This is a genomic window from Nonomuraea sp. NPDC050663, from assembly GCF_044456985.1.
Taxonomy (GTDB): Bacteria; Actinomycetota; Actinomycetes; order Streptosporangiales; family Streptosporangiaceae; genus Nonomuraea.
This window is the reverse complement of the sequence record NZ_JBITGL010000007.1, coordinates 222,209-276,060: the sequence shown is the minus strand read 5'-3', so window position 1 is coordinate 276,060 and position 53,852 is coordinate 222,209. Positions and strand designations below refer to the sequence as shown.

Annotated in this window: 56 protein-coding genes (2 of these 56 running past the window's edge); 25 read left to right on the top strand and 31 right to left on the bottom strand. The window is 73.0% G+C overall.

Annotated features, from left to right (window positions below; genetic code table 11):
• The 6 genes from ACIBH1_RS23975 to ACIBH1_RS23950 form a co-directional block, all read right to left on the bottom strand.
• Positions 1–733 carry the 5' portion of a VWA domain-containing protein gene (locus ACIBH1_RS23975; RefSeq protein ID WP_397316115.1) on the bottom strand. The gene continues 326 nt to the left of window position 1, outside the view, so the window shows 733 of its 1,059 coding nt (coding positions 1–733); the start codon lies at positions 731–733; its stop codon lies beyond the left edge, outside the window.
• Positions 734–1,690: a VWA domain-containing protein gene (locus tag ACIBH1_RS23970; RefSeq protein ID WP_397316114.1), complete on the bottom strand. Its 957-nt coding sequence runs from the start codon at positions 1,688–1,690 to the stop codon at positions 734–736. It lies immediately after the preceding gene.
• A 109-nt stretch (positions 1,691–1,799) separates the two neighbouring features.
• The gene (locus ACIBH1_RS23965; RefSeq protein ID WP_397316113.1) at positions 1,800–2,693 is read right to left on the bottom strand and encodes a DUF58 domain-containing protein; all 894 of its coding nucleotides are present in this window, start codon (positions 2,691–2,693) and stop codon (positions 1,800–1,802) included.
• A gap of 4 nt (positions 2,694–2,697) precedes the next feature.
• Positions 2,698–3,663 (bottom strand): AAA family ATPase, encoded by a 966-nt coding sequence (locus ACIBH1_RS23960; protein ID WP_397316112.1) that lies wholly within the window; start codon positions 3,661–3,663, stop codon positions 2,698–2,700.
• Positions 3,664–3,677: 14 nt separating this feature from the next.
• On the bottom strand, positions 3,678–4,478 hold the full coding sequence (locus ACIBH1_RS23955; protein ID WP_397316111.1) for a S1C family serine protease: 801 nt from the start codon (positions 4,476–4,478) through the stop codon (positions 3,678–3,680).
• Positions 4,479–4,589: 111 nt separating this feature from the next.
• Positions 4,590–5,477, bottom strand: a complete 888-nt coding sequence (locus ACIBH1_RS23950; RefSeq protein ID WP_397316110.1) for an ADP-ribosylglycohydrolase family protein — start codon at positions 5,475–5,477, stop codon at positions 4,590–4,592.
• A 75-nt stretch (positions 5,478–5,552) separates the two neighbouring features.
• Between ACIBH1_RS23950 and ACIBH1_RS23945 the strand changes: the two genes are divergently transcribed.
• Positions 5,553–6,281: a glyoxalase gene (locus ACIBH1_RS23945; RefSeq protein WP_397316109.1), complete on the top strand. Its 729-nt coding sequence runs from the start codon at positions 5,553–5,555 to the stop codon at positions 6,279–6,281.
• A 289-nt stretch (positions 6,282–6,570) separates the two neighbouring features.
• Here ACIBH1_RS23945 and ACIBH1_RS23940 read toward each other — a convergent pair whose 3' ends face one another.
• Positions 6,571–7,191, bottom strand: coding sequence for a TetR/AcrR family transcriptional regulator (locus tag ACIBH1_RS23940; RefSeq protein WP_397316107.1), 621 nt, complete (start codon positions 7,189–7,191; stop codon positions 6,571–6,573).
• Between the two features lie 236 nt (positions 7,192–7,427).
• Between ACIBH1_RS23940 and ACIBH1_RS23935 the strand changes: the two genes are divergently transcribed.
• On the top strand, positions 7,428–7,874 hold the full coding sequence (locus ACIBH1_RS23935) for a MarR family winged helix-turn-helix transcriptional regulator (RefSeq protein ID WP_397316106.1): 447 nt from the start codon (positions 7,428–7,430) through the stop codon (positions 7,872–7,874).
• Between the two features lie 23 nt (positions 7,875–7,897).
• On the opposite strand, the gene ACIBH1_RS23930 is transcribed toward ACIBH1_RS23935, so the two are convergent.
• Entirely contained in the window at positions 7,898–8,629 is a 732-nt protein-coding gene (locus ACIBH1_RS23930; RefSeq protein WP_397316105.1) for a spheroidene monooxygenase, read from the bottom strand.
• On the opposite strand from ACIBH1_RS23930, the gene ACIBH1_RS23925 reads away from it, so the two are divergent.
• Positions 8,592–9,176 carry a glycerol-3-phosphate acyltransferase gene (locus ACIBH1_RS23925; protein ID WP_397316104.1) on the top strand — a complete coding sequence of 195 codons (585 nt, stop codon included), beginning with the start codon at positions 8,592–8,594 and terminating at the stop codon, positions 9,174–9,176. The two genes, ACIBH1_RS23930 and ACIBH1_RS23925, sit on opposite strands and share 38 nt — an antisense overlap.
• Here ACIBH1_RS23925 and ACIBH1_RS23920 read toward each other — a convergent pair.
• From ACIBH1_RS23920 to sigK, 10 genes are all read right to left on the bottom strand, one after another.
• Positions 9,121–10,245, bottom strand: a complete 1,125-nt coding sequence (locus ACIBH1_RS23920) for a glycosyltransferase (RefSeq protein ID WP_397316103.1) — start codon at positions 10,243–10,245, stop codon at positions 9,121–9,123. The genes ACIBH1_RS23925 and ACIBH1_RS23920 overlap by 56 nt on opposite strands.
• Positions 10,242–11,690 (bottom strand): phytoene desaturase family protein, encoded by a 1,449-nt coding sequence (locus tag ACIBH1_RS23915; RefSeq protein WP_397316102.1) that lies wholly within the window; start codon positions 11,688–11,690, stop codon positions 10,242–10,244. The genes ACIBH1_RS23920 and ACIBH1_RS23915 overlap by 4 nt, the downstream gene beginning before the upstream one ends.
• A complete protein-coding gene (locus ACIBH1_RS23910) occupies positions 11,678–12,448 on the bottom strand; it encodes a carotenoid biosynthesis protein (protein WP_397316101.1) in 771 nt (256 codons plus the stop codon). Before ACIBH1_RS23910 ends, ACIBH1_RS23915 begins: the two co-directional genes overlap by 13 nt.
• On the bottom strand, positions 12,445–13,356 hold the full coding sequence (gene plsX / locus ACIBH1_RS23905; RefSeq protein ID WP_397316100.1) for a phosphate acyltransferase PlsX: 912 nt from the start codon (positions 13,354–13,356) through the stop codon (positions 12,445–12,447). The genes ACIBH1_RS23910 and plsX overlap by 4 nt, the downstream gene beginning before the upstream one ends.
• Complete coding sequence (locus tag ACIBH1_RS23900) at positions 13,353–14,252, bottom strand: phytoene/squalene synthase family protein (protein ID WP_397316099.1); 900 nt, start codon at positions 14,250–14,252, stop codon at positions 13,353–13,355. Before ACIBH1_RS23900 ends, plsX begins: the two co-directional genes overlap by 4 nt.
• Positions 14,249–15,694, bottom strand: coding sequence for a phytoene desaturase family protein (locus tag ACIBH1_RS23895; protein ID WP_397316098.1), 1,446 nt, complete (start codon positions 15,692–15,694; stop codon positions 14,249–14,251). The genes ACIBH1_RS23900 and ACIBH1_RS23895 overlap by 4 nt, the downstream gene beginning before the upstream one ends.
• Positions 15,691–16,701, bottom strand: a complete 1,011-nt coding sequence (locus tag ACIBH1_RS23890) for a polyprenyl synthetase family protein (RefSeq protein ID WP_397316097.1) — start codon at positions 16,699–16,701, stop codon at positions 15,691–15,693. Before ACIBH1_RS23890 ends, ACIBH1_RS23895 begins: the two co-directional genes overlap by 4 nt.
• Before the next feature lie 111 nt (positions 16,702–16,812).
• Positions 16,813–17,322 (bottom strand): hypothetical protein, encoded by a 510-nt coding sequence (locus ACIBH1_RS23885; protein ID WP_397316096.1) that lies wholly within the window; start codon positions 17,320–17,322, stop codon positions 16,813–16,815.
• 66 nt (positions 17,323–17,388) lie between these two features.
• Complete coding sequence (locus tag ACIBH1_RS23880; protein ID WP_397316095.1) at positions 17,389–18,108, bottom strand: anti-sigma factor domain-containing protein; 720 nt, start codon at positions 18,106–18,108, stop codon at positions 17,389–17,391.
• The gene (sigK, locus tag ACIBH1_RS23875) at positions 18,105–18,698 is read right to left on the bottom strand and encodes an ECF RNA polymerase sigma factor SigK (RefSeq protein ID WP_397316094.1); all 594 of its coding nucleotides are present in this window, start codon (positions 18,696–18,698) and stop codon (positions 18,105–18,107) included. The genes ACIBH1_RS23880 and sigK overlap by 4 nt, the downstream gene beginning before the upstream one ends.
• Before the next feature lie 132 nt (positions 18,699–18,830).
• Here sigK and ACIBH1_RS23870 point away from each other — a divergent pair, with 132 nt between their 5' ends.
• Both ACIBH1_RS23870 and ACIBH1_RS23865 read left to right on the top strand, forming a co-directional pair.
• Positions 18,831–20,387 (top strand): molybdopterin-dependent oxidoreductase, encoded by a 1,557-nt coding sequence (locus tag ACIBH1_RS23870; RefSeq protein WP_397316093.1) that lies wholly within the window; start codon positions 18,831–18,833, stop codon positions 20,385–20,387.
• 44 nt (positions 20,388–20,431) lie between these two features.
• Positions 20,432–21,046, top strand: a complete 615-nt coding sequence (locus ACIBH1_RS23865; protein ID WP_397316092.1) for a fasciclin domain-containing protein — start codon at positions 20,432–20,434, stop codon at positions 21,044–21,046.
• Here ACIBH1_RS23865 and ACIBH1_RS23860 read toward each other — a convergent pair.
• The 4 genes from ACIBH1_RS23860 to ACIBH1_RS23845 are packed head-to-tail and all read right to left on the bottom strand — an operon-like array spanning position 21,043 to position 25,633.
• On the bottom strand, positions 21,043–21,879 hold the full coding sequence (locus ACIBH1_RS23860) for a carbohydrate ABC transporter permease (protein WP_397316091.1): 837 nt from the start codon (positions 21,877–21,879) through the stop codon (positions 21,043–21,045). The two genes, ACIBH1_RS23865 and ACIBH1_RS23860, sit on opposite strands and share 4 nt — an antisense overlap.
• 19 nt (positions 21,880–21,898) lie before the next feature.
• Complete coding sequence (locus ACIBH1_RS23855; RefSeq protein WP_397316090.1) at positions 21,899–22,777, bottom strand: carbohydrate ABC transporter permease; 879 nt, start codon at positions 22,775–22,777, stop codon at positions 21,899–21,901.
• Positions 22,778–22,782: 5 nt separating this feature from the next.
• On the bottom strand, positions 22,783–24,123 hold the full coding sequence (locus ACIBH1_RS23850; RefSeq protein ID WP_397316089.1) for an ABC transporter substrate-binding protein: 1,341 nt from the start codon (positions 24,121–24,123) through the stop codon (positions 22,783–22,785).
• 4 nt (positions 24,124–24,127) lie between these two features.
• A complete protein-coding gene (locus ACIBH1_RS23845) occupies positions 24,128–25,633 on the bottom strand; it encodes an alpha-N-arabinofuranosidase (RefSeq protein ID WP_397316088.1) in 1,506 nt (501 codons plus the stop codon).
• Positions 25,634–25,753: 120 nt separating this feature from the next.
• Here ACIBH1_RS23845 and ACIBH1_RS23840 point away from each other — a divergent pair, with 120 nt between their 5' ends.
• On the top strand, positions 25,754–26,770 hold the full coding sequence (locus tag ACIBH1_RS23840) for a LacI family DNA-binding transcriptional regulator (protein WP_397316087.1): 1,017 nt from the start codon (positions 25,754–25,756) through the stop codon (positions 26,768–26,770).
• Between the two features lie 14 nt (positions 26,771–26,784).
• Here the strand turns inward: ACIBH1_RS23840 and ACIBH1_RS23835 are convergent, their stop codons facing one another.
• Both ACIBH1_RS23835 and ACIBH1_RS23830 read right to left on the bottom strand, forming a co-directional pair.
• Complete coding sequence (locus tag ACIBH1_RS23835) at positions 26,785–27,186, bottom strand: hypothetical protein (RefSeq protein WP_397316086.1); 402 nt, start codon at positions 27,184–27,186, stop codon at positions 26,785–26,787.
• Between the two features lie 42 nt (positions 27,187–27,228).
• Entirely contained in the window at positions 27,229–29,898 is a 2,670-nt protein-coding gene (locus tag ACIBH1_RS23830; RefSeq protein ID WP_397316085.1) for a leucine--tRNA ligase, read from the bottom strand.
• Positions 29,899–30,083: 185 nt separating this feature from the next.
• Here ACIBH1_RS23830 and ACIBH1_RS23825 point away from each other — a divergent pair, with 185 nt between their 5' ends.
• Positions 30,084–31,049, top strand: coding sequence for an alpha/beta hydrolase (locus tag ACIBH1_RS23825; RefSeq protein ID WP_397316084.1), 966 nt, complete (start codon positions 30,084–30,086; stop codon positions 31,047–31,049).
• On the opposite strand, the gene ACIBH1_RS23820 is transcribed toward ACIBH1_RS23825, so the two are convergent.
• Both ACIBH1_RS23820 and ACIBH1_RS23815 read right to left on the bottom strand, forming a co-directional pair.
• Entirely contained in the window at positions 31,046–31,807 is a 762-nt protein-coding gene (locus tag ACIBH1_RS23820; RefSeq protein WP_397316082.1) for a lysostaphin resistance A-like protein, read from the bottom strand. The genes ACIBH1_RS23825 and ACIBH1_RS23820 overlap by 4 nt on opposite strands.
• Before the next feature lie 10 nt (positions 31,808–31,817).
• Positions 31,818–32,693: a hypothetical protein gene (locus ACIBH1_RS23815; RefSeq protein WP_397316081.1), complete on the bottom strand. Its 876-nt coding sequence runs from the start codon at positions 32,691–32,693 to the stop codon at positions 31,818–31,820.
• Between the two features lie 68 nt (positions 32,694–32,761).
• On the opposite strand from ACIBH1_RS23815, the gene ACIBH1_RS23810 reads away from it, so the two are divergent.
• From ACIBH1_RS23810 to ACIBH1_RS23795, 4 genes are all read left to right on the top strand, one after another.
• Positions 32,762–32,935: a hypothetical protein gene (locus ACIBH1_RS23810; RefSeq protein ID WP_397316080.1), complete on the top strand. Its 174-nt coding sequence runs from the start codon at positions 32,762–32,764 to the stop codon at positions 32,933–32,935.
• A 126-nt stretch (positions 32,936–33,061) separates the two neighbouring features.
• On the top strand, positions 33,062–33,373 hold the full coding sequence (locus ACIBH1_RS23805) for a hypothetical protein (RefSeq protein ID WP_397316078.1): 312 nt from the start codon (positions 33,062–33,064) through the stop codon (positions 33,371–33,373).
• Between the two features lie 21 nt (positions 33,374–33,394).
• A complete protein-coding gene (locus ACIBH1_RS23800) occupies positions 33,395–33,757 on the top strand; it encodes a metalloregulator ArsR/SmtB family transcription factor (RefSeq protein ID WP_397316077.1) in 363 nt (120 codons plus the stop codon).
• On the top strand, positions 33,754–34,260 hold the full coding sequence (locus ACIBH1_RS23795) for an SRPBCC family protein (RefSeq protein WP_397316076.1): 507 nt from the start codon (positions 33,754–33,756) through the stop codon (positions 34,258–34,260). The genes ACIBH1_RS23800 and ACIBH1_RS23795 overlap by 4 nt, the downstream gene beginning before the upstream one ends.
• Here the strand turns inward: ACIBH1_RS23795 and ACIBH1_RS23790 are convergent.
• The gene (locus ACIBH1_RS23790) at positions 34,257–34,697 is read right to left on the bottom strand and encodes a DNA-binding protein (RefSeq protein WP_397316075.1); all 441 of its coding nucleotides are present in this window, start codon (positions 34,695–34,697) and stop codon (positions 34,257–34,259) included. The two genes, ACIBH1_RS23795 and ACIBH1_RS23790, sit on opposite strands and share 4 nt — an antisense overlap.
• Positions 34,698–34,870: 173 nt before the next feature.
• On the opposite strand from ACIBH1_RS23790, the gene ACIBH1_RS23785 reads away from it, so the two are divergent.
• The 7 genes from ACIBH1_RS23785 to ACIBH1_RS23755 all read left to right on the top strand — a co-directional run bounded on the left by ACIBH1_RS23785 (position 34,871) and on the right by ACIBH1_RS23755 (position 43,085).
• Positions 34,871–35,269 (top strand): universal stress protein, encoded by a 399-nt coding sequence (locus tag ACIBH1_RS23785; RefSeq protein WP_397316074.1) that lies wholly within the window; start codon positions 34,871–34,873, stop codon positions 35,267–35,269.
• A gap of 170 nt (positions 35,270–35,439) precedes the next feature.
• A complete protein-coding gene (locus ACIBH1_RS23780; RefSeq protein WP_397316073.1) occupies positions 35,440–37,158 on the top strand; it encodes a cation:proton antiporter in 1,719 nt (572 codons plus the stop codon).
• 138 nt (positions 37,159–37,296) lie between these two features.
• Complete coding sequence (locus ACIBH1_RS23775; RefSeq protein WP_397316072.1) at positions 37,297–38,574, top strand: alpha/beta hydrolase family protein; 1,278 nt, start codon at positions 37,297–37,299, stop codon at positions 38,572–38,574.
• A gap of 98 nt (positions 38,575–38,672) precedes the next feature.
• Positions 38,673–39,440, top strand: coding sequence for an ABC transporter ATP-binding protein (locus ACIBH1_RS23770; RefSeq protein ID WP_397316071.1), 768 nt, complete (start codon positions 38,673–38,675; stop codon positions 39,438–39,440).
• Entirely contained in the window at positions 39,425–41,266 is a 1,842-nt protein-coding gene (locus tag ACIBH1_RS23765) for a hypothetical protein (RefSeq protein ID WP_397316070.1), read from the top strand. The genes ACIBH1_RS23770 and ACIBH1_RS23765 overlap by 16 nt, the downstream gene beginning before the upstream one ends.
• Positions 41,263–42,468 carry a sensor histidine kinase gene (locus tag ACIBH1_RS23760; protein ID WP_397316069.1) on the top strand — a complete coding sequence of 402 codons (1,206 nt, stop codon included), beginning with the start codon at positions 41,263–41,265 and terminating at the stop codon, positions 42,466–42,468. The genes ACIBH1_RS23765 and ACIBH1_RS23760 overlap by 4 nt, the downstream gene beginning before the upstream one ends.
• Entirely contained in the window at positions 42,465–43,085 is a 621-nt protein-coding gene (locus ACIBH1_RS23755; RefSeq protein WP_397316068.1) for a response regulator, read from the top strand. The genes ACIBH1_RS23760 and ACIBH1_RS23755 overlap by 4 nt, the downstream gene beginning before the upstream one ends.
• 63 nt (positions 43,086–43,148) lie before the next feature.
• Here ACIBH1_RS23755 and ACIBH1_RS23750 read toward each other — a convergent pair whose 3' ends face one another.
• A complete protein-coding gene (locus ACIBH1_RS23750; protein WP_397316067.1) occupies positions 43,149–43,679 on the bottom strand; it encodes a hypothetical protein in 531 nt (176 codons plus the stop codon).
• Between the two features lie 52 nt (positions 43,680–43,731).
• On the bottom strand, positions 43,732–45,060 hold the full coding sequence (locus tag ACIBH1_RS23745) for an MFS transporter (protein WP_397316066.1): 1,329 nt from the start codon (positions 45,058–45,060) through the stop codon (positions 43,732–43,734).
• Between the two features lie 111 nt (positions 45,061–45,171).
• Here ACIBH1_RS23745 and ACIBH1_RS23740 point away from each other — a divergent pair, with 111 nt between their 5' ends.
• On the top strand, positions 45,172–45,801 hold the full coding sequence (locus tag ACIBH1_RS23740; protein WP_397316065.1) for a hypothetical protein: 630 nt from the start codon (positions 45,172–45,174) through the stop codon (positions 45,799–45,801).
• The gene (locus ACIBH1_RS23735) at positions 45,798–46,697 is read left to right on the top strand and encodes a hypothetical protein (RefSeq protein WP_397316064.1); all 900 of its coding nucleotides are present in this window, start codon (positions 45,798–45,800) and stop codon (positions 46,695–46,697) included. Before ACIBH1_RS23740 ends, ACIBH1_RS23735 begins: the two co-directional genes overlap by 4 nt.
• A 158-nt stretch (positions 46,698–46,855) precedes the next feature.
• On the opposite strand, the gene ACIBH1_RS23730 is transcribed toward ACIBH1_RS23735, so the two are convergent.
• Positions 46,856–47,323, bottom strand: a complete 468-nt coding sequence (locus ACIBH1_RS23730) for a MarR family winged helix-turn-helix transcriptional regulator (protein ID WP_397316063.1) — start codon at positions 47,321–47,323, stop codon at positions 46,856–46,858.
• 93 nt (positions 47,324–47,416) lie between these two features.
• Here ACIBH1_RS23730 and ACIBH1_RS23725 point away from each other — a divergent pair, with 93 nt between their 5' ends.
• Entirely contained in the window at positions 47,417–48,265 is an 849-nt protein-coding gene (locus ACIBH1_RS23725) for an alpha/beta fold hydrolase (protein WP_397316062.1), read from the top strand.
• Positions 48,266–48,271: 6 nt separating this feature from the next.
• Here the strand turns inward: ACIBH1_RS23725 and ACIBH1_RS23720 are convergent, their stop codons facing one another.
• On the bottom strand, positions 48,272–49,162 hold the full coding sequence (locus tag ACIBH1_RS23720) for a hydroxymethylglutaryl-CoA lyase (RefSeq protein ID WP_397316061.1): 891 nt from the start codon (positions 49,160–49,162) through the stop codon (positions 48,272–48,274).
• A 66-nt stretch (positions 49,163–49,228) separates the two neighbouring features.
• On the opposite strand from ACIBH1_RS23720, the gene ACIBH1_RS23715 reads away from it, so the two are divergent.
• The 4 genes in view from ACIBH1_RS23715 to ACIBH1_RS23700 are tightly spaced (at most 13 nt apart) and all read left to right on the top strand, a layout consistent with a single transcriptional unit that may run on beyond the window.
• Entirely contained in the window at positions 49,229–49,864 is a 636-nt protein-coding gene (locus ACIBH1_RS23715) for a GntR family transcriptional regulator (protein ID WP_397316060.1), read from the top strand.
• On the top strand, positions 49,861–51,057 hold the full coding sequence (locus ACIBH1_RS23710; protein WP_397316059.1) for a CaiB/BaiF CoA transferase family protein: 1,197 nt from the start codon (positions 49,861–49,863) through the stop codon (positions 51,055–51,057). Before ACIBH1_RS23715 ends, ACIBH1_RS23710 begins: the two co-directional genes overlap by 4 nt.
• Positions 51,058–51,070: 13 nt before the next feature.
• Positions 51,071–53,095 (top strand): hydantoinase/oxoprolinase family protein, encoded by a 2,025-nt coding sequence (locus ACIBH1_RS23705; protein WP_397316058.1) that lies wholly within the window; start codon positions 51,071–51,073, stop codon positions 53,093–53,095.
• Positions 53,095–53,852, top strand: the beginning of a protein-coding gene (locus ACIBH1_RS23700; RefSeq protein ID WP_397316057.1) for a hydantoinase B/oxoprolinase family protein. It continues 1,084 nt past the right edge of the window; the window shows 758 of its 1,842 coding nt (coding positions 1–758); it begins with the start codon at positions 53,095–53,097; its stop codon lies beyond the right edge, outside the window. Before ACIBH1_RS23705 ends, ACIBH1_RS23700 begins: the two co-directional genes overlap by 1 nt.

Here is a 53,852-nt window from a genome sequence, read left to right as displayed (position 1 = left end):
CCGCCGGCGCGGGCGTCGTGGTGCCGAAGCCGATCGTGAAGACGCGCACCCGCCGCAGCGCCGCCTGGTCGGCGGCCGTCATCGGGTCGACCCCCCGGGTGTTCCGCCCGTCGGTGAGGACGACGATGGCGGCGCTCGCGTGCCCTTCCTGGCCGGGTTCGCCGGGGTCGGCCCCGGTCGGCGGGATCGACGGGTCGACCTCGGCGAGGGCGTCGAGGGAGGCGAGGATGGCCTGCCCGATCGCGGTGCCCCGGTAGGTGACCAGGCCGTCGAGCGCCTTCAGCAGCTCGTCGGTGTCGTCGGTGGGCGGCACGAGCAGTCCGGCCGTCCCGGCGAAGGTGACGAGCCCGATGCGCGGCCCACCGCGCTGCGACTCGATGAACTCCTTGGCCGCCTCCCGCGCCGCGGTGATGCGGTTGGGGTCGACGTCGGTGGAGCACATCGATCCGGAGACGTCGAGGGCGAGCAGGATCGTCGCAGAGGTCAGCGGCACCGGCACGGTGGCCTGGGGACGGGCCGCGCCGACGCCGAGCGCCACGAGCCCGGCCGCCAGCAGTGCGGCGGGGATGCGCCGCTGCCATCGGGTACGGCCCGGCAGCGCCGTACGGACCAGCGCGATCGAGGTGACCCTGACGGCGGCGCGGCGGCGACGGCGGCTCCACCACCACTGCAACGCGAAGATCAGCGGCAGGACCAGGAGCGCGGCGAGCGCCCAGGGCCAGGAGAGCGACATTCAGATCACCCGCCCCGATCGGAGGATGGTGAGCGCCGAGCCCGCGCCGAGCAGCGCGAGCGCGCAGCAGATGAGCGCCCCGGCCAGCGGCACCGGCTCGTCGGAGACGGTGAGCCGCAGGTCGATGGCCGAGGCGACGGAGCCGAGGTCGCCCGCCGTGGAGGCGGGATGGTAGGTGCCTCCGGTGGCCTCGGCGACGGCGGTCAGGGCCTCGGGGTCGAGGGCGGTCTGCAGGCGGTAGCCGTCGACCTTGACCGAGGTTCCCGCGGTGGTGCCGACCCCGACGGTGTCGATGTGGACCCCGGCCCTGGCGGCCAGGTCGGCCGCCTCGTCGGCGCGGGCGCCCAGGTCGTGGCCGTCGGAGATGATCACGATGGTCGCCGAGGGCCAGTAGCCGAGGTCGGGAGGGTTGTCGTCCTGGCCGCGCGCGAGCGCGACCGGCTTGCCGGTGATGGCGCTGAGCGAGCCGGTGATGGCCGCGGCCAGCGAGGTGCCGCCGGTCACCTTGAGCCGGTCGATCGCGGCCACGGCGCGGGTGTGGTCGGCGTCGGGGCGGGCGGTGGTGAGGGCGCCCTCCTCGAAGGCGACGACGCCGATGTCGACGCTGGCCGGCTGGTCCTCGATGAAGGACCGGGCGACCTGCTGGGCCGCGGCCAGCCGCGAGGGGGCGATGTCGGTGGCGCCCATGCTGCCCGAGACGTCGACGGCCAGGATGACGACCCCCGCGGCGCGTGGCACCGGGATGAGGGCGGCGGGCCCTGAGGCGGCGACGGCGAGTACGGCCAGCCCCGCCAGCGTCAGCCACACCCCGAGCCCGGACCGCCCGGCTCCCCGCGCGGCCACGCCCGCCTCGGCCAGCAGCGCCGCCCGCCGCCTGGCGAACCGCACGGCGACGACGGCCAGCGCCACCACCAGGAGCAGGCCGGCGGCGAGCAGCACGGGAGTGTCGAAGGTCATGTGGCCCCCTTCGTCTGCCGCATCGGCGGTGTCGCGGCGCCCGACCCCGGACGGGACCGCATCGGAGCGGTCGCGGCGCCCGACCCCGGACGGGACCACGTCGGCGCGGTCACAGCGGCCGGTCCCGGGTGCGGGTGACGAGTTCCACGAGCGCCTCCGCCAGGTCCCTGCCGGTGTCGATGCGGTGGAGCGGCACGCCGGCCTGCCGCATGCCGTACTCCAGCCGGTGGTCGCGCGCGTCGACGGCCTCGCGGAACCTGACCCGGAACAGCTCGTCGCCCGAGTCGACGACCAGCTGCTCGCCGGTCTCGGTGTCCTCGACCACGATGAGCCCCGCGGCGGGCAGCGCGTCGTCGGCGCTGTCGGCGATCCGCAGCGCGACGACCTCGTGCCGTCTGCTCAGGCGCAGCAGCGCCCGCTCCCATTCGCCCTCGCCGATGAAGTCGGAGAGCACGAGGACGAGGCTGCGGCGGCGGGCCAGCCGTCCCGCCGCGTCGAGCATGGCGGCCAGGTCCGTGGTGGGACCGCCGCGCGCCTGCTCGGTGCGCTGCAGCTCGGCCCCGATGCGCAGCACGTGGCGGCGCCCGCCTCCCGGTGGCACGACACGCAGCGGCGCGGTGCCCGCGTTGTCGTAGAGCAGCGCGCCGACCCGGTCGCCTCCCCTGCTGAACAGCCGCGCCAGCACGATCGCGAGCTCGGCCAGCACCTCGTGCTTGCCGCGTCCCGGCCGTCCCGCCGTCATCGACGCCGACCGGTCGAGGACGAGCCAGACCGTCAGCTCGCGGTCCTCGTGGAAGACGCGGATCTGCGGCTCGTCGAGGCGGGCGGTCACGTTCCAGTCGATGTGGCGGGCGTCGTCGCCGTCGCCGTAGGCCCGCAGGCCGGCCAGGTCCAGCCCGGAGCCGCGGCGCAGGGTGCGGTGCGCGCCCTGGATCTGGCCGTCGAGGCGGCGGATGACCTTCCACTCCAGGTGGAGGAGGAGTTTTTCCGGGGTGGCTGCCATCGGCTCACCGGTTCTGCAGGACGACGTCGGGGGCCCGTACGGCACCGAGCACGCGGGTGATCACGGTGTCGGGGTCGACGTCGTCGGCGAGCGCCTCGTAGGACAGGACGACGCGGTGCCTGAGCACGTCGAGGGCGAGCTCCGACAGGTCCTGCGGGAGCGCGTACTCCCTGCCGCGCAGGAAGGCCAGGGCGCGGGCGCCGGTGACCAGGGCGATGGAGGCGCGGGGGCTGGCCCCGTAGGTCACGTACCTGTCCAGCTCGCCCAGTCCCGCGGTGCCCGGCGACCGGGTCGCGGCGACCAGCCGTACGGCGTAGTCCACGATGGCCGGGTCGACGTACACCTCCCGCGCCCGCTCGCGCATGGCGACCAGGTCCTCGGTGCTGAGCATCGGCTGTGTCGGCTCCGGCGGGCGCAGCGCGCGATCGACGATCGCGTGCTCCTCCTCCCGGCTCGGGTAGTCGACGACGACCTTCATCATGAACCGGTCGACCTGCGCCTCCGGCAGCGGATAGGTGCCCTCGGACTCGATGGGGTTCTCTGTCGCCATGACCAGGAACGGCTCGGGCACCGGGAAGGTCTCGCGGCCGATGGTGACCTGGTGCTCCTGCATGACCTCCAGGAGCGCGCTCTGCACCTTGGCGGGGGCGCGGTTGATCTCGTCGGCCAGCAGCAGGTTGGTGAAGACGGGTCCCAGCTCGGTCTGGAACTCGCCGGTGTGCTGGCGGTAGACGCGGGTGCCGACGAGGTCGGCGGGCACCAGGTCGGGGGTGAACTGGATGCGCTGGAACTGCCCGGCGATGGAGGCGGCCAGCGACTTGACCGCGAGGGTCTTGGCCAGGCCGGGCACGCCCTCCACAAGCAGGTGGCCGTCGGCCAGCAGGGCGACGGCCATGCGTTCGAGCAGCACGTCCTGGCCGACGATCGTCCGCTTGACCTCGAACAGCACCTGCTCGAGCGGGTTCGTCATGGGCGTTCCTTCCTTCATATGCGCCCGCTGCTTCCCGGGCCTTCGCCTTCGGTGCCGCCGAGCGCCGCGCCGATCGGCACCGCGAAGGCGATGCCGGCGAACGCCTGGTCCTTGCCCGGGTCGGCGATCGACACGACGATGCCGATGACCAGGCCCTGCTCGTTGAGGAGCGGTCCGCCCGAGCTGCCGGGGTTGACCGAGGCGTCGAACTGGATGAGCCCGGCCACTCCCCTGCTCTTGATGTCGGTGCTGCGGTCCAGGCCGGAGATGACGCCGGTGGAGACGCTGTAGGTCAGGCCGAGGGGGTTGCCGATGGCGACCACGGAGCCGCCCACGTCGGCGCTGCCGCCCAGGACGGCGGGCACCAGGATCTCGGGCAGTTCGGCGGGCAGGAGCGTGGCGATGTCCTGGGCGGGGTTCGAGGCGGTGACCTTGGCGCGGGCCTTGGTGCCGTCGGCGAACGTCACGGTGATGTCCTTCTCGCCGGCGATGACGTGGTCGGCGGTGAGGATGGTGCCGTCGTCGGCGGCGACCACGCCGGCGCCGATGGAGTCGCCCGCGTTGATGACGACCACGGAGGGGCCGACCGCCTGGAAGATCTCCGGCACGGTCGGCGGCGGCGTCTCGGTCGGCGACGGTGACGCGCTCGCCGCGCTGAGCGTGTCGGAGACGGCGCCGAGCCGGTAGGTGAGCATCGCGACCACCACCGCCAGGGCCGCCACGACCACGACGAGGGTCACCAGCAGCGGGCGTGAGGCTCCGGCCGGTGGCCGGGGCGGCACCGCCTCGGCGGGCACGTCTGGCGCGCGCTCCATCGCCCCAGCGTACGAAGACGGTTCAAAGTTCACCAATAGCCGGAAAATGAGAATTAGTTGAGAATATGTCGCATTCATCCGCCTTGGTGAGCCCAGTCGGGCGCTACCCGCTCAGCTCAGGACGGCCCCTGCCCATTCCGGCAACGGTTCGCACGACTCCAGCCACGGCCGGGGCGGACGGGTGCGGGCGCCGAGGATGCCGCCCACGATGGCGCACGTGGTGTCGACGTCGCCCCCGGCACTCGCGGTCGCCCAGAAGGCGCGCTCGAAGTCGTCGAGGTGACAGGCCGCCGCCCACAGCGTGAACGGCACCGTGTCCTGGGCCGAGACCTGCCGGCCGTTGCCCAGCGCGCGGGCGGCCACCACCGGATCGCGCACCGTGAGCAGGCGCCGCGCCTCCTGCCCGCCGTCGCGGACCAGGCTCGCCGGGGTGTGCGCGAGCACCTCGTCCAGGAAGGCGCCGGGCGACAGCGCGGCCCCCGTGCTCGCCACCGCCGCCGCCACCGCGACGGCCACGGCACCGGCGACGGCCTCCGGGTGGGTGTGCGTCACCAGAGCCGACGACTCCGCCTGCCGTACGGCAAGCGCCAGGTCGCCGGCGAACCAGGCGCCCAGCGGGGCGACGCGCATCGCCGCGCCGTTGCCCCACGAGCCGCGCCCGCCGAACAACTCCGCCGCCAGCACACGCCAGTCGCCGCCCTCCTGACGGATCTGGCGCAGCATCCGCCCCGTGGCGGGCCCGTATCCCCGGTCGAAGTCGTGGTGCTCCGCGAAACCGGCCGCGAGCGCGTCCTGATCGACGCCGCCGTGGTCCATCAGGACGCGGTAGACGGAGCAGGCCATCTCGGTGTCGTCGGTCCACTGCCACGGCGCAGGCGGCAGGGCCCGGTCGGCGAGGTGCGGAAGGTGGGCGGGGACGAAGAATTGCGACCCCAGGGCGTCGCCCACGGCCAGGCCACGAAGGGAGGCGGACGCGCGGGTCAGGGAATCGGATGGCATCGCGTCACATTCTGGCAGGCCGCCCCTGGACCGCTCCATATGCGAGTTCGCCCCATCGGTGCCAGCATCGGGCGGGTGAGCGAGAGCACGATTCACCCCAACGAGACCACCGTGCCCTTGATGCCGTGCGCGTCCCTGGAGGAGACGGCGGCGTTCTACGAGATGCTCGGCTTCGAGGCCACCTATCGGCAGAGCAGGCCGTACGTCTACCTGGCCATGCGCTGGAGCGGCTTCGACCTGCACTTCGGTCCGGCGCCCAGGGGCCTCGACCCGTCGCGTGAGGAGTCGGGCGGGTGCCTGGTGATGGTCGACGCGGTCGCGCCCTATCACGCGGCCTTCGTCGCGGCGATGCGGCGGGCGCACGGCAAGGTGCTGAGCTCGGGGCTGCCGCGCATCACGCGTTTCCGGCCGGGCGCGTCGCGGTTCACCATCGTCGACCCGTCCGGCAACTCGATCATGTTCATCCAGCGCGACGAGCCCGTGGAGCTGGAGTACGGCGGGGCGAAGGAGCTGGCCGGGCTGGCCAGGGCGCTCGACAACGTGCGCATCCTGCGGGAGTTCAAGAACGACGACCTGCAGGCGTTCCGCGCGCTCAAGTCGGCGATGCGCAGGCACGGCGCGGTCGCGCCGGTCGCCGAGCGGGCCGTCGCCCTCGTCACCCTCCTCGACCTGGCCGCCGGGCTGGGCGAGCCGGAGCGGCCGTGGCTGGGCGACCTGCGCGCGCTGGAGCTGTCCGCCGAGGACAGGCGGCGCGTCGAGACGGAGCTGGGTCACCTGCCCGGCCTCCAGGAATGGCTCGGGTGAACGGCATGACCCCGTATCTGTCGGACGACGACCTCGAGCGTTCGGACGTCGTCGCCAACTGCGCGATGAACCGCGAACGCCGCCTGGCCGGCTACGAGCGCGAGCTCGGCCTGGACGTGGCCGCCTTCCTGACCGGCAGGCCGGGCCCGGTGCGGTGGCTCGACCTGTGCTGCGGCACCGCGACCGCCCTGTTCGAGGCCGCGGCCGTCCTGCCGGGCGAGGCGGAGATCGTCGGCGTGGACCTGGTCGGCTTCTTCGCCGGCCCGCCCGACCGCGGCGGGCGGGTAGGTCAGCGGGCCGCGAGCATGCGGTCGATCAGCGTGTGCAGGTGCCGGCGGAACTCCTCCAGCTGGGCGGGCGGCTGGGCGCCGATGCTGGGCGAGTGGCGGCCGTTGACCGACATGCCGCCGGCGAGGAAGCCGAACACGCACCACACGACCGTCCGCACCAGGTACTCCACGTTCACGTCCGATGGCACCATCCCCGCGCTGAGCCCGGCGATGACGGCCACCTGGGGCTCGACGTACTCCGCCTCCAGTTCGCCCACGTCGGCGGCGTCGCCCATCCACCGGTGCATCCAGAGCGACAGGATGAGCGGGTGGTCGGCGTAGAAGTCGAGGTAGGCGTCGACGGCGGCGTGGGGGTTGAGGCCCTGCTCACCGGCCGAGGCGACGACCTGGGCCATCATGTCCTGTTCCGCCTGGTAGGCCCGCTGCATGACCTTTCGGTACAGCTCGCGCCGGCCGCCGGTTCTGCGCACCAGCGTCTGGGTGTCCATCCCGGTGGCGTCGGCCAGGGTCTGGGCGCTGGTGGAGTCGTAGCCGAGCTCTGCGAACAGACGGGTCGCCACCTCGACGACGGGACCCAGGTCCGTGTCGTCGGCTGATGGTGCGGATCCGGCAGCGGACATGGTCGACCTTCCACTTCAGGGGTTGTGGCCTTCCAGCCTGGGTCATCGCGGGCCATGTCCAGGTAGCCTCGCCGTGCTTCCTCGTCAAAGGCTCGGCAGGGGAGGTCAAGGAAAGATCCGTGCGGCAGGAACGTGGCGCCGGATGCATCCGCCGGGGCCGGCGTCACGAAGATCCCAGGTGAGGGTGGTGGGGTGGAGGGGAGGACCGGTGTCCCGGCTAGGCTGGTGGGATGGGCATGTCGGATGAGCGCGTCGGCACCGTCGATCCCAGGGAGACCGACATCCGATCGTGGCCCACGGGGCGTCTGCTGTCGGTGGCGGCGCGCGTGGTGGAGGCCCGCTATCACGCCTATCTGGCGACGCACGGGCTGACCCACGCCGGGCTGATCGCGCTGCACCATCTGCGGGAGTGGCCGCGCACGCAGCGCGAGCTGGCCACGTTGTGCCGCGTCACCGACCAGACCATGAGCCGCACCGTGAGGCATCTGAGCCGCGCGGGCTATGTCGGCAGGCGCCCCGACGAGCAGGACCGGCGACGTACCCGGGTCGACATCACCCCGGCGGGCGCCGACGTGCTGGCGATGGTGTGGGAGGCGGAGCGCGGGTCCGACCGGCTGCTGGGCGTGGTCGACGACTACGAGGCCTTCCGCCGCCAGCTCATCCAGCTGATCACGGTCACATGAGCGCGTACGGCACGCGCCGCGCGTCAGGCGAGCGTGCCCTTGAGCGGGTCGTCCCCGTTCCAGGCGCCTTCGGAGGCGTAGGGACGGAAGCGGGCGAACAGCTCCTCGCTGTACCAGCGTTCGGCGCGCACGTGCTCGATGACGCGGGTGTGCTCCCCCTGGGCGTAGGCGAAGCGGCGCATCGTGCCGGCGTCGCGCCACAGCGAGAAGGTGGCCTGCCGGGCCAGGGGCCACTCGCCGACGCCGACGGAGGCGAGGCAGCCGTCCTGGCGGGCCAGGAGCCGGTCGACGTCCGGCACCACCCGGTAGAAGGCGACCAGCCGCGACGGCCTGATGGACGCGCGGGTGAGCACCGCCACCGGTCCACCCGTGTCGCCGGCGGGGCGTGGGTGCGGGCCGGGCAGGGGGTCGACACCGCCCCAGCGGCCGCGCGACGCGGTCGGCGCCAGCCGTACGTGCCAGCTCTCCTCGGCCTCGCGGCGCCAGCGGGCGCTGAGGGCCGAGGAGGCGAGGAACGACTCGAGGTCGGCCTCGCGTCTCCACACCGCGAACAGCGCCCACCGGCGCAGGTCCGCCCCGAGCGACATGGACCGGCCGCGGCCGGTGCCCATCAGCCGCCAGAACGCCAGGCCCGCCGTCGCCCGCAGCACCGGGCGGTCGAAGGCCATGTAGCGCATCGCGCTCGCGGTGCCGTACCTGATGAGGTGGAAGGACGCGATGTTCTCCGAAATCCTGCCGGTCGTCGTCTCGGTCATCGTCGGCTACCTCCTCGGTTCCGTGCCGGTCGCGGTGCTGGTGGCGCGGAGCCATGGGTTCGATCCGCGCGGGGTGGGAGACCGCAATCCCGGCTTCTGGAACATGAAGGAGCAGCTGGGGTGGCGGGCCGCCGTCCCGGTGTTCGCGGGTGACATGGCCAAGGGCGCCGCGGCGGGCCTGGCCGCGCTGCTGATCTGCGCGCTGGCGGACGGTCCGCGCCTGCCGTCCCTGTACGCCGCGGTGGCGGCGGCCATGATCGGGCACGCGTGGCCGGTGTTCGCGCGGTTCAGGGGCGGCAGGTCGGTGCTGACGTTCGCGGGCGGCATGGCGGTGATCAGCCCGCCGGCGTTCGCCCTGGCCCTGGTCGCGCTGGCGCTGGTGGCGCTGGTGACCAGGTCGTTCGCGATCGGCGCGCGCGTGGGCGTGTTCGGGCTGCCGGTGCTGCAGTTGCTGTTCGATCCGGCGCTGCAGGTGGCGGCGACGGGTGCGCTCATGTGCCTGATCGGGTTGCGCTTCGGGCAGGCCGCTCTCGCCGAGCGGGGCTGAGCCCGGAGCCCGGGTAGGTGCGGCCGCGCCAGGTGCGCGCCGGCCGCACCGTCGCCTGCGTCAGCCGTACGGCCGAGGCCACGTCGAGCAGCGGCGACAGCGCGAGACCCGGTCCTGGTGAGGCGTAGCTGCGCCGGAAGGCGGCGGTCAGCAGCCAGCGCGGCACCAGCAGCGCCAGGTCGAACGGGGTGGGCCGGCCGAGCAGCAGCCGGAGCGAGGGCAGGCCCATGGTGAGCCAGACGACGGCCAGGTCGGCCGTCTGCCATCCGGGCGAGGTGACGTCGGCGAGGGGAAGCGAGCGGCCCCATTCGCGCCACACCTCGGTCACCGAGTCGTGCATGTCGACGGCCAGCAGGTCGCTCGCGTCGAGGAAGGCGACCCGCCAGCCGGTCGCCGCCAGGTGGCGGGCGAGGGCCACGTCGTCGGTCATGGACGCCTTGACGGCGGCGAAGCCGTCGGCGGCGAGCATGCGGTCGCGGCGGAAGGCGGTGCACTGGCCGTTGGCGATCGTGCGGTGCGGCGGGGGCACGGTTCGGGTGCTGGAGGGCCCGAAGCGGTAGACCAGGGTGGCCAGCATGGAGGCGTGCAGGGCCTGCTCGGCGGGGCTGCCGCAGTCGAAGCGGGGCGCGGCGGTCACCAAGTCGTGGTCGGACAGGGCGGCGGCCATCGCGCCGACGAGCCCGGGGGCGGGGCGGGTGTCGGCGTCGAGGGTCACCACGACGGGGTGGGCAGCGGCGCTGACGCCCTGGCGCAGCGCCCACTGCTTGCCGACCCATCCGGGTGGGAGGGGGCCCGCGGGGACGACGCGGGCGCCGAGGCGGGCGGCGAGCTGGGCCGTGCCGTCGGTGGAGGAGTCGTCGACGACGATCACCTCCGCCGCGGCCGGGTCGGCGAGGACGCCTTGCAGGCAAGGGGCGAGCCTGGCCTCCTCGTCCCTGGCCGGGATGACCACGGAGACGCCCCGGGTGTCCGTCACGGGGCGCAGGGGCGGGGGCCGGTGTCGGCCGCGGGCGAGGCGCGCGGCGACCGCCGCCGCGGCGGCGGCCTGGGCGAGCGTCAGCGCCTTCACGAGCCGCCTGCCCTTCCCGCGGGGAAGTCCCGCGCGACCAGGGAGTCCACGATGCGGGCGCCCAGGGTCACCATGGGCAGCCCGCCGCCCGGGTGCACCGAGCCGCCGACCAGGTACAACCCGCGGCGCGGACCCCGGTTGCCGGGCCGTCGCAGCGAGCCGAGCCTGCCGTGCGTGACCGTCCCGTAGATGGCGCCGCCCCACGAGCCGTACCGTTCGCGGATGTCGGCGGGCGTGAACAGGTCCACGAACCGCAGCCGTCCCGCCAGGTCGTAACCGCGCCGCGCCAGGCGTTCCAGCACCAGGTCGCGGTAGGACTCGGCGCTCATCGGCCAGCGCTCTGGGTCGCGGGCGGGGACGTTGACGAGCATCACCCAGTTCTCCGCGCCCTGCGGCGCCTGGGTGGGGTCGTCGACAGCGGAGCAGCCGATGTAGACGGTCGGGTCCAGCGGCGGCCGGGAACGTGTGAAGATGTCGCCGAACTCGTTCTCGTAGTCGGCGGAGAAGACCACGGAGTGATGGGCCAGGCCGGGCGTGCGGCCCGTCACGCCTGCCAGCAGCAACAACGCCGAGGACGAACGCCCCAGCCGGGCGATGGCGCGCAGCCGCCGGCGGTCGGGCAGCAAGTGCCCGTAGAGCGCGGCGCTGTCGGTGTTGGCCACCACGATGTCCGCCGCCAGCCGCTCGCCCGACTCCAGCCGCACGCCCGTGACACGTTCCCCTTCCGACAGCACCCGCTCGACGCCCGTGCCGGTGACGACCTCGACGCCGCCCTGCTTCAGCAGCAGGGCCAGCTCGTCTGCCAGGCGGGGCAGACCGCCCGGCACGTACCAGCCGCCCTGCCCGTGCTCCAGCGCCGGGATGCAGCCGAGCGCGGCGGGCGCCAGGTACGGCGAGGAACCGGCATAGGTGGCGTAGCGCCCGACGTACTGCCGCAACCGGGGATCGGTGAAGAAGTGCCGCGCCAGCCCCGCCAGGGTCCGGGCGGGCGCCACGGCCAGCAGGTCGGAGGGCCGGGCGTCGGCGGGCGGACGCACCAGCGGCCCGGCGAAGACGGTGCGCTCGGCCGCTCGCAGGCATCCCTCGGCCCAGCGGTGGAAGGCTCGCCACGCCGTACCCTGGCCGGGCGAGAACGCCTCGACGGCCCCGGCCATGCGCTCGGGGTCGCGGTGCGCCGTGAGCTCCGTGCCGTCGGCGAAGCGGTAGCGGCACAACTCGGCGGGCTCGACGAACTCCTGGCGCAGCCCCAGGTCGCGGAAGAGCTGCGGCATGGTCAGCAGCGAGGGCCCGAGGGAGAAGGTGAAGCCGTCGCGCCGGTGCTCGGCGAGCTTGCCGCCGAGGCGGTCACGGCGCTCGATCAGCCGCACCTCGTGGCCCTGGCGGGCCAGCAGCAGCGCGGCGGCCATGCCGCCCATGCCGCCGCCGATGACGATCACTGCTGCCACGCGGGGCTCCTTCTCGTGGTGCGGGTCCTGATCCAGGCGGTGGCGGCCAGAGCGCCCATGGCCAGCCCGCCGGTCGCGGCCACCAGCGGGTCGGTGGGGCGGAAGACCGCGGCGAAGGCGAGGGTCTCCATCACGGCCATGGTCGTGTACAGGGCCAGCAGCGCCCGTCCAGGCTCCGGCAGCAGGCGCTCGAAGAGCACCATGATGAGCGCGGAGACGAGCAGCCAGCCGGCGAAGTTGGTCAGGGGCACGTCACGGTAGGGGCCGGGGTCGTGCCAGACCCACAGGCCCATGCGCAGCATCTGCGGGTCGAGGAACAGGTCCCAGGCCGTCATGGCGACCGCCCCGACGGCGATGCGGGCCGGGCCCGGCGCGGTGATCGCGGCGGCCACGGCGTGCGCGGCCAGGCCCATGCCTCCCCAGGCGAGCGCCACAGCGAGCGGCACTCCGGCCACCTGCGGCTGCAGGAGACCGGTGTAGTGGTAGGCGCCGAAGGGGAAGCCGGTGTTCACGCCGGCCAGTTCGGCGAGGTAGCCGATGACGACCGCGCCCCCCAGGGCGGCGGCCGCCGCACGCCATCCGGCCCGCGCGGCGGTGAAGCAGGCGGCGCTCGCCGCGAGCACCAGCACGATGGCGGTGGTGTAGGCGGAGGGCCGCTCGCTCAGGCCGGAGGCCACCTGCAGCGCCACCATCGCGGCCAGGAGGAGCGCCCCGGCAAGGGTCCACCGCCCCCGGTCGCCCCTGTCGAGGCCGGTCATGCGGCCGCCGTCCTGGCCACGACGCAGGCGCGCGCGATCGTGGCCGCCGAGGACGAGCCGTGCGCGACGATCACCGGGCCGCGCAGCCCGAGCAGCGCGGCGCCCCCGTGCGTCTCCGGGTCGTAGCGCCTGGCGACCTCGCGCAGCGCCTCCGGCGCCGCGATCCCGGCCTGCGCCGTCATCGCGAGCGTGGTGCGCACGCACCCTTCGATGTTCTTCAGCACCACGTTCCCGGTGAAGCCGTCGGTCACGATCACCTCGACCAGGCCGGAGAGCACGTCGGTGCCCTCGACCGGACCGGCGAAGCGCACCGGCGCCTGCTCCAGCAGCTGTTCGGCCTGGCGCGCCAGGCGGTTGCCCTTGCCGCGTTCCGACCCGATCGACAGCAGCCCGACGAGCGGCTCGGCGACCGACAGCACGGACCGGGCGTAGCCGGTGCCGAGCCCGGCGAACTGCGCCAGCATGGCGGGCGTCGGATCGGCGGTGGCGCCCGCGTCGACCAGGACGGTGGCGCCACCGCCCAGCGTGGGCAGAGCCACGGCCAGCGCGGGGCGCAGGATCTGCTCGGCCCGGCCGATCCGGCGCACCGCGCTGGCCACGATCGCGCCGGTCGAACCGGCCGACACCAAGGCCGCGCCCCCCTGCCGTACCAGGTCGCAGCCGATCGCGAGGCTGGAGCGCGAGTTCAGCGCGGCGGCCGGCCCCCGCTCGGTCATGGGGATGGCGTCGGGCGCGTGCACGATCTCCAGCTCGCCGCCCTGCCGGTCGAGCTCCTTGCGCAGCTCCGGCTCGCGCCCGACGAGGACGACCGGCACGCCGTGTTCCCGGTGCGCCAGGAGCGCCCCGGCGACGGTCTCGGCGGGACCGTGGTCGCCGCCCATGGCGTCGAGGACGACCTGCCCGCTCATGGCACCTCCACGGTGACGCGCCGCTCGGCCCGGCCGGCGGTGGTGGAGGCGGCCAGGTGGCGGGTGAAGATGGCGAGCCTGCGCCGCCTCGGCACCCGGGCCCGGGCGGCCAGCACCTCGTGACCCGACTGCTCGATCACGGCGAGGATGTCGCCGTACAGCTCGTAGGCGGCCCTGATGCAGGGTCTCGACGACGGCACGAGCAGGTCGATGCCGGCCAGCGCGGCCGCGTAGTGCTCACGGGCGCGGGAGATCTCGAAGGCGACGAGTTCGCGCACGGCGTCGCCGGAGCGCGGCCGCCGCAGGTCCTCCTCGCCGACGCCGAACGCGGCCAGGTCCTCCTGCGGCAGGTAGATCCGGCCGCGTTCGAGATCCTCCGCCACGTCACGGACGAAGTTGGTGAGCTGGAAGGCCAGGCCCAGCTGGCGGGCGGGCGCGCGGGCCGCGATCTCGGCGCCGGGCTCGGCCTCCAGGACGGGCAGCATCATCGTGCCGATCACGGCGGCCGAGCCCTCCATGTAGCCGAGCAGGTCGTCGTAGGTGGCGTAGCGGGTGACCGTCAGGTCGGCTGTCATGGCGGTGAGGAACGCGCTGATGTCGGCGTGGTCGATGCCGAAGGAGCGCACGGTGTGCGCGAAGGCGGGCAGGACCGGGTCGTCGACCGGCCGGCCGTCGAGGGCACGGGCGGTGTCGTCGGCCAGGACCCGCAGGGCCTGCGCCCGGTCGCCCGTGGCGGTGAAGGAGTCGACGATCTCGTCGGCGTAGCGGGCGAAGCCGTACAGGGCGTGCACGTGCCGGCGTTTCCAGGCGGGCAGCAGCAGGGTGGCCAGGTAGTAGGAGCGCCCGTAGCCGGCGTGCAACCTGCGGCAGCGTTCGTAGCTCGCGGTCAGGGTCATGACGTCTCTTTCAGGATGCGGCGGGCGGCCAGGCGCCCGGAGACCAGCACCGGCGGCACTCCCACCCCCGGGGCGGTGTGCATGCCGGCGAAGTGCAGCCCGGGCACGCGTGGCGCGGCCCCCGAGGGGCGGAACCAGGCGGTCTGGGTGAAGCGGTGGTCGAGCGCGAACGGGGTGCCCGCCGTGTGGCCGAGCCGCTGCCAGGCGGGCGGGTCCAGCACCAGCCGCGGCCGGCCGGACAGGTCGCCGTAGCCGAGCTCCTCCAGCCGCCCCAGCAGCCGCTCCTCCAGGCGGGGGCGCAGCTGCCGCCAGTCGGCGCCGGTCAGGTTGGGGGCGGGTTCGAGCGCGCTCAGCTTGGGCTGGTCGTCGTCGGGGCAGGTGAGCAGGATGCTGGGGTCGGGCTGGGGGCGCCCGCGCTCCAGCGCCTCGAAGGTCGACTCCCAGGCGCGGCCGAAGTGCAGCGTGTGGTGGGCCTGGCCGGGCGGGCGGCGGTCGAGGGCGATGTGCAGGACGAGGCACGACGGGGAGAAGCGCGGCCGCGTCAGCCGCCAGTCCGCGGCCCCGCGCGGCAGGATCGAGCGGGCGGTGAAGCGGTCGCCCGCCATGACGGCGTGGGTGGCGGTCAGGTGCTCGCCCGAGTCGAGGCGCACGCCCGTCACTCCCTGCCCGCCGGTCGTCACCTGGACGGCACGCGTGCCGTACAGGATGGGGACCTGCAGCTTCTCCAGCAGCGCGGCCAAAGCGGCGGGTACGGCGTGCATGCCGCCCGAGCGGGGGAAGTAGACGCCGCCGACGGTGTCCATGTGCGCGATGACGGCGTAGATGCCCAGCGCCCGCTGAGGCGACATGCCCGCGTACAGGGCCTGGAAGGTGTGCGCCCTGATCAGCCGCTCGTCGGTCAGGTGGGCGGCGGCCAGCCGGTCGAGGCGGCGGAAGCCTCCCATCGACGCCAGCCTGAGCAGGGCCAGCGGCCTGGCCAGCGAGCGCAGGCGTGTCATGTCGGCGTCGATGAACGCCGGCCACTCCTCCCGGAACATGCGCTCCAGCAGGTCGCGGTAGCGCCGGTAGCGGGCCGCCTCGGCGGGGCCGCACAATTCGCGCACGTGATCGGTCATGGCCTCGAGTTCCGGCACCACGTCCAGGTGGGAGCCGTCGGCGAAGGCCAGCCGGTAGGAGGGGTCCAGGCGGCGCAGGGGCAGCCAGCTGTCCATGTCCTCGCCCGCGGCGGCGAACGTCTCGGCCAGCAGGCCCGGCATGGTGAGCACGGAGGGGCCGACGTCGAAGTTGTGGGATCCGAGTCCGGCCACGGCGCAGCAGCCGCCCGGTTCGTCGCGTGCCTCGACCACGACGACCTCGCGGCCCGCGGCGGCCAGGTGCACGGCGGCCGACAGCCCGGCCAGGCCCGCGCCGATGACGACGGTACGGCCCGCCCGGCGCTTCACCGCTCCCTCCTGGTGGCCTTGACGGCCAGGTCGGCGAGCGCCGCGACGGCGTCGGGCGCCAGGCCCCGCGCGTTCTCCAGGGCGCCCACCCCCTGTTTGACCAGCGTGGCGATGCGTGCCTCGACCTCGTCCAGCGCGCCGCAGGAGCGGATGAGCTCGCGGGCCTGCCCGATGTCGGCTCCGGCGGTCTCGAGCAGCAGCTCGCCGTCGGCGCCGGCGCGGGTCCTGGCCAGCTCCAGCAGGAGGCTGTTCTTGCGCAGCCGCAGGTCGCCGCCGGATGGTTTACCGGTCACGGCGGGGTCGCCGAAGACGTCCAGGACGTCGTCGCGCAGCTGGAAGGCCTCGCCGACGGGCAGCGCGTAGCCGGACAGCAGGCGTCGTGTCCCGTGGTCGCCTCCGGCCAGGACGTGGCCCAGGTGGAGCGGCCGTTCGACGGTGTACTTGGCCGACTTGTACCTGGCCACGGTGAGGGGCGGCGCGGTTCCGCTCAGGTCGAGCAGTTGCCCGCCGACCGCCTCGACCCGCAGCTGGTTGAGCACCTCCAGGGCGGGCGCCAGGCGTGGCCCGAGGTCGAGCAGGGCCGCGTCCGCCCAGGTCAGGGCCAGCATGCCGACGAGGGTCGCGGCCGATTCCCCGAAGCGGGCGGAGCCTCCGTGCGCCGCCAGCGTCAGGTGGGCCGACGGGTGCCCGCGCCGAAGCTCGGCCTGGTCCATGACGTCGTCCAGGACCAGGGCGGCGGTGTGCACGAGCTCGACCGCGCAGCCCGCGGACAGCACCGCCTCCAGGTCGTCGTCCCGCCCGCCCGCGGCGCGGTGTCCCCAGTAGACGAACAGGGGGCGCAGCCGCTTGCCGGATGCGCCCAGAAAGGGGGCGAGCGCCTCGCGAAGCATCGTCACGTGCGACTCGCCGACGAAGCCGAGCTCGTCCAGCCGGCGCGCGATGAACGTGCGGAAGGTGGCGTCGGCCAGGCTGCGCACGTGATCGACGGGCGCGGTCGCTATGGTCATGCGCTGACTCCTTCAAATGTTCAGCTTGCTTAACGTCCCTTCGCAGCGGCTGTGACAGCGGTTGCACATGGTCGCGAAAGAACACGAAGGAAGCGGAGAGTCAGCGGTCGCTCACGCTCGCCCCCGTCGACTCGGCCACACGACGCGGGCAGCCCAACCTCCCGCGGCCAGGCCCGCGACCGCCGCCAGGCCCAGGATGACCAGCCGGTGGAGGCCGGCGTCCTCGGCGAAACGCTGGCCGCGCGTCAGCAGGATCAGGAGGGACGCCGTGAGGATCGCCGCCCCGGCGGCGCAGATGACGCCCAGCACGACGGCGGCCAGGGTGGACGGCCAGCGCCGCCCGGAAGGTTCTGGCGAGATGGGCGGCAGCCGGCCGGCGATGGCCTCCGGCGCCTCCCCGACCTCGCCGAGGACGCTGTGCGACGTGGTGCCGGAGGCGCTCTCGCTCAGGCAGACCCACTGCCGCTCGTGGGCGAACACGATCGCCCTGCCGCCACCCGGATGCCTGAGCACGGCGTAGCGTTTCCCCTCGGGGAAGGCCTTCACCCGGTAGCCGACCTCGGGCCTGAGGGTGTCGAGCGCGTCGAGGATCCTGTCGAGCCGACCGTCCGCCGGTTCCATGCAGAGCACACCTCCCTCCTCGTTCCTTCGAGAGGAGTGCGCCGGCCGGATGCCTCGAATCCGATCTCATGACGACGGCAGGGGCAGGACGGCCAGCGGCCGGGTCGTGGGCTGCCGCGAGCCTCCCCTGGGCTCGATCGTGATGCCGAGCCGGTCACCCGCGCGGATCGACGTGGCCAGGACGGGCGCGGGGTCGTCCGGCATGAGGCCGGCCGAGCGGATCTCGTCGGCGCCGATGAGCCACAGCTGGTAGTCCTGCGACGGCGGCAGTGCCCGCATCCCGGCGGTGACCAGGACCGCGCTCGCCTTCTGGGGCGAGTAGATCGCCGTGGCTGTGGCCTCGCCGACCCGCGCCGAGACCCGGCGGCTGTCGGGGGCGGCCAGCACGGCGGCGATCCGCTCGCCGGTGGCGCGCTCCGCGTCGAGCTGGTCCTGAGCGCGCAGGAACAACACGCCCGCGAGCACCGCGGCCAGCGCCAGGACGGCGGCGGTGACGCGGGAGGCGGTCAGGCGCCCGCGCAGGCCGGGGCGCCGGTCGGGGGCGGCCGCCACGATCGGCGGCGCCTGCCGTACCCTGCCCACCTCGGACAGCACCCGCGCCTTCAGCGCCGGCGGCGGCGCCAGCTCCACGCTCGCGGCCAGGCGCGCGGCGGTCTCGCGCAGGCTCCTCACCTCGTGCTCGCAGTCGGGGCACGCGTTCATGTGCCGCTCGAAGGCGCGCAGCTCGTCGGGGGGCAGGGCGTCGAGAGCGTAGGCGCCCGACAGCGTGTGCACGTTCTCGTTCATGCTTCCACCCCCAGGCAGTCACGCAGTCGGATCAGGCCGTCGCGCATCCGGGTCTTGACCGTGCTGAGGGGGGTGGTGAGCAGCGAGGCCACCTCCGGATACGAGTAGCCACCGTAGTACGACATCGTCACGACCTGGCGTTGCAACTCCGTCAGCCTGTCGAGACATCTGCGGACCCTCTCGCGTTCCAGGTTGCCCGCGACCGTCTCGATCACCACGTCGTAGTCCTGGCCGGCCATCGCCCGGTGGCCCGCGGCCACGTCCCGCTCCGTGCTGGCCTGCTCCGAGCGCACCCGGTCGACCGCGCGGCGGTGGGCGACGGTGGTCATCCACGCCATCGCGCTCCCCCGCGCCGCCTCGTAGCGCGGCGCGAGCCGCCAGATCTCCAGCAGGACCTCCTGGAGCACCTCCTCGGCCTGGCTCGGGTCGCGCACGACGCGGATGACGACCCCGTAGAGCGGGGCGGCGATGTGGTCGTAGAGGCGGGAGAAGGCCTCCTGGTCGCCTCTGCCCACCCTGGCCAGCAGGTCGGAGACCGGTGAGGCCGCGCGCGGCGGCGGGTCCTTCGGTCGTGTGTCGGGGCCGGTCATCGCTCGCTCCGTCCGCTCGTGTCCCTCGTCACTGGTGCATTCGGAGCGCGGGACGTCACGGATGGGTGATGCGATCTCACCCTTGGTGAAAGTCCGACCAAGCCGCGGGGCGTCCGGCTCCGAATACCTGGTGTGAGACGACGTGAACGCCGCGTTATCCGGGCAGGTGGGGCCGGCCTCGCCGGGCTCGCCGCCGCGCTGGGCGTGGCCGAGCTCGTCGCCCGGGTCACCGGCGAGCAGGGCTCGCCGGTGGTGGCGGTGGGTGGCGTCGCCATCGACCTGGCGCCGGCGCCGGTGAAGGAGTTCGCGGTGCGGACCTTCGGGACGGCGGACAAGGTGGTGCTGGTGGGCGGGATCCTGCTCACGCTGGCGCTCGCCGCGGCGGGCCTCGGGGTGCTCGCCGTCCACCGGCGCACGGCGGCGATCGCGGGCGTGGGCGCCCTCGGGCTGCTCGGGGGGCTCGCGGGGGTGGCGCGGCCCGCCTGGGTGCCGCTCGACCTGCTGCCCGCTCTGGCGGCGTCGCTCGCGGGGGCCTTCACGCTCGCCGCGCTGACCGTCCTCGGGAGTGCGGCGCACCCCGATCTCGGGCGCGGGCCGGGCGGGCCCGATGTCAGGCGGGCGCGAGGTGGCGGGCGGGCGCGAGGTGGCGGGCGCCGGACGGTGTTGCGGGCCGGGCTGGGCGTCGTGGCGCTGGCGGGCGTCGGCGGGCTGGCCGTACGGCTGAGCCCCGCCCCCGCGCCGCGCCCCCTCGCCCTCCCCCGGCCGGCCAGCCCCGCAAGGCCCCTGCCCAGCGGCGCCGACCTGGGCATCCCCGGCCTGTCCCCCTTCACCACGCCCGGCGCCGACTTCTACCGCGTCGACACCGCCCTCTCGGTCCCCCGCCTCGACCCCGCCGCCTGGCGGCTGCGCGTGCGCGGCCTGCGCACTCTCGACCTGGGCCTGGACGACCTGCTCCGGCGCGGCCTGATCGAGCGCGACATCACTCTCACCTGCGTCTCCAACGAGGTCGGCGGCCCGTACGCCGGCAACGCCCGCTGGCTCGGCGTGCCCCTGGCGGCGCTGCTGCGCGAGGCGGGCGTCCCGGCCGGCGCCGACCAGCTGTTCAGCACCTCGGCCGACGGGTGGACGTGCAGCACGCCCCTGGCCGCCGTGCTCGACGGGCGCGACGCCATGCTCGCCGTCGGCATGAACGGCGGCCCGCTCCCGGCCGAGCACGGCTTCCCCGCCCGCCTGGTCGTCCCCGGCCTCTACGGCTACGTCTCGGCCACCAAGTGGGTCGTCGACCTGCTCGTCACCCGCTACGCCACCGATCAGGCGTACTGGACCAGGCGCGGCTGGGCGACCGGCGCGCCCGTCAAGACGGCCTCCAGGATCGAGGTGCCGGCCCCGCTCTCCACGCTGCGCGCCGGTCCCGTGACGGTGGCCGGCGTCGCCTGGGCCCAGGGCCGCGGCGTCACCGCCGTCGAGGTCCGCGCCGGGCAGGGCGCCTGGCAGCGGGCCAGGCTCGCTCCCGTGCCCAGCGCCGACACCTGGGTCCAGTGGTCCTGGACCTGGCAGGCCGAGCCCGGCACCCACACCCTCGAGGTCCGCGCGACCGACGGCACCGGCCGCGCCCAGACATCGGCCCGGGTCCCGCCGTTCCCCGACGGGGCGACCGGCCGGCACTCGGTCGTGGTCACCGTGAGGTGACCGGCCCCTCAACCGCACAAGTAACCGCAACCAAGGAGAATCCCATGAATCACCGCTTCGGTTTCCTCGCCATCGCCGCCACGGCGCTCATCGTGGCAACGGGCTGCAGCTCAGGCGCCGCCGGGAACGCCGCCGCCGGCCCCGAGCCCGCCGCCGCCTCGTCGAGCCCGGCCGGCCCGGCCATGGCCGACGGGCCGTTCGGATCGGCCTGCTCCGCCGTACCGGCCGACGGCGAAGGCAGCTTCACCGGCATGGCCGACGACCCGGTGGCCACCGCCGCGTCGAACAACCCGGTGCTGTCGACGCTGGTCACGGCGGTGAAGCAGGCCGGCCTGGTGGACACGCTCAACTCCGCCAAGGACGTCACCGTCTTCGCGCCCACCGACGACGCCTTCGCCGCGATCCCGAAGGAGACGCTGGACAAGGTGCTGGCCGACAAGGCCATGCTCACCAAGATCCTCACCTACCACGTGGTGGCGGGCAAGAAGGCGCCGGCCGACCTGGCCGGCGCCGAGCTCACCACGCTGCAGGGCGGCAAGCTGACCGCCAAGGGCTCGGGCGAGTCCTACACGGTCAACGACGCCAAGGTGGTCTGCGGCAACGTGCCCACGGCCAACGCGACCGTGTACATCATCGACAAGGTCCTGATGCCGAGCTAGCCGCGGATGCCCGACCGTGAGATGCCCTCGATGACCCATCGCTGGGCCACGAGGTAGAGCAGGATCACCGGGAGGCTGGCGATCACCGCTCCGGCCATCAGCAGGTCGTAGCGGATGTTGTTGGCCCCCTGGAAGTTGCCGAGCCCGGCGGGGAGCGTGAGCGCCTCCGGGCTCAGCAGCACGTAGATGGGCCACAGGAAGTCGTTCCAGTTGGCCAGGAACGACAGCAGGAAGAGCGTCGCCAGCGCCGGTTTCGACAGCGGCAGCGCGATCGAGACGAAGATCTGCCAGCGGTTGCACCCGTCGAGCTCGGCGGCCTCCTCCAGCTCCGTGGGCAGCGTGAGGAAGAACTGGCGCAGGAAGAACACCCCGAAGGCGCCGGCCACGGCCGGGACGATGACGGCGGGCAGGCTGTCGACCCAGGCCAGCTCGTTGACGATGAGGAAGTTGGGGATCAGCAGCACCACGGGCGGCACGAAGAGCGTCGCCACGATCATCGAGAAGATCGGCGTGCGGAGGCGGAAGCGCAGCCTGGCCAGGGCGTAGGCGGCGGGCGCCGCGGTCGCCAGCACCAGCACCGCGTGCCCGGTCGCGGCCAGCAGGCTGTTGAGGAACCACGTCAGGACCGGGCTGTCGGGGCTGGCGAGGATCTCGCGGTAGGCGTCGACGGTGACCGGATCCGGCACCCACTGGGGCGTGGTCGACTGGGCGGCCTCGCGGGTCTTGAACGAGGTGACCAGCATGTAGAGCAGCGGGCTGAGGTAGAGCGCCGCGATCACGGCGAGCACGAGGTGCAGCAGCGCGCGCCGCAGCGAGCGCAGGTCTCGGGTCATGGTCTGCGCCTGTTTCCGGTCATGGTCTGCGCCTGTCTCTGAAGGCGCCGAACACCAGGACGCTGGCCGCCATGAGGAACGCCGCCAGGATGAAGCTCATCGCGGAGGCCGTCCCCATGTCGAACTGGCGCAGGCCGGTCTCGGCGATCAGGTAGATCGCGGTCTTGGTCTGGTCGGCGGGGGCGCCGGCGGTGATCAGGTAGGACTGCCCGAACATGTTCGCCGAGGCCAGGATGGTGGCGTTGACCACGAACACCACGACGGGACGCAGGCCGGGCAGGGTCACCGCCAGGAAGCGCCGCCACGGTCCCGCGCCGTCGACCATCGCCGCCTCGTGCAGCTCGCGCGGGATGTCCTGCAGCCCGGCCAGGAAGATGACGGAGTTGAGCCCCAGGGTCCACCACACGGTCACGCCCACCAGGGCGATCCAGGCGGGCGGCAGGTCCGTCGTCCACTGCACGTCGAGCCCGAGGTAGTGGTTGACCAGGCCGATGTTGCCGTCGAGCAGGAAGCGCCACAGCAGGCCGACCACGGCCACCCCGAGCACGTAGGGCGCGAAGTAGACGGCGCGGTAGACGTTGCGCCCGGCGAACCGGCCGTTCATCAGCAGCGCCACCAGCAGCGGGAGGACGACGAGGATGGGGACGGAGGCCACGGTGAAGATGCCCGTGGCCCGCATCGCCGTCCAGAACCGTCCGCCGTCGACGCTGCCGGGGTCGAACAGCTCGGCGTAGTTGCCGAGCCCGACGAACGGCTTGGAGGGCAGGTTGATGTCCCACTCGTGCAGCGAGGTCCAGAACCCGAAGGCGATGGGCACGATCATGAAGACCGTGAACAGCGCCAGGTACGGGGCGAGGAACGCGTACGGCGTCCACCACCGCATGCGCCGTGCCGTCACACCGGTCACTGAGCGTACTTCCGCTTGTTGTCCGCCAGGAGCTTGTCGGCCGTGGCCACGCCCTCCTTCAGCGCGTCCGCCGGGCTCGACTGCTTGAGCACGGCCTTGGCCACCGCCAGCTCCAGCGCCTTGCTCTGCACGTCGCCCACCCCGGGCAGGGCGGGCAGGAAGTGGAAGAGGCCGACGTCGGCGGCCAGCTTGACCTGGGGCAGCTCGGCGACCTCCGGCGCCTGCCTGGCGGAGTTGCGCGCCGGGATCATGCCGGCCTTGGCCCACTCGGTGGACTGGCGGCCCATCTGGTCGATGAACACCTTGGCGGCCTGCACCTTGTTGGCGTCCTTGCCCGCCTGGGAGGTCAGGACGAAGTTGTGGGAGGCGCTCCAGGCCGCGGCTGTCCCGCCGATGTTCGGGATCGCGGCCAGGCCCCACTTCAGGCTCGGCGCGTTGCCCTTGAGGTCGTTGATCTGCCAGATGCCGTCCCAGGTGAGGCTGACCTCGCCGTTCTTGAAGGCGGCGTACTGGCTGTCGATGGCCACCTTGGCGGGGCTGTGGCCGTCGTCGATCTGGCGGACCATCCAGCTCAGCGCCTCCACGCCCTGCTCGGACCCCCACAGGGCCTGGGTGCCGTCCTCGCTGTACAGCTCGCCGCCGTGCTGCCAGAGCAGGCTCATGAACATCAGGTGCGCGGGCCACTTGTTGGGCATCCAGAAGGGGTGGGCGACCCCCGACTTCTTCAGCTCGGCCAGCGCCTGCTCGAAGCCCGCCTTGTCGGCGGGCGCCTCCTGCAGCCCGATCTTCTCCAGGTGGGCGCTGTTGTAGTAGTCGGCCAGGCAGTGCACGTCGAGGGGCACGCTGTAGCGTTTGCCCGCGTAGACGCCGGCGTTCCACACGGCCGGGATGAAGTCGCTCTCGGTGAGCTCCAGCGCGCCCACCACGTCGTCGAGCGGGATGAGCACCTGGCGGGCGGCGAAGGTGCCGATCCAGTCGTTGTGGATGATCGCCACATCGGGGCCGTTCCCCGCGGTGATGGCGGTCGGGACGGCGGGGTAGAGGTCCTCCCAGCGCCGGGTGACGTTGCGCACCTCGATGCGCCCCGCGTACTTCTTGTTGAAGGCGTCGACCATGGAGCGCATGTGCGGGCCGTCGCCGCCGGTGAACCCGTTCCAGTAGCTGAGGGTGACCTTGGGACCGGTGTAGTCCCCGCCGGTGAACGAGGGCGCGGCGGCGGTCGGCGAGGCGGCTCCGGAACCGATCCTGGTCCCTCCGCCGCACGCCGCCACGGCCGCGGTCAGGCCCGCCGCTCCCGTCAGGCCGAGAAAGCCGCGACGGCTGAGGTGGTGCGTCATGTCCTTACTCCTTTACGGCGAAGCGAACCATGGTCCATGAGGTCGGAGGGAGGGTGAGCGTGGCCAGGCGGTCCTGGTGGCGCAGGCCGGAGCCGGGGCGCGGCACCACGCGGTACGGCTCGGCCGCGCTGTTGGCGGCCGTGGGGTCCTCGTCGGCGAGTTCGACGTGCTCGACGGGTTGGAGCCCGCCGGGGAGCACGACGTCCAGGTCGCAGGCCGCACGCCGGTCGCGGTTGACGACGAACAGCGTCACCGCCCCGCTGGCGGGGTCGTGGGTGGCCGTCGCCCAGACGGACGGGACCTCGCCGTACTTGGCGGTCTCGATCGCGGCCGACTCCGGCTCCACGCGCAGGACCTCGCCGCGGGCGTGGCGGGCGGTCAGGGCGAAGGGGTGGAAGACGCTCTGCCGCCAGGCGGGCCCGCCCGGCTCGGTCATGATGGGGGCGATGACGTTGGCGAGCTGGGCCTGGCAGGCGATGCCCACCCGGTCGGCGTTGCGCAGCAGCGTGATGAGCAGGCTGCCGACGACCACGGCGTCGGTGACGTCGTAGCGGTCCTCGATGAGCCGGGGGTGCCTGGCCCAGTCCAGCGACGACTCGCCGCCGAAGCGGCTCTGGTACCACACGTTCCACTCGTCGAAGGAGAGCCGGAGCCGTCTGGGGCTGCGGAGCGTGGCCGCGACGTGGTCGGCGGTGGCGGCGATGGAGCGGATCATGTGCTCCATGTCGGCCGCGCTGGCCAGGAAGGAGTCGGCGTCCCCGTCGGAGGGGTCGTAGTAGGCGTGCAGGGAGATGTAGTCGACGAGGTCGTAGGTCTCCTCCAGCACCTGCGCCTCCCAGCTGCCGAAGGTCGCGATGGAGCTGTTGGAGCTGCCGCAGGCGACCAGGGAGAGGGTGGGGTCGAACCGTTTGAGCGCGCGTGCCGTCTCGGCGGCGAGCCTGCCGTACTCCCTGGCGGTCTTGTGGCCCATCTGCCAGGGGCCGTCCAACTCGTTGCCCAGGCACCACAGGCGGATGTCGTGCGGCTTGTCGGCCCCGTGCGAGCGGCGCAGCTCCGACCAGCGGGTCCCGGCCGGGAAGGTCGCGTATTCGACCAGCTCCAGGGCCTCCGCGACGCCGCGGGTGCCGAGGTTGAGCGCCATCATCGGCTCGACCTCGGCCCTGGCGGTCCAGGCCATGAACTCGTTCAGCCCGAAGCTGTTGTCCTCGACCGTGCGCCAGGCCAGGTCGAGCGTGGTGGGCCGGTGCTCGGCCGGGCCGACGCCGTCCTCCCAGCGGTGGTTGGAGACGAAGTTGCCGCCCGGGTAGCGCACCAGCGTGACGCCGAGCTCGCGCACCAGCTCCAGGACGTCTTCGCGGAAGCCGTCCGGTCCGGCGCTCGGGTGCCCCGGCTCGAAGATCCCCGTGTACACGCAGCGGCCCATGTGCTCGACGAAGCTGCCGAACAGGCGTGGTTCCACCGGGGCGACGCGGAAGGCGGGGTCGAGGGTGAGGCGGGCACGAGTCGTCAAGGGGATGGCCTCTCCGTCGGGGGGCGGTCGTGTGTTGCAGTGTTTCTACAACGTTGTTCCAACGTTGTAAATGGGGCGGGAACGTTTACGATCGACTGCGACACCGAAGAGGGGGACGTCATGGGAGCGAGCCTGCGGGATGTGGCCGAGCTGGCCGGTGTGTCGGTCAAGACGGTGTCCAACGTCGTCAACGGCTACACCCACGTCTCGCCCGCCACCCGGCTCAAGGTCGAGGACGCCCTGACCCGGCTCGGGTACCGGCCCAACCTCTCGGCCCGCAACCTGCGGCAGGGCCGTACCGGCGTCATCGCGCTGGCGCTGCCCGAGCTCGACGCGCCCTACTTCGCGGAGCTGTCCAGGTTCGTCATCCAGGCCGCGGCCGAGCACCGCTGGCTGGTCGTCATCGAGCAGACCGACGGCAGCCTGCGGCGCGAGCGGCAGGTCCTCGACGGGGTGCGCGACCACCGCGTCGACGGGCTGATCTTCAGCCCCATCTCGATCGGCGCCGACGAGCTGGCCGCGCGCACCGACGACACCGCGCTGGTCCTGCTCGGCGAGCGCATCTACGACGGGCCCGCCGACCACGTCGCCATCGACAACGTGCGGGCGGCACGCGACATCACCGAGCACCTCATCGGCCTCGGCCGCACCAGGATCGCCGCGCTGGGCGTGCAGGACCAGTCCGTCAGCGGCACCTCTCCGCTGCGGCTGGCCGGCTACCGCGAGGCGATCGCCGCCCACGGGCTGGCGGAGTTCACGGCCGAGGTCGAGCGTTTCCAGCGCGCGGAGGGGGCCGCCGCGATGACCAGGCTGCTGCGCTCGCCGTCGCCGCCCGACGCGGTCTTCTGTTTCAACGACCTGCTCGCGCTGGGCGCGATGCGCGCGGTGCTCGCCTCAGGCCTGCGGGTCCCCGAGGACGTGGCGCTCGCGGGGCTCGACGACATCGAGGACGGCCGCTACAGCACGCCCACGCTCACGACGGTCGCGCCCGACAAGGCGCAGCTCGCGGGCATGGCGGTCGACCTGCTCAAGCTCCGGCTCGACGGCCGGTCGGCCCGGCCGCCGAAGGAGATGCGGGCCGGTTACCGGCTGATGATCCGCGAGAGTACGACGGGATTCCGGCCCGCCCCGGTCTGAGCCGCGCCCGGGGGTCAGCCGCCCTGGCGACGGCGTTTCATCTCCGCCTCGGCGACGTGGCGGCGGCCGTCGAGCAGGCGCTCGCGCACGTCGCGTTCCAGCTCGCGGAAGGTGGCGTAGTAGCCGTCGTCGTACTCCTCCACGATCTGGAAGGTCCAGCGGTCCTCGATGACGTCGCGGCCGATCAGCTCGGTGCCGATGCGCGCGGCGAGCTCGCCGTGGCCGGCCTGTTTCAGCTGGTCGACCACGGTGTCGAGCATCAGGTCGGCCCGGCCGGTGAGCTGGTGGAAGGCGTACAGGTGACCGCGCGCCCGCTCGATCGTCTCCAGCGCCTCGGACAGCTTGCCCACCGCCTCGACGGTGGTGTCCGCGGCGCCTTCCGGCCTGCGGTGCGCGGCATCGGGTTCATACGTCATGCACCTGTCCCTTCCTCAGGCGGCGGCGGTCAACCCCCCTGCTCACCGTGCGGGGACGATGTTGACCAGCCCCGGCGCCCGCACGACCACGCGCTCCACAGGCCGCGATCCCAGCGCCGCCCGCACGCCTGGGTCGCCCAGGGCCAGGCTCTCCAGCTCCGCCCCGCCGATGCCGGACGGCACGGTGAGCCGTCCCCTGAGCTTGCCGTCGACCTGGACGACGCAGGTGACCGTCTCCTCGATGACCAGGTCGGGGTCGGCCGTCGGGTAGGGCTCGTAGGCGAGGGACCCTTCGTGGCCGAGGCGGTGCCACAGTTCCTCGGCGATGTGCGGCGCCAGCGGGGCGACCAGCAGCGTCAGGGACTCGGCGACCACGCGCGGCGTGGGACCGGCGGTGCGGGTGACGTGGTTGGTCAGCGAGATGAGCTTGGCGATGGCCGTGTTGAAGCGCAGCCCCTCCAGGTCGGCGCGCACGCCGGCGGTCGTCCTGGCGAGCAGGCGCAGCGTCGGCTCGTCGGCCGGGACGTCGGCGACCGCGGTCCGCCCGGTCTCCTCGTCGACGACGACGCGCCACAACCGCTGCAGGAACCGCTGCGAGCCGACGACGGCCTTGGTCTCCCAGGGGCGGGCGGCCTCCAGGGGCCCGGTGCTCATCTCGTACAGCCGCAGCGTGTCGGCGCCGTACTCGTCGCAGATCTCGTCGGGCGTCACCGCGTTCTTGAGCGACTTGCCCATCTTGCCGAGGGCGCGGGTGACCGGCTCGCCGTTGTACACGTAGGTGCCGTCGCGCTCCTCGACCTCGGCTGCCGGTACGGCGAAGCCGCGGCCGTCACGGTAGACGTAGGCCTGGATCATGCCCTGGTTGACGAGCTTGTGGAACGGCTCCCGCGAGGAGACGTGGCCCAGGTCGTGCAGAACCTTGTGCCAGAAACGCGCGTAGAGCAGGTGCAGCACGGCGTGCTCCGCGCCGCCGACGTAGAGGTCGACGCCTCCCGCGGGGCGCCCGGGGCCCGGCCCCATCCAGTAGCGCTCCAGCTCCGGGTCGACGAGCATCCGCTCGTTGCCGGGGTCGATGTAGCGCAGCTCGTAGAAGCAGGAGCCCGCCCAGTTGGGCATGGTGTTGACGTCGCGGCGGTATTCGCGCGGCCCCCGGCCGAGGTCGAGGGTGACGGTGACCCACTCGGGGCTGCGCGTCAGCGGGGTCTCGGGCCTCGAGTCGCGGTCGTGCGGGTCGAACGTTCGCGGCCGGTAGTCGTCGACGTCGGGCAGGCCGACCGGGAGCATCGACTCGGGGAGCGGGTGGGGGACGTCGTCGGCGTCGTAGACGACGGGGAAGGGCTCGCCCCAGTAACGCTGGCGGCTGAACAGCCAGTCGCGCAGCTTGTACCTGGTCTCCAGCGGCCACGGGTCGCCGGAGAGCGGGGAGGTGTCGACGGGCAGGCCGAGGGCCTGGGCGAAACGTTCGTCGCGCTCGTCGTGGGCGGGCACCCCCATGACGGCGCCGGTGCCGTACGTCGGCAGGACGTAGTCGGCGACGAACACCGGCAGCGGCCGGCCGCCGGCCGGGTGGAGGGCGTGGGCGCCGGTGAAGGCGCCGCCGGCCGCCCGGCCTCCCGCCTGGCGCTCGAGGTCGGAGCGCGAGGCGGCCGCGTTCTTGCTGTGCTCGATCGCCTCGGCGGGGGTGGCGTGACCGCCGGTCCAGGCCGCGGGCGTGCCGTCCGGCCACGACGCGGGCGCCAGCCGGGCGGCGAGCGGGTGCTCGGGGGCCAGGGCCAGGAAGGTGACGCCGGGCAGCGTGTCGGGCCTGGTGGTGAAGACGGCCAGCCGCTCGTCCGCGCCGGGGATGGCGAACTCGACGCGAGCACCCTGCGAGCGGCCGATCCAGTTGCGCTGCTGCGCCTTGATGGGCTCGGGCCAGTCGAGCAGGTCGAGGTCGTCGATGAGGCGGTCGGCGTAGGCGGTGATGCGCATCATCCACTGCCGCAGCTCGGTCCTGAAGACGGGCAGGTTGCCGCGCTCCGACCGGCCGTCGGCGGTGACCTCCTCGTCGGCCAGCACCGTGCCCAGGCCGGGGCACCAGTTGACGGGGGCGGTGGCGAGGTAGGCCAGGCGGTGGCCGTTGAGCACCTCGGCGCGGGCCGCGTCGGTGAGCTCGGCCCAGGCGGAGCCGTCAGGCGTACGGCGAGCGCCGGTGGCGTACTGCTCGGCCAGTTCCTCGATCGGCCGCGCCCTGCCGGCCTCGTGGTCGTACCAGGAGCCGAAGATCTTCAGGAAGATCCACTGGGTCCACCGGTAGTAGCCGGGGTCGATGGTCGAGACGGCGCGGCGGTCGTCCTGGCCGAGGCCGAGGCGGCGGCGCTGTCGGCGCATCGTCTCGATGTTGGCCTCGGTGCTGACCTTCGGGTGGATGCCGGTCTCCACCGCGTACTGCTCGGCGGGCAGGCCGAACGCGTCGTAGCCGAGGGTGTGGAGCACGTTGTGGCCGGTCATCCGCAGGAAGCGGCTGTAGACGTCGGTGGCGATGTAGCCGAGCGGATGCCCGACGTGCAGGCCCGCACCCGAGGGGTAGGGGAACATGTCCATGACGAAGGCCTTCGGGCGTTCGTCGAGGTCGGGGGCGTCGAAGACGCGAAGCTTGTCCCACTCGTCCTGCCAGTGGGCCTCCACCTCGGCGGCGAGCGCGGCGGTATAGCGATGGGGCGTGTCTGCCATGGGCTTTCCACTCCGTCGTGCGGCACGCTCGGGCCCGCGTACGCACGAGAACCGTAGCTCCGCGGCGTGCCCGGCTCCAGTGATTATTCGCGGCATTGACGGGACGCCGCGTCCGTTGCACATTGAGCGTTATCCATATGGCAACGCCGTTTCCTTATGCGAAACGGCTAGGTTGGAGAACGCCCATGCGCATCCCCCGCTCCATCTGCGCCCCGCTGACCGCACTGTCCGTCGCCGTCGCGGCCGCCGTCGCGATCCCCTCCCCCGCCCTCGCCGCCGTCGTCAAGGTCGAGAACACCGTCGAGGTGCGCTGCGCCTTCCTGACCTACCGGCAGAGCAGCGACTGGTACCTCCCCACCGGCGCCCCCAAGGGCCTGGTCTGGCTCCAGCACGGCTTCAGCCGGTCCAACGACCACCTGGACGACCTGGGCCGCGCCTACGCCGGCGCCGGATTCCTGGTCTTCGCGCCGACCCTGCCCTCGGCCGACCTGTTCGGCTGCACGGTGAACAACACCGGCAACAACACCGACTTCCTCCACAACGTCGCCGACCTGTTCGGCAAGGCGGCCGACCCGGGAGACAAGCTCGGGCGCAGCTTCGCCGACGCCAGGGCCAAGGCCGGACGGCCCGGGCTGGGCCTGCCGGCGAAGTTCGTCTTCGCCGGGCACTCGGCCGGCGGCGAGGCGGTCAGCCACGTCGCCCAGGAGCTGCGCTCCGGCTACCCCGCGGCCTGGCCGCGCCTGGCGGGCCTGGTCCTGCTCGACCCCGTCAAATCCCCCGCCGGCGACAACCTCGGCAGGGCCCTGGGCCACCTGGACGGCACGCCGCTCCCGATCCAGGCGATCTCCTCGCCGCCCTACCTCTGCAACAGCGACGCCAGCGGCACGGCGGAGCTGGCCGCGCGCCTGCACCGGCCCTTCCTCGGCGTACGGCTGAGCACGGGGGCGCACACCGACGCCGAGGGAGCGAGCGCCGACGCCATCGGCAGGCTCACGTGCGGCAGCCCCCAGGCCCAGAACGTCGCCGCCCTCCAGGCCCTGGCCACCACCTGGGCGGCCGGGTACGTCTCCGGCTCCCCCGACCCCGCGTGGTACCCGGGCGGCGCCTCCTACGAGGGCCTGCGCGGCGCGGGCGTCATCCAGACGCTCTAGGCCGCGACGCCCACCGGCCGCCTGGGCGCCTGCAGGTCCCTGCCGGCGTACACGACGACCGCCACCGCCAGCAGCAGGTAGACGGCGGCCAGGGTGAGCTGGCCCAGATCGGACCCGATCACCTCGGGCGGCATCATCTCGATCGACAGGTTGTGCCCCAGGTGGGCGACCAGCACGACGGGCAGCCCGGTGCGGTTGTAGAGCCAGGCGTACACCACCGACGTGGCCACCAGGCGCACCACGCTCTGGACCACGTCGACCGGGCCCACGTGCCCCTCGGGGTTCAGCACCGGCCACAGGTGCCAGACGGTCCACAGCAGCCCGATCACGACGGCGGCGGCCAGCGGGGTGATGCGCCGCTGCAGGAGCGGCCCGCCGTACCCTCGCCAGCCGAACTCCTCGCCCAGCGGGTTGGTCAGCAGCGGGCCGAGGATCGCGATGCCGGGAAGGAGGAGCCACCGCTCGGGCGTCTGGCCGCCGCCGGCGGCGAAGACCGCGTCGATGACGAGCGCGATCGCGATGGGCGCGAGCAGCACCACGGCGTACCAGCGCACGTCGTGGCGCCAGTCGAGGATCTGGCGGGCCAGCTCGCGCCACCGGCCGCTCCACGCGGCGGCGGCGAAGGCGGCCAGGGTCGGGGAGAAGGCGATCAGGAGGATCGCGGGGGTGAGGTCCTGCGGGCCGTCACCGGTCGCCAGCAGCCATAAGGCGCCGGCCAGCGTGAGGAGGTAGGTCAGGCCCGCCCAGAGGAGAATCATGCCTCGATGGTCAGGCAGCAGCGTCACTCGTTCGATGACGCCTGCCGCCCGATCGGTGGTGGTGCTGGCCCCCCTTCGGGCGCGGACGTGGCGAGCGCGGCCGGTTCCGTGCGGTTGGCGACGCCTGCCGTACGACGCTCAGCTCGGTGGGGGTGAGGCTGTCCCAGCCGGCGTCGGGCCGGTCGCGTGCGCCCCTGCTGCGGCGCACGTACGCGACCGCCTCGTCGAGCGGCGTCGCCTCGCCGGCCGCCCAGGCCGTCGCGAAGGCCTCGCCGAGCGTGCGGCGCAGCCGGGCGACCGTCTCCTCGTGGTCGCGCCGTTCGCCGGCGCGCCGCGGACAGCCCATGGCCTCGCGGGCCGCGGTGCTCGCGCCCAGCGTCCGCGCGGCGTTCGCCGGGGCCAGGCTCGCGGCGATCGCGTCGAGGCTGTCGGTCCACGACGTGCGCAGCCCGTGCTCGACGCGGACGGCCAGGGCCTCGTGGTGCGGGCCGGGGTCGCCGTCGAGGTGGGCCCGCTGCTCCAGGACGTCGGCCAGGACGCGCGGCATGCCGAGCTCGCGGGCGATCGCCGCCGCGCCGCCGAGCTCGCGCCGGGCCTCGTCGTGGCGTCCGGCCAGCCGCAGCGCCTCCCCGTAGGCGACACGCGACTGCGCCGCGAGGTAGGTGGGCGCGACGTGCTCGGCCTGCCGTACGCCGTGCTCGAACGAACGCAGCGCCCCGTCGAGATCGCCGCTCGCCAGCCGCGCCCGGGCGAGGGTCGGCCGCAGGACCGGGACGAACACCGCCGCCTCGGCGTGCTCCGTGAGCAGCAGCGGCCGCAAGACCTCGAGGGCCGCCGGCGCGTCGCCCGACACGGTGTACGCGCTCGCCAGGGCGCTGCGGGCCATGCCGACGCGCAGGTAGTCGCCGAGCGTCCCGGCCAGGTCGAGTCCTGCAGCCGGGCCGGGCGGGCGAGATGTTCACGGTCGAGGTGGCGGCGGGCGCTTGCACGGCTCGCTGGTACGGCGTCGACGAGCGCGCCTCGCTGGACGCCGACGAGGTGACGGTGCCGGTCGACAGGCTCGTGAAGGTCGCGGCGCCGCCCGCGATCCAGGGCCCCGCCGTCCTGCACCTGAAGGCCCGCCCCTGAGCGAGGCCGTCGTTTTTGGCAGGGGGCGCGCGGGTACGCACCACTCGTTGTCGCAGCTCATCGCGGGGGTGTGAGCGGTTCCGACCCTTGCCATGCCCCCGCGTCCGAACACACCGGGGGCATCACATGGGAGAACCGCCGCAGTTGCAGATCGAGATCCTCGACTGGCCGGCCATCGAGGACCTGATCGGCAAGATGCAGAACGTCGCCGAGCAGCCCGGCGCGGCCGAGCGGGTCGAGGAGTGGCGCGCGGAGCACGGCGCCGAGCACGCCACCCCGAAGGCCCGGTCGTTCGTGGTCGTGGGGCCGACCCTGATGTTCCTGCACCCGTGCCCGGACGGCGTGGTCCTCCCGTTCGCGGCCTACCCGGACGGTTCGGTGAAGGTGTACACGGACCCCGATCACGCCGGGCTCAGTTTCTACCGCGCGGACGCGTAACCACTGTGTTACGCTTTCCGGGTGGATGACACGGCAGGCGCGCTGGCCGACCCGGTGCGCAGGGAGATCCTCGTAGCGCTGCGCTTCCAGCGGCTCTCCGCGGGGGAGATCGCCGAGCGTTTCCCGATCAGCCGGCCCGCCGTCAGCCGTCATCTGCGGGTGCTCAGGGAGGCCGGGCTGGTCCGCGACGAGCTCGTGGGCCGCAACCGCCTCTACACGCTGGATCCACGGCGGCTGCTCGACCTGGCCGCCTGGCTCGGCCAGTTCGCCGAGCCGTCCGCCTGGGAGCACCGGTTCGACGCACTGGAGACCGAGGTCCACCGCACCCGGCGCGAGCGCCGTACCGGCGACGTCGCGGGTCAGGCCCACGAGGAGACCGCATGAATCCCACCGCCCGGCTGCTGCGAGGCAGCGGCGACACCGGCAGCAGGCTCGTTCTCACGCGCACCTTCCGCGCGCCCATCAACGACGTGTGGGCGAGCCTCACCGAGCCCGAACGCACCGCCCGCTGGTTCGGCCCCTGGAAGGGCCGGCCAGGGGCGGGCAACACCATCCAGGTGCAGATGGTGCACGAGGACCAGACGCCGTGGATGGACATGCGCATCGACGCGTGCGAACCCCCGCGCCGCCTGGCCTGCTCCTCGACCGATGACTACGGCATCTGGCGGCTGGAGGCGCTGCTGACCGAGTCCGATGGCACGACCACGCTGGAGTTCGTCCAGCACCTGCAAGGGGAGGAGAACCTCGGCGAGATCGGGCCCGGCTGGGAGTACTACCTCGACATGCTCGTGGCCTCCCGCGACGGCTCCCCCACGCCCGACTTCGACGACTACTTCCCGGCGACGAAGGCCTACTTCGACGGCCTGACCGCCGAGCCGGAACGCTAGCCGTCTTCGGAACGCTGGCCGTCCAGCCCGGTCACGGCGCGGCTCGCGAGGCGCTCCCAGCGCTGCCTGGCCGCCTGCGCGGTGCCGAGGCCGAGGCCGAAGGCGATCTCCTGCCAGGTCATGCCGCGGCCACGCGCCATCTGCAGCAGCCCGGCCTCCAGCGCGTCCATCTCCCCGCGCACCAGCGGAACGAGGCTCAGCGCCGCGGTGATGTCGGCATGGTCCACCTCCGGCTCGTCGTCGTCGAGCTTGGCGGCCCCGCTGAGCAGGAACGACACGAGCCTGACGGCCTCGTGGGGAGCGACGGCCGCGGGGTGGGCCTGGCGCCGGCGCTGCTCGTCGGTGGCCGCGTGCCGCTCCGCGATGCGGAACAGGGAGGCGTGCACACGCTGCGCACGCGCCTCGTCGGGGTGCGGGGGCGTGAAGGGGTCGGACATGACGTCCACTCTGCCGGTGAAACATATTGATGTCAACAGATTGTTTAAGCCTCGCGACATGACCGGTTCAGGACCAAGGGCCCGAGCTCGACGGGCCTTCCGCCCCTGGGAGCGGTCCGTCGACGCCTGCCACGCTGGTCACTCGCGTTCACCACGATCGGCGGGAGGCTGCCATGGGTGTGGTCGTCGGCATCGACGGCTCTCCGAGTTCCATCGCGGCGCTGCGGCGTGGCCGCGCCGAGGCGGACCGGCGCCGGTGCGAGCTCCTCGTGGTCCACGTCGCCGCGCCGACCGAGCAGAGCCACGCGCACGGTGAGGGGCTGCTCAGGGAGTTCACGGGCGGCGACCGGTCCCTGCTGCTGACCGGTGTGCCAGGGAGCGTCCTCGCCGGGCACGCGCGGGATGCCGACTTGCTGGTGATCGGTACGGCTTTCGCCAAGGCACCCTTCGAGGGCTCCACGGTGTCGACCGTCCTCCACCGGGTTCCGTGTCCGCTGATCGTCTGCGACAGCGGGGACATCGCCGGGCGCATGGCATGGAACGTCGAGTTCCCGTGCGCCGTCGGTGTGTGACACGGACGGTGGTCCCGTATCCGGCGCGCCGGTCATGAGCGGCCGGCGCGTCGCCGCGTAGGGCTGGTCTCCTGATCGCGGGCCCGGCGCCCTGCTCCAGACCACGCGAGGGACGATGCCCAGCGTGGCGGCTGCGCCGCGCAGCGTCGCCTTTGCACAATGGAGCGGCCATGGAACTCACGATCATCGCCGTCCTGGGCGTCATCAGCATCGTCGCCGTCGCCGCCCTGTCCCGGCGGATCGGTGTGGCCGCCCCTCTGTCGCTGGTGGTGGTCGGCCTGGCCCTCAGCTTCATGCCGGGGGTGCCGCACATCGAGATCGAACCCGAGATCATCCTGACGGTCGTGCTGCCCCCCTTGTTGTACGCGGCGGCCGTGCACATGCCGGCGATCGACTTCCGGCGCGACTTCAAGGCGATCTTCCGGCTGAGCGTCGTGCTGGTGGTGGTGACCACGCTCTGCTCCGGCTACCTGTTCGCCTGGCTGATCCCGGGGCTGGGCCTGGCGGCGGCGTTCGCGCTCGGCGCGGTGATCAGCCCGACGGACGCGGTCGCGGCCACCTCGGTCGGCAAGAAGCTGGGCCTGCCGTCCCGGCTGACGACGATCCTGGAGGGCGAGGGCCTGGTCAACGACGCCACGTCGCTGGTGTTGCTGGCCTCGGCCGTCTCGGCGCTGCACACGAGCGTGCCGTTGTGGCGGGTAGGCACGGACTTCGCCGTCGCGGTCGTGATCGCCGTGCTCGTCGGGGCGTTCGTGGGAGTGGCATCGGTGTTCGTGCGCTCCAGGCTCACCGACACCGTGGCCAACACGGCGCTGTCGTTCGTCGTGCCGTTCCTGGCCTTCCTGCCCGCCGAGGAGCTGGGCGCCTCCGGGGTGCTGGCCGTGGTGGTGGCCGGGCTGGTCAACGGCAACCTCAGCCCGCGCTTCATCCGGGCCCGCGACCGGCTGGCCGAGAACACCAACTGGATGACGATCTCGTTCCTGCTGGAGAGCGCGATCTTCCTGCTCATGGGGCTCCAGCTGCGGACCCTGCTCGACCAGACCAACGACGCGCACCTGCCGGTGGCGGGAACGATCGGCATCGGGCTGCTGGCGGCGCTGCTGGCCATCGCGATCCGGGCCCTGTTCGTCGCGCCGCTGGTGTCCTCGCTGCGGCACGACGCCGACCGCGCCGAGAGCTACCGGTCGGTGTTCGACGACCTGGCCGAGCAGCTGGCCCGCGGCGAGCTGCCGCGGCGGTTCGACCGGGGGCCGGGCAAGAAGGACCCCGAACGGCTGCGCAAACGCCTGGACCAGCGTAAGCGCGACAACGAGTTCTTCATCAACGAGCGGTTCGGCTGGCGCGGCGGCGTCATCATCGCCTGGTCGGGTATGCGTGGCGCGGTCACCGTCGCGGCGGCCCAGACGCTGCCGCCCGACACGCCGTTCCGGCCGCAGCTGCTGCTCGTCGCCTTCATCGTCGCCGTCACGACGCTGCTGCTGCAGGGTCTCACCCTGCCGTGGGTGATCAAGAAGGTGAGGGTCCCGGCCGACGACACCTCCGGCGACCGCGCCGCCTACGTCGAGCTGCTGGATGATCTGTCCCAGCGCGCCGCCGAGGTGCTGGACGATCCCGGCCTGGCCCGCCCCGACGGCACCCGCTTCGAGCCCGTGGTCGTGGCGCGGGTGCGGGAGGAGACGGCGGTTCGCCGCGTCCCGCCCACCGGCGCCGTTCCCGACGACGTGGACCCGCGCGAGCAGTACCGCGAGCTGTCGCTGCTGGTGTTGTCGGCGGAGCAGGACGAGCTGCTGCGGGTGCGGTCGATGGGCACCTACAGCTCGCGGTTGCTCACCTTCGCCCAGGATCAGATGGACCGGCGGCTGGCCCAGTTCCAGCAAGGGGACGCGTAGCGCGGGTGGCGCTCTTCGCTCGGTCTCGCGGAGGAGCCCCGGCTCCATCCGGGCGAAGGATGTGCCCGCCTCCTGTCGCTGTCAGGGTCGAAGGCAGGCGCGGCCGCCCGGCCACCCCGATCCGGAAGGACTCCAGCCGTGTCACCGAGACACACCACCAGGGGTTCGGCACTGATCGTATGCCTCACGCTCGCGGGCGGCCTCGTCACGACCGCCCCCGCCGCGGCATCGCGGCAGGTGAGGCTCACCGCCCCCGCGTTCACCGGTGAGTACGACGTCGGCACCACCGACCTGCACCTCGTCGACCCGTCCCGCCCCGATCCGTGGAAGCCGGAACGGCGGCGCGAACTCATGGTCACCGTCGCCTACCCCGCCGACCGCTCCGCCGAGGGCCCGAGGGCGCCGTGGCTGACGCCCGGCATGAGCGCCGTCATCGACCAGGTGCTGGCGAGCCCCGGCTACCTCGACCTCCCGGCCGGCTCCATCGACTGGGCCTCGTCGAGACGAAGGGCCGAGACGGGCGTGTCCGTGGCACGCGGCGCGCCGAGGCCGGTCGCGCTCTTCTCCCCCGGCTTCGGCGGCCCCAGGGAGACGAACTCGGCGATCGTCGACGATCTGGCCAGCCGCGGCTACGTCGTCGTCTCGCTCTCGCACACCTTCGAGAGCGCCGCGGTCGAGTTCCCCGGCGGGCGGCTCGAACCGGCGGCGGCCGAGGGAGAGGGCCCCGCGTTCGAGCGGAAGGTGCTCGACGCCCGGGTGGCCGACACCCGGTTCGTCCTGGACCAGCTCACGAAGATCGCCAAGGGCGGGAATCCCGACGCGGGAGGGCGGCCGCTGCCCCGCGGGCTCGGCCAATCCCTCGACCTGTCCCGCGTCGGCGCGTACGGGCACTCCTCCGGCGGGTTCACCGCGGGCGAGACGATGGTGCACGACCGCCGCATCGACGCCGGCGTCAACCTGGACGGCGCGATGGCGACCGCGATCGGCTATCCGCCGGGAAGCCCCTACGTCCCGGGCGAGGTCGCCAAGCGCGGCCTGGACAGGCCGTTCCTCCTGATGGGCGCCGAGGGCGTCGGCGCGGACGGCGACCGGCTGGAGCACACGCACCGCAATCCCGGATTCGACCGCAGCTGGGCCGACTTCTGGGCCAACCAGCGGGGCTGGAAACGGGATCTGCTGCTGCGCGGCGGCGCCCACCTGGCCTACACCGATCTGCAGACCATCGTGCCGCAGCTCGGCGCCCGCGTGTCGCCGGAGAGGCGGGAGGCGGTCATCGGCACGATCGACCCCCGCCGCTCGCTGGCGGCGCAGCGCGACTACCTCGGCGCCTTCTTCGACCTGCACCTTCGCGGACGGGACCGGCACCTGTTCGACGGTGAATCCCCGCGTCATCCGGACGTCGACTTCATCGACTAGAAGCTCCGGCATCAACCGATCGGTTGATGCCCGGATCCACCGCCCCGCACCCCGGCCGGACGATCCGCCGCCCCCGCCGCCGGCGCCATCCTCGAAGCATGCCCACACACCAGGAGCCCGCGCTTCGCACCACCGGTCTCCGCAAGACGTTCGGTCATCACGTCGCCGTCGACGACATCGATCTCGTCGTCCCCGCCGGCTCCTTCTACGGCCTGGTCGGCCCCAACGGCGCCGGCAAGACCACCACCCTGGCCATGGCCGTCGGCCTGCTCCGCCCAGACGCGGGCAGGGCGGAGATCTTCGGCGTCGACGTCTGGCGCGACACCGTCCAGGCCAAGCAGCTGATCGGCGTGCTGCCCGACGGCAACGCCATGCCCGAGCGGCTCACCGGCCGCGAGGTCCTCACCTATCTGGGCCTGCTGCGCGGCATGGAGCCCGACGTCGTCGCCGAGCGCACCGAGGAGCTCCTCCAGGTGCTCGAACTCGACTCCGCCGAGCGCACGCTGGTCATCGAGTACTCCACCGGCATGCGCAAGAAGATCGGCCTGGCGATCGCCCTGCTGCACGCGCCCCGCCTGCTCGTCCTGGACGAGCCCTTCGAGGCGGTCGACCCCGTCTCCGCGGCCACGATCAAGGCCATCCTGCGCAGGTTCGCCGCCAACGGCGGATCCGTGATCATCTCCAGCCACGTCATGGCCCTCGTCGAGCAGATCTGCGACCACGTGGGGGTCATCTCCGACGGCCGCGTCGTGGCCGCCGGGCTGCTGGCCGACGTGCGCGGCGCAGGGACGCTCGAGGACGCCTTCGTCGACCTGGTCGGCGCCCACACCACGGGATCGGAGGGCCTGGCATGGCTCACTCCCTGACCCCCGCCCCGGCCCCGGCCGACCTGGCCCGGTACATGATCCGCATGCGCCTGTCGCTCATGCGCAACTCCCTGCGCGGCGACAACGCCACCAATCTCTACTTCGGCGTCGCGGTCGGGCTGATCCTGGCCCTCGGGACGATCGCGGTCGCCGTACTGTGGCCCGCGTACCTGCCCCTCACTTTGGCCGTGTGGTTCTCCGGCTGGCTCTTCGGCCCCATCTTCATCGGAGGCGGCAGCGAGGCCCTGCGACCCGAGTACTTCACCATGCTCCCGGCCCCGCCGCGCCGGATCGCGGCGGCGCTGCTCGCCGGGGCCTTCGCGGGCCCGGCGCCCGCGGTCAACCTCATCGCCCTGCTGTCCCTGCCGGTGTACGGCTGGCGTTTCGGCCCGGCGGGCGTGCTCATCGGCCTGGTGGCGGCCGTCACCACGCTCGTCACGATGGTGATGGTCTCCCGCGTCGTCGTGGCGTTCATCGGGCTGTTCGTCAGATCCCGCGCCACCGCGACGGCGTTCGGCGTGGTGACCGGCACCGCCATCGCCCTGTGCAGCAACGGCTGGGCGCCCGTCGCGGCGCTGGGCGGCACCGACACCTCCGCCTGGTTCGAGGTGCTCTTCCGCGTGCTGCCCTCGGGATGGGGGGTGGCCGCCATCGAGGGTCCGTGGCCGCTCGCCCTGGCGATCCTCGCCGCCAACGCCGGCGTGATCGTGCTCCTGCTGGTCGTCTGGTCGAGCCTGCTGTCGCGGCGCGTCGCCTCGGCCGCGCGCGGCGGCGTGCCCGCCCGCCGCGGCGCGCCCCGCCCGTTCCCCCGGGCCGGCGGCGCCCGCATCACCGCCGCCAAGGAGCTGCGCGCCTGGTGGCGCGACCTGGTCCGCATCCAGCTGCTCGCCGTGGCCTTCTCCTTCGCGATCGTCACCCCCGTGCTGCTCCTGGCGATCGGCGTGTGGGTCATGGTCCCCTTCGCGGGGCTCATCGCGATCGTGATGGCGGCCGCGTCCTCGGCCAACCTCTACGGCTCGGACGGCACCGCCCTGTGGCTCACCCTCATGACCCCCGGCGCCGAGCGCTCCGACGTGCGCGGACGGCAGCTGGCCTGGCTGCTCGTCGTCGGCCCCGCCGCGGCGGTTCTGACCCTGGGCGGCACGCTCGTCAGCGGTCAGGACTGGGCCTGGCCGTGGGTCCTGGGCCTGTTCCCCGCGCTGCTGGGCGGCGGCGCCGGGATCGTCGTCCTGCTCGCGGTCACCTCGCTGGTCCCCGGGACCGATCCCCACAAGCGCGGCGGCAACCCGCTCAGCACGGGCGCCGACGAGACCGCCGAGACCAGCCTCGCCTGGCTCGTGCTCATCGCGGTGCCCTCCACCGCCCTGCCCGCGGCCGGCGCGATCCTGCTCGACACGTGGGCGGGCGTCGTCACCGGCGTGCTGACCGGTCTCCTGAGCGCCTGGGGTCTGGGCGCGATCGCCGGCCGCAGGCTGGAGAAGCACGGGATCGAGCTGCTCAACCTCATGAAGCACGGCCCGGCGCCGGTGTCCGACAAGCCCACCACCGCGGACCTGCCGCTCGTGCACCGCATCGGCGTCACGTTCTGCTACACCCTCGCCTGGCTTCCCCTCTTCCCCCAGGGGCTCGTGCCGATGGTGATGAAGATCTTCGGCATCGGGGACCGCGTGTGGTTCCTCGCGCTTCATCTCCCGCCGGTCTGGCAGTGGCCGACCATCATCTTCATGATCGCCCTGGGGCTGCTGATGTACGGTTACGCCATCCTCATCCCCATGCGTCTAAGCTCGTCCTCCAGCATCGAAGCAGGAGGCACTGGCCGCGCATGAACGATCCCTTCCCGCCGTCCGCCTGGGAACGACGGTTCGAGCAGCTGGTCGAGGTCGTCCCCTACGTCACCCTCGCCGCGTCGCTCGCCATCAGCCTGACCTCTCCCGAGCGTCCGGCGGGCGGGATCGGCCGCACTCTCATCTTCACCGCCCTGGCCACCGTCTGGATCGTCGGCCACACCTTCCTGCCCGCCGACGTGCGGCGGCGCAAGACCGTCGTGGCCGTGCACTTCGCCGGGGTCCTGGCCACCGCCGCGCTGCTGGCCTTCCACGACCCCATCTTCGTCATCTACTGCATCTCCGGCTTCTTCCTCGCCGCCAACTTCGCTCCCTCGCGGTGGACGTTCGCCGCCGTCGCGGTGACCTCCGTCATCCTGTACAGCTCTACGCTCGACTGGACCCAGGCCACCATCCAGCTCATCGCCTTCCATCTGGCGATCGTCGCCGTGCAGACGATCGCCATCGGCGGCGGCGCGATCGCCGGGATCAGGATCGAGGAGCGGCAGCGCAAATACCGCCAGGCGGTGAGCGACCTGCAGACCGCCCTGGAGGAGAACGCCGACCTGCACGCCCAGCTTCTCACCCAGGCCCACCAGGCGGGCATCCTCGACGAACGCCAGCGCATGGCCCGCGAGATCCACGACACCCTGGCCCAGGGCCTGACCGGCATCATCACCCAGCTGCGTGCCGCCCAGCGCGTCGCGGACTCCGCGACCCACGTCGAGCTGGCGCTCTCCCTCGCCCAGGAGAGCCTCACCGAGGCCCGCCGCTCCGTGGCCGCGCTCCAGCCCCACCAGCTCGACGACGCGCACCTGCCCGAGGCCATGGGCACGCTGGCACGCAACTGGACCCAGACCACCGGCATCGACCTGCACGTCGAGGTGACCGGCGACCGCGTCGCCCTCAGCCCGGCCATCGAGGTCACGCTCTTCAGGGTCGCCCAGGAGGCGCTCGCCAACGTCGCCAAGCACGCGGGCGCGACCCGCGCGGGCCTGACCCTCTCCTACACCGGCCCCGTGGTCCTGCTCGACGTCCGCGACAACGGCACCGGCATCCACAACCCCAACAGCGAAGGATTCGGACTGAGCAGCATGAGACAACGTGTACGCGGCATCGGCGGCTCCCTCGAGATCGAGGCCATGCCCGGCGAGGGCACCGCCGTCAGCGCCACCGTCCCCGCGCTGCAGGGAAGCCCCCGATGATCCGGCTCCTCATCGTCGACGACCATCCCATCGTCCGCGACGGCCTGCGCGCCGCCTTCGAGGCCGAACCCGGCATCGAGGTCGCGGGCGAGGCCGCCAACGGCCGCGAGGGCATCGAGCGGGCCGCCGCGCTCGGGGTCGACATCGTCCTGATGGACCTGCGCATGCCGGAGATGGACGGCGTCAGCGCCATCACAGCCCTGGGCCGGTCCCACCCCCACATCAAGGTTCTCGTGCTGACGACCTTCGACGGCGACTCCGACGTGCTGCCCGCCATCGAGGCGGGCGCCACCGGCTACCTCCTCAAGGACGCGCCCACGGAGGAGCTGCTGCGTGCCGTACGCGCGGCCGCCGCCGGCGAGCCCGTCCTGTCGCCGTCGGTCGCCGGCCGCCTGATGGGCCAGGTCCGCAGACCGGCCAAGGCGGCGCTCACCGACCGCGAGCTCCAGGTGCTGGCGCTCGTCGCCGACGGCGCCTCCAATCGCCAGGCGGCCGCCAAGCTGTTCATCAGCGAGGCGAGCATCAAGACCCACCTGCTGCACATCTACGACAAGTTCGGCGTCCGCGACCGCGCCGCCGCCGTCAGCGAGGGGTACCGGCGAGGCCTGCTCAGCTAGGCGCGAGGACCGGCGTGCGCGGCCCTCAGCCCAACACTGCCAGGACCGCGCCGATCGCCGCGCTCAGCCCGACACCGCCAGGACCGCGCCGATCGCCGCGCTCAGCAGCAGGGTCACGCCCATGATCGGCCCGGCCGCCCGGCTGCTCGCCACCTGCTCGGCACGCAGGCGCGGCACCACCGCGCCGAGCGCGAGCAGCTGGACCCCACCCACGATCGCCGTCCCGACGTCCTGCAGCATCAGCGCCAGGGGCAGGAAGTGCGCCGCCACGACCAGGGCGACCCACCAGGCCATCCACCGGGACGCCCCCCGCCTGGCCAGCACCAGGCAGCCCAGGCCGGCGGCGACGACCTCGGCCGCGACCAGCACCCCGAACCAGTGGTACTTGCCAGCCAGCGCGGTGGGCTGACCCCAGTTGGTGGCGGTGGCCACGCCGAAGGCGATCGCGAGCCCGATGCCCAGGACCGATCCCGCGCCGAGCCACACCCGCCAGGACCGGGGCGGATCCTCCTGCGACCAGCCGAACCAGACGAAGGCCATCAGCCCGAACCAGGCCGTCGTGAAGTACTGGTCACGGAGGAAGTCGGTCAGCATGCTCGCTCGATTCCACGATCAACAGGGGCGAATCGGGATGTTATACCTCCCGCTACGAGAGCACCGACAACGCGGCCCGCTTGTCGCCCTCCAGGGTGGCCCGCCCCCGCAACGTCAGCAGCGCGCCCAGCACCAGCGGCACCGCGAGGAGCGCGTAGGCCACCCGCAGCGAGCCGGTGACCTCCGAGGCCGCGCCCACCAGCAGCGGGCCGAAGGCCCCGGCCAGGGACACCACGAACTGCGACAGCGCGAACCCCAGCCCTCGGCGCGCGGCCGGCACGACGTCGGCCACGGCGGCGGTGAGAGCGGGGATCGCCAGCATGATGCCGAAGTTGGCCACCCCGAGGAAGAACAGCTGGACCGGCAGCATCGGCACCGCCACCGAAGCCGCCAGGCTCAGCGCGCCGATCATCAGGCCGATGGCGCCGAGCGTCACGCGCCGGTGCGACCAGCGGTCACCCAGCCGGGCGCTGACCAGCGCGCCCGCGATCATCCCGACCAGCCCCACCGATCCGGCGATGGCCGAGGCCGCGCCGCTCGACAGCCCGAAGGTCCTGGCATAGAAGGTGGGCAGCCAGAACATCAGGCCGCCCAGGCCGAAGAAGAGCGTGCTGAGCCCGATCACGATCGCGCGCAGGGTCCTGATCGTCAGGAGGCCGCGCATCTCCCGCAGCGTGGAGCCGCGCGGCGTGAGGTGCTGCGGCGCCGCGGGCCGCTCTCCCGTACGGAGCAGCTCGATGCGGTCGCCGGTGCCCCTGGCCGGCTCCCGCAGGGTCAGGCAGAGCAGCGCGATGACGATGCCGGGCACGGCGACCAGGAAGAACATCGTGCGCCAGCCGTACAGCCCAGCCAGCGCGCCGCCCGCGATGACGCCGCCGGCGGGTCCGGCGAAGTAGCCGAAGCGCTCCAGCGCGAAGGCTCGTGCCCGGCTGCTCCCGGGGAAGTAGTCGGCCAGCAGGCTGGAGCCCGCGGGGTTGTAGAGCAGCCCGGCGCCGCCGAGCATGACCCGTACGGCGAACAGCATGGCGTAGGTGGTCACCAGGCCGCTGCCGAGTGTCAGCAACGACCAGACGCCCACCACGGCGGCCAGGATCCAGGTCCTGCGGCCCCGGTCCGCGAGCCGGCCGGCCGGGATGAGCAGGATGATCCCGGCCACCGCCGCCGCGGAGGCGATGGCGCCGCCCGCGGTGTCGCCGAAGCCGAGCTCCCGCTGGATGACGGGCAGCGCCCCGGCCATGAGGTTGAACTCCACCCGGTCGATGAAGGCGACCAGGGCGATGCAGACGGCGGGCCACCAGCCGAACGGGGCGGCCGAGTCCAGCCTGACCCGTAAGGGCGGCCGACCCGCCACCGGGATGTCGACGTGCTCGTCAGCGGTCATGGTCGCTCCTCGGATGCGGGTCCTGGTGGCCCACATCGTTATGGAAACACCGTTTCCCGTCAACGAGGTGCGCGGCTACTTTGGAAACATCGTTTCCCTCTGGGAGGTCGCATGGACTATCCCCTCTCCCTGGCCCTCGTCGATTTCCTGCCCGTCCTGGCCATGGCGATCGGCATCACCCTGCTCGTACCGCTCCTCGACGGACCCGCCCGCGTGGCGGGAGCCACGGGCGGAGCACTCGTCGTCCTCGGCGGCGCGCTGAAGGCGGTCTGGAAGCTCCTGGTGGCGGCGGGAGGCCCCGACGTCGCCATCCTGTCCGCGGTGCAGTTCTACCTGTTCGCACCGGGGTTCGCGATGCTGGCCTGGGCGGTGCTGAGCCACCGGGCGCCGTGGTGGGCGTTCGCGGCCTTCACCGGGGCGGGGCTCGCCGCGGCGGTCGCGACCGGGGCCACCTGGCCGCTCCTGCTGATCACCACGGTCTGCGCCACCGTGCTCTCCGTCCGCCTGTTGCTGCTGTCCGGGCGGCTCGCCGAGCGGCTGCTGTTCGGCTTCAACCTCCTGGGCACCTACGCGATGGGACTGCTGGCCTCGCGCCCCGAGCAGACCATCGCCCTGCAGTGGGTCGAGGAGTCGCTCAACACGCTCATCTGGACGGCCTTCGCCGTGGCCGTCTGGCGGCTGCGCGCGACCGCCCCGGCCTTCGCGCCGGTTCCCACGCCGATTGGAGAAAGATCATCGTGACCTTCCCGAGGCGCCTGGCCGCCGTCACGTCAGCCGCCCTGATCGCGGCGACCCTTCTGGCGCCTCCCGCGCAGGCCGACACACCCACCTGGGTGAGCAGCCACGAGACCCAGGTCGGCGCCGATCCCGCCACCGTCCACGTCCCGCCCGGCCGCGCCGCCCTGCCGGTCGCCCTGCTGCTCCAGGGCGGCAACGTGCCGAAGGAGAGCTATGGCCGGTTCGCCAGGACGGTCGCCGGGTTCGGCTTCGCCGTGGTGGTGCCCGACCACCAGCGCGCCGTCGGACCCGTGACGGGGCTCTTCCCTGAGAGCCAGCAACTGCAGGCCACCGTGCAGTGGGCCGCGGAGGAGAACGCGCGGGCCGGCTCCCCGCTCGCCGGACGCCTGGACGCCGGGCGCCTGGTCCTGCTGGGACACTCCTTCGGCGGCGCCGCCGGGCTGTTCTCGCTCGGCAACACCTGCATGCCGCCGTTCTGCTTCGGCCCGGTCTACCAGCGGCCCGGGGCGCTGCGCGCGGCGGCGTTCTACGGCGCGAGCACGGGCGTCCCGATCGCCAACGCCGGAGTGCCGGTGGCCCTGGTTCAGGGCGACGCGGACGGCTCCAACCTCCCGGCGGCCGCGCGGGCCACCTACGACTCCCTCGGCTCGCCCCCGAAGGTCCACGTCAGCGTCCTGGGGGCCAACCACTACGGCCTGACCGACACCCAGACCCCGCCAGGGGCGCGTCCCGACCCCTCGCCGCAGACGCTCTCCCAGGACGACAGCATCGACGCCGCCGCCCGGTGGAGCGCGCTGTTCCTGCGCGCCTCCCTGGGAGACAGGCTGGCGGAGGCGTACGTCTACGGGTTCGGCGACGCCGCCGACCCCCACGTCACCGTCGTCCACGAAAGAGGCTGAACCAACCCGCCGAGCCCCCGCGTGACCGTCGTGCCCCAACGAGCCTGAAGCCGCCAAGCCCCACGTCATCGTGCACCAACGAGCCTGAACCGCCGACGAGGCGGCCACCGGGGCAAGCGCCCTGCCCGAGGTGGTCGCCTCGCCATGTTTCACCCTGTTCACCCTGCCGACCGGCTGGCGGCCGAGACGGCTCGTTCGATGTCGACCAGCGCCGCCAGCTGCGCCTCTGACAGGGCCCGCCCGAAGTGCCGCTCGATCGACGCCAGGTGGCCGGGCGTCGCCTCCTCGAAGGCCTGCCGCCCGGACCCGGTGAGCAGCACGTCGTCGCCGCGCCCGTCGAGCTCGCACGCCTCCCGCGCGATCAGCCCGCGGCGCTCCATCCGGCCCAGCTGCCGCGACAGGCGGCCGTGGGCCCACTGCAGCTTCCCTGCCAGGCCGCCGACCCGCACACACGTGTCCGCGCTCGCCAGCCCGGCCACCGCCGCCAGCACCTCGTAGTCGGCCATCGACAGGCCCGATTCTCTCTCCAGGTCGCGGGCGACCTCCGCGTCCACCAGGAGCTGGAGCCTGCGGTAGGCGGCCCAGGCGTCGCGGGCAGCCTGGTCGTGAGGGCCGGATCGCGTCATGGCGCCCACTCTACCGAAACCTGGTTACATGTAACGAGTTTCCGTGCTAACTTCTTCGTTACATGTAACGAAGAAGTTCGGAGAGGACCCCGCATGTTCACCGTCAACGGCGTAGAGCTGGCCACCGAGACCTTCGGCGACCCCGGCGACCCCGCGATCCTGCTGATCCACGGTGGTGGCCACAGCCTGCTGAACTGGGAGGAGCAGTTCGTCCAGCGCCTGGTCGCCGGCGGCCGCCACGTCATCCGCTACGACAGCAGGGACGCAGGCCGCTCGACCGCCTCACCGGCCGGGGCGCCGCCGCACGACCTGCGCGACCTCGTCGCCGACACCGCCGCCCTGATCGGGGCGCTCGGCCTGGAGCGTGCGCACCTGGTGGGCATGTCGCAGGGCGCCGCGATCGCCCAGCTCGTGGCGCTCGACCACGCCGACCGGGTGGCCACGCTCACGCTCGCCTCCTCCACCCCCGGCGGACCCGGTCACCCGTACGACGACCTGCCGGGCATGACGCCCGAGCTGCTGGCCGCGCTCTCGGCCGAGGCGCCGGAGCCCGACTGGCACGACCGGGCCGCCGTCGTCGACTACCTGGTCGAGGCCGAGCGTCCCTTCGCCGCGCCCGGCCAGTTCGACGAGCAGGCCGTACGGCGGCTCGCGGAACGTGTCGCCGCCCGCACCCTCGACATCGCCGCTCAGGTCACCAACCCGTTCCTGCTGGACGCGGGCGAGCCCTGGCGGCAGCGCCTCGGCGAGATCAAGGCCCCGACGCTCGTGCTGCACGGCACCGACGACCCCTTCGTGCCCGTGGAGCACGGCCGCGCCCTGGCCGAGGAGATCCCGGGCGCCCGCTTCATCGCCATGGAGCAGACCGGCCACGAGGTCTTCCCGCGGCGCCACTGGGACACGGTCGTGCCCGCCATCCTCGCCCACACCTCCTCCCGCTGACCGCCCTCAGCCGGGCCACGTTCCCGCACGGCCCAGCTGCGCCGGAACCTGCGTGCCCAGCCGCTCCTCGATCAGCGCCGCCGCCGACAGCGTGGCGGCCAGGTCGATCCCGGTCGTCACCCCCGATCGGTGCAGCATGTAGAGCAGGTCCTCGGTGGCGATGTTGCCCGTGGCGGCCGGGGCGAACGGGCAGCCGCCGATCCCTCCAGCGCTGGAGTCGAGGGCGGCGGCGCCCAGTTCCCACGCCGTCAGCGCGTTGGCGTAGCCGGAGTTGCGCGTGTTGTGGAAGTGGAAGCGCAGGGGCGCCTGGCTGACCTCGCGCACCGCGGCCGTCACCCGGCGCACGTCGGCCGGCACCCCGACGCCGATGGTGTCGGCCACCGCGACCTCGTCGGCCCCTGGACAGCGCCGCACCAGCTCGGCGACCCTGGCCGGGCTCACCTCTCCCTCGAACGGGCAGCCGAAGCCCGCGGCGACGGTCAGCGTCACGCCGAGCCCCGCGTCGTGCGCGCGCCCGGCGATCACGCCGAAGCCCCTCACCGCCTCGTCCACGGCCATGCCCTGGTTGCGCTGCGAGAAGGACTCGGTGGCCACGACCACGACGTTGACCTCGTCCACCCCGGCCGCCAGCGCGCGATCCAGCCCGCGCGCGTTGAGCACCAGCCCCGCGTAGCGCACCCCCGGGATCCTGGGCACGCGGGCCATGACCTCCTCGGCGTCGGCCATCTGCGGCACCAGCCGGGGGTGCACGAAGCTGACCGCCTCGACCCGCCGCAGCCCGGCGGCCACGAGCGCCTCGATGTAGGCGACCTTCCCCGCGGTGGGAACGATCGTCTTCTCGTTCTGCAGGCCGTCGCGCGGACCGACCTCGACGATCTCTAAATTCGGCGATTGCATACAACCTCTTGTCACGGAGCGGACATCTGCCCATCATGGTGACACCACCGGCGAAGGAATGTACACATGTCGATTGCCGACAACATCAGGAGCCTGATCCTGGGCGGCCAGTACGCCCCGGGCGACAGGCTCGGCGAGGTCGAACTCGCCGAGGCCCTGGGCGTCAGCAGGACTCCGGTGCGCGAGGCGCTGCGGCACCTGCAGTCCGAGGGCCTGGTGGAGATCGTCGCCAACCGCGGCGCACGCGTGGTGGAGTATCCCCACGAGGACCTCGACGCGATCTTCGAGCTGCGGGCGCGGATCGAGGGCCTGGCCGCCCGGCAGGCGGCCGCCACGGCCACCACCCGCGACGCCGACCACCTGCACGAGGTGGCGGTCTCCATCCGTGACCACGCCGAGCGCAGCGACCTCGACTCCGTCTACCGGCTCAACGCCGAGTTCCACCGCACCCTCGTCCGGCTCGGCGGCAGCACCGTGCTCGCCCAGTCGATCAACTCCCTGATCCACTCCCCCGTCCTGCTGCGCACCTACAACAGCTTCGACGCCGAGGCCATGAGGCGCAGCGTCAACCACCACATCGAGATCGCGGCAGCCGTACACGCCGGAGATCCGGACTGGGCCGAGGCCGTCATGCGCGCCCACCTGTTCTCGGCGCGGGCGTCGCTGCTCGGCCCCAGAACCCCACCCAGGAAGCAGGTATGAGCACCTACCCCCTGGACGACATCCGCGTCGTCGAACTCGGACAACTGCTGGCCGGACCGTTCTGCGGCCAGTTACTCGGCGACTTCGGCGCCGAGGTCATCAAGGTCGAGGACCCGGGTAGGGGCGACCCGATGCGGCAGTGGGGCAGGGAGAAGCCGTACGGCAAGTCCCTGTGGTGGCCGGTGGTGGCGCGCAACAAGAAGTCGGTCACCTGCGACATGCGCACCCCCGAGGGCCAGGACCTGGTCCGCCGCCTGGTCGCCGAGTCCGACGTGCTGCTGGAGAACTTCCGCCCCGGCACCCTGGAGCGCTGGGGCCTGTCCCCTGAGGAGCTCCACACGATCAACCCCAGGCTGGTGATCACCCGCGTCACCGGCTTCGGCCAGACCGGTCCGTACGCTCCCAGGGCGGGCTACGGCTCGATCGGCGAGGCCATGGGCGGCCTGCGACACGTGACCGGCGACCCCGACCGGCCGCCGTCGCGCACCGGCATCTCGCTGGGCGACTCGCTGGCCGCCACCCACGCCTGCGTCGGCACCCTGGTCGCCCTGCACCAGCGCGAGCGCAGCGGCCGCGGCCAGGTGGTCGACTCGGCCATCTACGAGGCGGTCCTGGCCATGATGGAGTCGCTGGTGCCGGAGTGGCAGCAGGCCTCCTACCAGCGCGAGCGCACCGGCCCCGTGCTGCCGAACGTCTCGCCCAGCAACGTCTACCCCACCCTGGACGGCGACGAGATCCTCATCGCCGCCAACCAGGACAGCGTCTTCCAGCGCCTGGCCGCCGCGATGGGCAGGCCCGAGCTGGCGGAGGATCCCCGCTACGCGACCCACGGCGCCAGGGGCGAGTCCATGGACGAGCTCGACGGGATCATCGCGGCCTGGACCGGCGGACTGCCCGCCGACGACCTCCTGAGCACCCTGAACGACAACGGCGTCCCGGCCGGGCGCATCTACACGGCCAAGGACATGTTCGCCGACCCGCACTTCGCCGCCCGCGAGGCGATCGTGCGGGTCCCGCATCCCGACTTCGGCGAGCTCGCCATGCAGAACGTGGTGCCCAAGCTGTCGCAGACCCCGGGCGGCGTGCGCAGCGCCGGTCCGGCGCTGGGCCAGCACAACGACGAGATCTACCGCGGCCTGCTGGGCCTGTCCGACCAGGAATTCGCCAAGCTGCGCTCCGCCCGGGTCATCTGAAAGGACTCCCCCCATGCGATACCGGCTCGGGGTGGACGTCGGAGGGACGTTCACCGACATCCTCCTCATCGACCAGGACACCGGGCGCTCCTTCCGCGCCAAGACCCCGTCCACTCCCCACGACCAGTCCGTCGGCGTGCTGTCCGGCATCGAACAGGTCTGCTCCGAGGCGGGCGTCGCCTTGCCCGAGATCGCCCAGGTCCTGCACGGCACCACCGTGGCCACCAACGCCATCCTGGAGGGCAGGGGCGCCCGCGTCGGCCTCGTCACCACGCAGGGCTTCCGCCAGGTCCTGCAGATCGCCCGCTCGTTCGTGCCCGGCGGCCTCGCCGGGTGGATCATCTGGCCCAAGCCCGAGCCGCTGGCCGCGCTGGAGGACACGGTGGAGGCCGTCGAGCGGGTGGCGGCCGACGGATCGGTGGTGACGCCGCTCGACGAGGACGACCTGCGCGCCAAGCTGCGGCGGCTCAAGGGCGTCGAGGCCCTGGCCGTGTCGCTGATCAACTCCTACGCCTTCGACGGCCACGAGCGGCGCATCGCCGCGATCGCCGCCGAGGAGCTGCCCGGGGTCCCCGTCTCGATCTCCTCCGCGGTGCTGCCCGAGATGCGCGAGTACGAGCGGACGATCACCACGGTCGCCAACGCCTACGTCCAGCCGTACGTCGCCCGCTACATCGACAACATCGACGAGCTCACCGACGGTCAGCTGTACATCCTGCGCAGCGACGGCGGCCTGGCCTCCGCTCCCGCCGCGGCGGGCGGCCCGGTCAACCTGCTGCTGTCGGGGCCGGCCGGAGGCGTGGCGGGCGCCACCTGGGTGGCCGAGCAGGCCGGATTCCCCGACTTCCTCACCTTCGACATGGGCGGCACATCGACGGACGTCGCCCTGGTGCAGAACCTCCAGCCCCGCATCGGCCGCGAGACCACGGTCGGCGACCTGACCGTGCGCTCGGCCTCGGTCGACGTGCGCACGGTCGGCGCGGGCGGCGGCTCGGTCGCGCACGTGCCCGAGCTCACCCGCGCCCTGCGCGTCGGACCGCAGTCGGCGGGCGCGGAGCCCGGCCCCGCGGCCTACGGCAAGGGCGGCGCCGACCCGACCGTCACCGACGCCAACGTCGTGCTCGGCTACCTGCCCACGAACCTGGCCGGAGGGGCGATCTCGCTCGACCGCGAGCGGGCGCACGCCGCCGTCCGCAAGGTCGCCGACGCCATGGGCCTGCCGTCCGCCGAGGCGGCCGCCCAGGGCATCGTCGACATCGTCAACGAGAACATGTTCGGCGCCCTGCGCCTGGTCTCGGTGCAGCAGGGCTTCGACCCCCGCGACTTCGCCCTGGTCGCCTTCGGCGGCGCCGGGCCGCTGCACGCCAACGCCCTGGGTCGGCTGACCGGCTCGTGGCCGGTCATCATCCCGCCCTCCCCCGGCGTCCTGTGCGCGTACGGCGACGCCACCACGTGCCTTCGCGACGAGTCGGCCCGCACCCACATCCGCCGCTTCTCCCAGCTCACCGACGCGGACCTGCGCGCACTGCTGGCCGAGCTCGCCGAGACGGCCTCGGCGAGCCTGGCCGCCCAGGGCGTGCCCGCCGCCGACCACACGGTCGGCTACCAGGTCGACGTGCGCTACCACGGGCAGGGCTTCGAGATCCCCATCGCGATCGACCCCGACATGGACCTGGAGGCGCTCGGCAAGGCCTTCGACGCCGAGCACGAGCGGCTGTTCTCCTTCCTGCTGGCCAACGAGCGCGAACTCGTCAGCGCCCGCGCGTCGGTCAGCGGACCGCGCCCCAACGTGCGCCCGGTCACCCTGGCCGCCGGGACCGAGGACGCCTCGGCCGCCGCGACCGGCACCCACGAGGTGTGGATCGACGGCGGCTGGGCCGAGGCCACCGTCTACGACCGCGCCGCCCTGCTGGCCGGCAACCTCGTCACCGGCCCGGCGATCGTCGTCGAGATGGACTCCACCACCCTTGTGCTGCCAGGACACGCGGCCCTCGTCCACGAGAGCGGCAGCCTGCTCATCCGCCCGATGGAGGCATGATGGCCCAGCTCATCCAGACCGCCACCACCCCGCTCGGGCGCGTGGACGTCGACCCGGTCACCCTCGACATCATCGAGAACGCGCTGCGCAACGCCCGCCACGAGATGGACGAGGTGCTCTTCCGCACCGCCCTGTCGCCCGGCATCCGCGAGCAGCACGACGAGTTCCCCCTCATCGGCGACCCCGAAGGGCGCATGGTGGTGGGCCAGTTCGGCCTGTCGATCCCGGCGCTGCTGGACCGCTTCGAGGGCACCGTCGAGGAGGGCGACGTGCTGCTCACCTCCGACCCCTACGCCTGCGACGGCGCCATCAGCCACGCCAACGACTGGCTGGTGGTCATGCCCATCTACGTCGACGGGCGAATCGTCGGCTGGGCCTCGATGTTCGGCCACATGTCCGACGTCGGCGGCAAGACGGCCTGCTCGATGCCGGCCGACGCCCGCACGATCTTCGAGGAGGGCGTCGTCATCCCGCCCTTCAAGCTGTACGCCAAGGGCGTGCTGAACGAGGACGCGCTGCGCATCATCCTCAACCAGGTGCGCCGCCCCGACTGGAACCGCGCCGACCTCAACGGCATCGTCGCCGCCTGCCGTACGGCCTCGCGGCGGATCCAGGAGTTGTGCGCCCGGTTCGGCGCCGACACCTACACCTCGGCCCTGGAGGCCCTGCTCCAGCGCAACCACGACGCGATGAAGATCCTGCTGGCGACGTTGTTCGAGGACGGCGAGACGCTCACCTTCACCGACTACATCTGCGA

Bases quoted from the DNA above. Each gene is read 5' to 3' on its own strand.
- ACIBH1_RS23970 (WP_397316114.1), bottom strand. From the start codon at position 1,690: ATGACCTTCGACACTCCCGTGCTGCTCGCCGCCGGCCTGCTCCTGGTG.
- ACIBH1_RS23965 (WP_397316113.1), bottom strand. From the start codon at position 2,693: ATGGCAGCCACCCCGGAAAAACTCCTCCTCCACCTGGAGTGGAAGGTC.
- ACIBH1_RS23960 (WP_397316112.1), bottom strand. From the start codon at position 3,663: ATGACGAACCCGCTCGAGCAGGTGCTGTTCGAGGTCAAGCGGACGATC.
- ACIBH1_RS23955 (WP_397316111.1), bottom strand. From the start codon at position 4,478: ATGGAGCGCGCGCCAGACGTGCCCGCCGAGGCGGTGCCGCCCCGGCCA.
- ACIBH1_RS23950 (WP_397316110.1), bottom strand. From the start codon at position 5,477: ATGCCATCCGATTCCCTGACCCGCGCGTCCGCCTCCCTTCGTGGCCTG.
- ACIBH1_RS23940 (WP_397316107.1), bottom strand. From the start codon at position 7,191: ATGTCCGCTGCCGGATCCGCACCATCAGCCGACGACACGGACCTGGGT.
- ACIBH1_RS23935 (WP_397316106.1), top strand. From the start codon at position 7,428: ATGTCGGATGAGCGCGTCGGCACCGTCGATCCCAGGGAGACCGACATC.
- ACIBH1_RS23925 (WP_397316104.1), top strand. From the start codon at position 8,592: ATGTTCTCCGAAATCCTGCCGGTCGTCGTCTCGGTCATCGTCGGCTAC.
- ACIBH1_RS23930 (WP_397316105.1), bottom strand. From the start codon at position 8,629: ATGACCGAGACGACGACCGGCAGGATTTCGGAGAACATCGCGTCCTTC.
- ACIBH1_RS23910 (WP_397316101.1), bottom strand. From the start codon at position 12,448: ATGACCGGCCTCGACAGGGGCGACCGGGGGCGGTGGACCCTTGCCGGG.
- plsX (WP_397316100.1), bottom strand. From the start codon at position 13,356: ATGAGCGGGCAGGTCGTCCTCGACGCCATGGGCGGCGACCACGGTCCC.
- ACIBH1_RS23900 (WP_397316099.1), bottom strand. From the start codon at position 14,252: ATGACCCTGACCGCGAGCTACGAACGCTGCCGCAGGTTGCACGCCGGC.
- ACIBH1_RS23890 (WP_397316097.1), bottom strand. From the start codon at position 16,701: ATGACCATAGCGACCGCGCCCGTCGATCACGTGCGCAGCCTGGCCGAC.
- ACIBH1_RS23885 (WP_397316096.1), bottom strand. From the start codon at position 17,322: ATGGAACCGGCGGACGGTCGGCTCGACAGGATCCTCGACGCGCTCGAC.
- ACIBH1_RS23880 (WP_397316095.1), bottom strand. From the start codon at position 18,108: ATGAACGAGAACGTGCACACGCTGTCGGGCGCCTACGCTCTCGACGCC.
- sigK (WP_397316094.1), bottom strand. From the start codon at position 18,698: ATGACCGGCCCCGACACACGACCGAAGGACCCGCCGCCGCGCGCGGCC.
- ACIBH1_RS23865 (WP_397316092.1), top strand. From the start codon at position 20,432: ATGAATCACCGCTTCGGTTTCCTCGCCATCGCCGCCACGGCGCTCATC.
- ACIBH1_RS23860 (WP_397316091.1), bottom strand. From the start codon at position 21,879: ATGACCCGAGACCTGCGCTCGCTGCGGCGCGCGCTGCTGCACCTCGTG.
- ACIBH1_RS23850 (WP_397316089.1), bottom strand. From the start codon at position 24,123: ATGACGCACCACCTCAGCCGTCGCGGCTTTCTCGGCCTGACGGGAGCG.
- ACIBH1_RS23840 (WP_397316087.1), top strand. From the start codon at position 25,754: ATGGGAGCGAGCCTGCGGGATGTGGCCGAGCTGGCCGGTGTGTCGGTC.
- ACIBH1_RS23835 (WP_397316086.1), bottom strand. From the start codon at position 27,186: ATGACGTATGAACCCGATGCCGCGCACCGCAGGCCGGAAGGCGCCGCG.
- ACIBH1_RS23830 (WP_397316085.1), bottom strand. From the start codon at position 29,898: ATGGCAGACACGCCCCATCGCTATACCGCCGCGCTCGCCGCCGAGGTG.
- ACIBH1_RS23825 (WP_397316084.1), top strand. From the start codon at position 30,084: ATGCGCATCCCCCGCTCCATCTGCGCCCCGCTGACCGCACTGTCCGTC.
- ACIBH1_RS23820 (WP_397316082.1), bottom strand. From the start codon at position 31,807: ATGATTCTCCTCTGGGCGGGCCTGACCTACCTCCTCACGCTGGCCGGC.
- ACIBH1_RS23815 (WP_397316081.1), bottom strand. From the start codon at position 32,693: ATGGCCCGCAGCGCCCTGGCGAGCGCGTACACCGTGTCGGGCGACGCG.
- ACIBH1_RS23810 (WP_397316080.1), top strand. From the start codon at position 32,762: ATGTTCACGGTCGAGGTGGCGGCGGGCGCTTGCACGGCTCGCTGGTAC.
- ACIBH1_RS23805 (WP_397316078.1), top strand. From the start codon at position 33,062: ATGGGAGAACCGCCGCAGTTGCAGATCGAGATCCTCGACTGGCCGGCC.
- ACIBH1_RS23795 (WP_397316076.1), top strand. From the start codon at position 33,754: ATGAATCCCACCGCCCGGCTGCTGCGAGGCAGCGGCGACACCGGCAGC.
- ACIBH1_RS23790 (WP_397316075.1), bottom strand. From the start codon at position 34,697: ATGTCCGACCCCTTCACGCCCCCGCACCCCGACGAGGCGCGTGCGCAG.
- ACIBH1_RS23785 (WP_397316074.1), top strand. From the start codon at position 34,871: ATGGGTGTGGTCGTCGGCATCGACGGCTCTCCGAGTTCCATCGCGGCG.
- ACIBH1_RS23780 (WP_397316073.1), top strand. From the start codon at position 35,440: ATGGAACTCACGATCATCGCCGTCCTGGGCGTCATCAGCATCGTCGCC.
- ACIBH1_RS23770 (WP_397316071.1), top strand. From the start codon at position 38,673: ATGCCCACACACCAGGAGCCCGCGCTTCGCACCACCGGTCTCCGCAAG.
- ACIBH1_RS23765 (WP_397316070.1), top strand. From the start codon at position 39,425: ATGGCTCACTCCCTGACCCCCGCCCCGGCCCCGGCCGACCTGGCCCGG.
- ACIBH1_RS23760 (WP_397316069.1), top strand. From the start codon at position 41,263: ATGAACGATCCCTTCCCGCCGTCCGCCTGGGAACGACGGTTCGAGCAG.
- ACIBH1_RS23755 (WP_397316068.1), top strand. From the start codon at position 42,465: ATGATCCGGCTCCTCATCGTCGACGACCATCCCATCGTCCGCGACGGC.
- ACIBH1_RS23750 (WP_397316067.1), bottom strand. From the start codon at position 43,679: ATGCTGACCGACTTCCTCCGTGACCAGTACTTCACGACGGCCTGGTTC.
- ACIBH1_RS23745 (WP_397316066.1), bottom strand. From the start codon at position 45,060: ATGACCGCTGACGAGCACGTCGACATCCCGGTGGCGGGTCGGCCGCCC.
- ACIBH1_RS23740 (WP_397316065.1), top strand. From the start codon at position 45,172: ATGGACTATCCCCTCTCCCTGGCCCTCGTCGATTTCCTGCCCGTCCTG.
- ACIBH1_RS23730 (WP_397316063.1), bottom strand. From the start codon at position 47,323: ATGACGCGATCCGGCCCTCACGACCAGGCTGCCCGCGACGCCTGGGCC.
- ACIBH1_RS23725 (WP_397316062.1), top strand. From the start codon at position 47,417: ATGTTCACCGTCAACGGCGTAGAGCTGGCCACCGAGACCTTCGGCGAC.
- ACIBH1_RS23720 (WP_397316061.1), bottom strand. From the start codon at position 49,162: ATGCAATCGCCGAATTTAGAGATCGTCGAGGTCGGTCCGCGCGACGGC.
- ACIBH1_RS23715 (WP_397316060.1), top strand. From the start codon at position 49,229: ATGTCGATTGCCGACAACATCAGGAGCCTGATCCTGGGCGGCCAGTAC.
- ACIBH1_RS23710 (WP_397316059.1), top strand. From the start codon at position 49,861: ATGAGCACCTACCCCCTGGACGACATCCGCGTCGTCGAACTCGGACAA.
- ACIBH1_RS23705 (WP_397316058.1), top strand. From the start codon at position 51,071: ATGCGATACCGGCTCGGGGTGGACGTCGGAGGGACGTTCACCGACATC.